Raw genomic sequence first — 57,671 nt, forward strand, 5'->3', positions numbered from 1 at the left:
ACGGTAGTTGGTTTGGTTTGGTTTTTGCGACCTCACGCTCACGCGTGGGCCGACAAACTACCACCTCTATTTTAACGATGACGGGGACACTTCCAACAGTCACCTTCCCCGATGGTAAGCAGAGTAAAAAAGACTTTGATGGACCGCTTGCCCTTATACCCCGAGATTTCCAGGAATGGGTCAGCAACATTCTTCCACAGGTCATTGACCGCAGCCGCATGGAGCGCAGCAAGTCCGTCGATCTCCCATTCGAGATGATCCGGGAAGGCGTCGTCAATGCCCTCGTCCACCGCGACTACGAAATCTCGGGAGCAAAGTGCCAAATCTCTATCGACGCGGATAAGATCGTCATTCTCAGTCCGGGAGCTCCCCTACCTCCCATCACGTTGGAGCAAATGCAGGAATTCAAGGCCCAGATGCTGAGCCGGAATCCCGCCTTACATTACCTCTTCCAGAGAATGGACCTCGCTGAAGAGCGCGGAATCGGGCTTCGAAGCATCAAAGAACAAGCCGAGAAACTCGGCCTTCCTCTTCCCCGCTTTGAATACCGCGAACCCTACCTCCGCCTGACGATTTACCGGTCTCGCCAAGCGGCCAGCCGGGTGATTCCCAAAACATTGCGCGAGACTCTCAGCAGTGACGAAATCAAGGGCTGGGAGTGGATTTCCACCAGAGAATCCTTCACCTCCAAGGAATATGAAGAGGCTGTCGAAATCAGCAATCGCACCGGCCTGCGACATCTAAAGCAGTTTATTGAAATGGGATTACTGCGAAAGACCGGCCGTGGTCCTTCGACTCGCTATGAGGTGACCTAAAGAATGAAGCGAATCCCGCCAATACTCCGCCAATTTGGCGGGATTGCCAACTAACCTCGGACAATCAAACTAAATTCCGCCAATTCCCCGCCAATCTGGCGGAAATTCAAGAAAACCGCAGCAGCCTTACCCCGATCCCCGCCAATGATCAACGAAGACCAACTCGAACAACTCGCCATCCAATGGTTTCAGGATACGGGTTGGAGCTACCTGCCCGGCAAGGACATCGCACCCGATAGCGAGGCTCCCGAACGCTCCGATTTTCGTGAAGTGGTCCTGCAGGGGCGTCTCACTTCGGCCATCGCGAGGCTCAATCCGGGTCTCTCCCCTTCGGCAGTGGCAGAGGTGGTGCAAACGGCCACCAAATTGCCCGAGCCCACGGTGGCGCAGAACAACCGCGTCTTTCACCGCCTGCTGACCCAGGGCGTGCCCGTCACCTACACCAATACCGACGACGAGCTCGAACACGACCACGCCCGCTTGATCGACTTTCAAAATCCAGCCCACAACGACCTCCTCGTCGTCAGCCAGTTCACCATCACGGGCACCAAGCAACCGCGCCGCCCCGACTTGGTGGTCTTCATCAATGGACTGCCCCTCGCAGTCGTCGAGCTGAAGAATCCTGCCGACGAAAACGCCGACATCTGGAAGGCCTATCATCAGATCGAAACCTATAAAAACGAGATCGGGGATCTCTTTCACTTCAACGAGGCCCTCATAATCAGCGATGGCAGCAACGCCCGCTTGGGCTCCCTCACCGCCACCGCCGAACGCTTCATGCCCTGGCGCACGATTGAGAACGAGGACGACAAGCCGAAGCTGGAGTTCCAGTTGGAGACGCTCATTCGGGGATTCTTCCGCCCGGATTTCCTCCTCGACTATCTGCGCTACTTTGTCCTCTTCGAGCAAGACAGCGATCGCCTCATCAAGAAAATTGCCGGCTACCATCAGTTCCATGGAGTGCGCGCGGCCGTGCGCACCACCCTCATTGCGGCAAAGGAGGAAGCCAAGGATGGGCAGGTGAAGGAACCACGCGCCCCCTACGGCCAAGAAGTCGTGCCGGGTTCCAAGAAGGCGGGGGTCTTTTGGCACACCCAGGGATCGGGCAAGAGCATCTCTATGGCCTGCTATGCGGGCATGCTCCTCCAGCAGCCGGAGATGAACAACCCTACGCTGGTCGTAGTCACCGACCGCAACGACCTCGACGGTCAGCTTTTTCAACAGTTCTGCTCGGCCCAGGACCTCCTCAAGCAGACCCCCGAACAAGCCGACAGTCGCGACGAGCTGCGCGAGAAACTCGCCTCCCGGCAATCGGGCGGCATCATCTTCACCACCGTGCAGAAATTCTCCCTGCCCGAGGGCGAGACCAGCCACCCCGAACTCTGCGCCCGTCACAACGTGGTCGTCATTTCCGATGAAGCCCACCGCAGCCAGTATGGCCTGACCGCCCGCCTCGACAAAAAGACCGGAACTTACAAATTCGGCTATGCCAAGCACATGCGCGACGCCCTGCCGAATGCCTCCTTCATCGGCTTCACCGGCACACCCATCGCGCTGGAGGACAAAGACACGCGCGGGACCTTCGGGGACTACGTGAGCATCTACGACATTCAGGACGCCGTCGATGATGGAGCGACGGTCGAGATTTTTTACGAAAGCCGCTTGGCCAAGCTCGATATCAACCGGGCCGAAATTGAGGCTCTTAATAAAGAGGTTGAGGAAATCATGGAAGACGAGGAGGACACCGCCTCCCGCGAAAAAGCGAAAGGCAAGTGGACCCAGCTCGCCAAGCTCGTCGGGGCCGAACCCCGAATCAAGGAAGTCGCCGCCGACCTGGTTCAGCACTTCGAGACCCGCAATGAAGCGATGGAGGGCAAGGCCATGATCGTCTGCATGAGCCGCGAAATCTGCGTTTCGCTCTTTAATGAATTGATGGCTCTCCGTCCCGACTGGGCCGGGTCCCGGCGGGAAAAGAATGGCAAGAACAGCGGATACGATCCCGAGGACGGGGCCGTCCGCATCGTGATGACCGGCACGGCATCCGACCGGAAGGAGCTGCAGGACCACGTCTTTACCAAGCAAGAGAAGAAGCGGCTGGAAAAGCGCTTCAAGGACGCGAACGACCCGCTCAAGCTCGTCATCGTGCGCGACATGTGGTTGACGGGATTTGACGCCCCCTGCTGCCACACGATGTATGTCGACAAGCCCATGAAAGGCCACAACCTCGCGCAGTCCATTGCGCGCGTGAACCGGGTCTTCAAGGACAAGCCCGGTGGTCTGGTCGTGGACTACATTGGCATTGCCGGAGACCTCAAACGCGCGGTCAAAACCTACACCGATGCCAAAGGCAAAGGCCAGCCCACCGTTCAGGCCGAAGACGCCCTTGCCATTCTACTCGAAAAAATCGACATCGTGCGCGGCCTCTATCACGGCTTCGACTACTCCGCCTACGCCACCGATCCGCTCTCCATTCTTTGCGAAGCGGCCAACCACCTTCTCGGTCTGCCGGACGGCAAGAAGCGCTATGCCGACGTGATGGCCAGCGTCTCGAAAGCCTACTCCCTCTGTAGCACGCTCGATGAGGCCGCCGCCTTGCGGGAAGAAATTGCCTTCTTCAATGCGGTGAAGGCGATCATCGTGAAAGATGGCACCACCCCGAAGAAAATCGCCAAGGAAAACAAGGACTCAGTGCTGAGGCAAATCCTCAACAATGCCGTGCTCTCCGAGGGGGTCGTCGACGTCTTCAACTTGGCCGGGCTCGATAAGCCCAACATCGGCCTTCTCTCTGACGACTTCCTCGAAGACGTCAAGAACCTGAAAACCCAGAACCTCGCCGTCGAGCTCTTGCAACGTCTTCTGCAGGACAAAATCCGGGCCAATACCCGCACCAACGTCGTCCAGGAAAAGAAATACAGCGACCGCCTCCTGGAGACCTTGCGCCAATACAACAACCGCGCCATCGAGACCGCTCAAGTTATTGAAGAGCTCATCCAGATGGCCAAGGACCTGCAAGCGGCCATGCAGCGCGACGAAGAACTCGGCCTCGCACCCGACGAGATCGCCTTTTACGACGCCCTCGCCGAGAAGCCGGAAGTCCTGAAGGCGATGGGCGACGAAACGCTGAAGAGCCTCGCCACCGAACTCACCGAGAAATTGCGCGCCAGCACCACGGTAGATTGGCAAGTGCGTGATTCCGTGCGCGCCAAAATGCGCCTGCTCGTCAAGCGCCTGCTTCGGAAATACAAATATCCCCCGGAAGGCCAAGAGGAAGCCATCGCCCGGGTGGTGGAGCAGGCGGAAGTTCTGGCTGATAGCTGGACCTAGTTAAACAGGTTGTGGAGTTCGCGAAATGGAGGGACGACACTCATGCCCTCTTGGGCCGAACGTCCAGCGGCAGGAGTGCCGCTGCTCCTTTTTTGACGAGATTGCGGAAGCACAGAAGCTGACAAGCACGCTATTCCGGCCATAGAAAAAGCAGCTTCTCCGACACACAGCGGACAGGTTGAGGGCGGAACCATTGCCACGGGCTCTGACAAATGACTGCGAGATCATCCCCCGGATAGATGCGCTCAAGCCCAAACTTTGTCCCGGTAACAAGAACCAGCGAATGAACCACCCGATCCCGCGTCACTCGCACCTCGAGGGGACCCCAATTTTCCACTTTCAACTCCGCCGCAGCGAGAATCTCGGCTAACCTGAAGCCTTTTCCACAGGCCACCATTCCGGGGTTCGCGACGTGCCCGGTCACCTGAACCAGATATCTGTATTCCCCACTATCGCTATTGTCTTTGAACAACACCACTGGCTCAGCGAAAACATCCTGTTCCTTCAATCTCTCCTCAATCAAATGGGCCAACTGAAGCTGTCTTCGTCCCGCCGCTGTGATGTGACCCACTTCTGCGAAGTGTAAATGACCTTGAGGATCGACTTGGTAATCGCCGTTCAAACGCATCTGGTCCTCAATCGGGGTTCCCATCAGAGAAATTCGAAGCTTCTGGTTGGCTTGAATCTGCCCCCAGAGAGCATTGAGCGAGAGCAGCCAAAAGAACACGGATTGCCAAAAAGTCATCACTCAAGAAAGCCCTGCCGGATAGAAATTTTGTTTCAAAAAACAGGGTTACCCAAAAATGGCAAAGATTTGGCCGTGACCTCGCCTCCTTGCTTGTTCCAAACTGGGCCAGACATTTATCACACGACCATTTATGAAATTCGGAATCATCGGCGCCGGCATGATCGGCCACTTTCACGCCAAAGCAATCACCGCCATGGAGGGAGGCTCCCTGCACTCGGTCTTTGACCTCAATCAGGAACGCGCGGACAAGCTCGCGGACGAATACGGAGCGAAGGGCTTCTCCAACATGGAGGAATTCCTCGCCGATCCCGAACTGGAAATCGTGACCGTGGGCACGCCCAGCGGGGCCCACCTCGAGCCCACTCTGGCGGCCCTCAATGCCGGCAAGCACGCCATTGTAGAAAAGCCCTTGGAAGTCACTCTCGAAAAATGTGACCAGCTCATCGCGGCGGCGGAAGCCAATGGCAAGACCCTCGCAGCCGTCCTCAACCGTCGTTTCCACCCCGGTATGGACGCCTTCAAGGCGGCGGTGGAAGCGGGCCGTTTTGGCAAACTGACCAGTGCCTCGGCTTACATCAAGTGGTATCGCGACCAGGCCTACTACGATTCCGCTGGCTGGCGCGGCACCTGGGCCCTCGACGGCGGCGGCGCGCTCATGAACCAGTCCATCCACACCGTGGACGCGCTGCTTCACCTCGCGGGCCCCATCAAGTCCGTGCAGGCCAATACTGCTCTGCTGGCCCACGAGAACATCGAAGTCGAGGACCACTGCGTCGCGATTGTGGAGTTCGAGAACGGAGCCCGGGGCGTCATCGAGGCCTCCACCTGCACCTGGTCCAAGGACGGCCACCCGGCCCGCGTGCAACTGGCGGGCACCGAAGGCTCGGTTTTCCTCGCCGACGAGGCCTTCGAAATCTGGGACTTCATGAAGGAAGAGCCCGGCGACGCCGAAATCCTCGCCAAATACATGAAAGGCCAGGAGGCGGGATTGGGCGCCAATGACCCTTCCGCCATCAACTTCTACCAACACCAACGGAACTTCGAGGAAGTGGTGCAAGCCATCGCGGAAGGCCGCGAGCCCAGCACCTCCTCAGCGGAAGCCCGCAAATCGGTTGAGGTCATTCGCGCCATTTACGAGAGTGCGCAAAACAACGGAGCTAAGATCGAGCTCTAATTCCTTTTCCCCCTCACCACACACAATCCGGCGACCGGGGCCCCCTTCCCCGGTCGCTTTTTTTGCTTGGTCCGAGCAGTCTCCCGACAAAAGGTGCCTGCCGTGCGCCTGCTCCTAGCCGTCATCCTCCTGGCTCTCGCCGCCTGCTCCACCGTTCCGGAAGCTCCGCCCTTACCCACTTCGACGGGCTACCTCACCCAACGCACCACCCGGCAACTGGTCGAACACTGGGTGGGCGAGGCCTATCCGGAGCAAATCAAGGGGCGGCCGATCCGCTTCCGCAACCGGCATCGAGGAATGCCCCAGATCGTCAGCCTGACTCCGGCGGAGGAATTTTCCAAAGATGATCCCGATTCCGCTCACCTCGGCACGGTCGTGATGGCCCACGGACGACCGGATCGCAGTCCTCTCGCCCTCACTTCCCACGCCTGGCAATTTTCCAGTCAACCGGCCACCATCGTCGCCCGTAGTGAGAAAGATGGCTCGCTGAGCTTAACCGCGCTCGACTTTCGCGAGGACCGCGAGCGGAGTGGACTCCCGGTGGCCAGCAACTACCGCCTGCCCTTTCACTATGTCAAAAAAACGGAGCGGAATCCTCTCGCCCATCTTTTCGCCCTCATGGATCCGGTGGGCTGGTCGGACCGACGCGGTTTCTACTTGGCCACCGAATACGATCCGGAAAAGATTCCCCTCATTTTCATCCATGGGCTGCTCTCCACCCCCACGGACTTCGAGACCCTGGCCGCCACTCTGGCGAGCAAGCCCGACCTCTGGGAGCGCTATCAATTCTGGTTCTACTTCTACCCCACGGGCGATCCCTGGGTGGTAGCGGCTGCGAACTTCCGGGAAGACTTCCGCAAACTGGTCCGCACCCTCGACCCCGAGCAGGACGACCGGCCCCTGCGCCAAGAGACCACCCTCATCGCCCATTCCATGGGCGGGCTCATCAGCCGCCTCTCTCTCTCTGAGCAACCGGAGATACTCTATCAGCAGTATTTCAACCGCCCCTTGGAAGAGATACGGCTGCTGCCCTATCAGAAAAAGCGCCTGCGCGAACAGCTTCTCTTCGAGCCTCTGGAAGAGCCTGCGCGAGTCATCTTTCTCGCCGTCCCCCACCAGGGTTCGGGCCTGGCCCGGGGCCCCCTCCTCTGGCTGACCGAAAAGCTGGTGCGAGCGCCCGCCCGCATCTTGGGCACCACCCTCGGCGCGGCCCAGAGTCTGGCCTTTGCCGAGCCCGGTCTCCTCACCCAGCAGGGCTCTCGCTTGCTGGCTGGCAACGCGGTCTCCGTCTCCGGGCTCGGCCCGAAGAGCCCGGCCCTGCAAGCACTCAGGGAGATGCCCATTCGTGACGGGGTCGAACTCCACAACATCGTGGCCACCCTCACCGGCAACGAGCGCGGCCTGGGCGACTGGGTCGTGCCCTACACCTCGGCCGCCTTCGAACAAGCAGACAGCCAAACCATTGTGCGCAGTGGCCACTGGTTGATCCGAGACAAGCAAACTGCCGAGGTTGTGGCTCGTATTTTGCGCAACTGAATGCCCGCAAGAAAGGTTCCGCCCTGCGGGTATTCCTCGCAATGGTGACGCGTGCCTTCTTTTTCATCGCCCTTTCTTTCTCTCCACTAGCAGGAAAGGAAGCCATTTCCTTTGCCCGCGATATTCGGCCCATTCTCTCGGATCGCTGTTTCAAATGCCACGGGTTCGACGACCAAACTCGCGAAGCGGGCCTGGGTCTGCACACCTTTGCGGAGGCCACTCGGGACTTGGGAGGCTATCAAGCCATCAAGCCCGGTCACCCCGAGGAGAGCGAGTTCATGGTTCGCATCCTGAGCCACGATCCTGACGAAGTCATGCCCACCCCGCAGGCGAACAAACCCCGCTTGAGCGAGGAAGAAGCCGCTCTCTTCCACCAATGGATTGCCGAAGGGGCCTCCTACGAGAAACACTGGGCCTTTGAATTTCCACAACGTCCCGCCGTGCCGGAGGAAGACGATGGCTGGGCCCGCAATGCCATCGACCACTTTGTCAGCCAACGCCTGCGCGAGCAGAATCTCTTCCCGCAAGACGAGGCCGATCCGATCACTTTACTCCGCCGGGTGAGCTTCGACCTCACCGGGCTTCCTCCCACCCTTGCCGAATCCGATCCCTTCCTCGCCGCTTGGGAAAAGGATCCCGAGGCCGCGTGGAGCGCGCTCCTCGATCGCTTGTTGGCCAGCCCGGCCTATGGCGAGCGCTGGGCCCGGCAGTGGCTCGATCTCGCCCGCTACGCCGACACCAATGGTTATGAAAAAGACCGCGCCCGCAGCATCTGGCCTTGGCGCGACTGGGTCATCAATGCTCTCAACGCGGACATGCCCTATGACCAGTTCTCCATCGAACAACTGGCGGGCGACATGCTGCCCGATGCCACTTTGGAGCAAAAAATCGCCACCGGATTCCACCGCAACACCATGCTCAATGAGGAAGGCGGCATCGACCCCCTGGAATACCGTTACCATGCCCTCGTCGACCGGGTGGCCACCACAGGGACAGTCTGGATGGGGCTGACCACGGGCTGTGCCCAGTGCCACACCCACAAGTTCGATCCCATTCTCCACAGCGACTACTTCGGCCTGATGGCGCTCCTCAATCAAAGCGATGAGCCCGCCCTCGCCGTTCCCGATGCGGAATTTCGACAAAAGCAAAAGAAGCACGACGAGCAAATCGCCGCCGAGGAAACTTCCTTGCTGGCACAAATTGGGGAAGAGGATTTTGCCCAATGGCTCGCGGAGGCCCGGAAAAATGCCGCCCCTTGGACGACCTTACAGCCCGCCACCGCCGAAGCGGACAACCTCCGCCTCAACCTTGAGGACGAAGGTGTTGTCTTCGCCAGCGGAGACTTTACCAAACGCGATCGCTATCGTCTGAGCTACCCCTTGGGCGAGCTCGGCCACCCCGTCACCTCGCTGCGATTGGAAGCCCTTACCGACGAACGCTTGCCCGGGCAAGGACCCGGAGCCTGCTACTACGAAGGACGTCACGGAACTTTTCACCTCAGTGAGATCACTCTCACTCATCAGGGTCGCAAAGTCGCCGTGGCCTCCGCCTCCGACCCCTTGGCGATTGATGGCAACAGCTCATCGGGATGGGGCCAGGGTCAAGCCCCCGGGAAAGCCCATGACCTCATCCTCACTCTCTCCCAACCCCTTCCCCCAGAGGGTGATTTGCAAGTGAAACTCCTCTTCGAGCGGCACTTTGTCGCCGCTCTCGCCAAGTTCCGTCTCAGCGCCACCCCTACTGAACAGGTGCCCCAACCCCGACAAGTGCCCACCCTCGATCTTCTCACCGCCACCCCGGCGGAGCTACGACAGATCTACCTGCGCACCGCCCCGGCCATGGCCGAAGCCCGAAAGCCTCTTCTCGCCCTCGAAGAGGCTCGCCCGCAGGCCCCCACCACCCTCGTCATGCAGGAGCGCCCCGCCGATCACCAGCGCGTGACCCACCTCCGCAATCGCGGCGAATACCTGCAACCCCGCGAGGCGATCGCGCCCCACACCCCGGAATTTTTGCCCGGTTTACCCGCCGGCGTTGAGCCCGACCGCCTCGCCCTGGCTCGCTGGTTGGTCGATCCCGAGCGCAATCCCCTCATCGGCCGGGTCACCGTCAATCGCGCCTGGCAATCCTTCTTCGGCCGCGGCTTCATCATCAGCCCCGCCGACTTTGGCTATCAATCCGATCTCCCCAGCCACCCCGAACTCCTCGACTGGCTGGCGGTCGAATTTGTCAAAAACGGCTGGTCGCTCAAGTCCCTGCATCGCCTCATCGTGGATAGCGCCACCTACCGGCAGAGCTCCTCCGCCTCGCCCTCCTCTTGGCAAGCGGATCCGCAGAATCGCTGGCTGAGCCGTGGTCCGCGCCTGCGCTTGGAAGCCGAGATGATTCGCGACGCGGCCCTGAAGTCCTCCGGCCTCCTCACCCAAAAAATCGGAGGACCGAGTGTGCGACCGCCCCAGCCCGCCAGCGTCTCGGGGGCCGCCTACGGCAGCCCACCCTGGCCCGCCGCCACCGGACCCGATCGCTACCGCCGCAGTCTCTACACCTTTGCCAAGCGCACCGCCCCCTTCGCGGCCTACCTCACCTTCGATGGTCCTAGTAGCGAAGTCTGCCTTCCCGCCCGCGAACGAAGCAACACCCCGCTGCAAGCTCTCACCCTCCTCAATGACGAAATGTTCACCGAAGCCGCTGTGGGATTGGTCCAGAATCACGCCCCAACCCTGACTACCCAGGACCCGGCGGACAGCGTTACTTTTCTCTTCCGCCACATCCTGACGCGCCATCCTGAGCCCTCGGAAAAAACAGCACTGTTAGACTTTTTCCAACGGCAACACGAGCGCTTCGCGAGCGGCGAACTCAATCCCAGGCCTTTTGGCGAAAGCCCCACCCTCGCGGCTTGGACTCTCCTTGCCCGCAGCCTTTTCAATCTCGACGAAGCGGTCACTAAAAACTAATCATGAACACTCTCCACCACCGAACCCGCCGCCAGTTCTTCGACACTTGTGGCATTGGCTTGGGAAAAATCGCCCTCGCCTCACTCCTGAGCCGCAGCGCCAGCGCAAGCAGCCTGGCCACTCCCTTTGCACCCCAGGCAACCCACTTTGCTCCCAAGGCCAAGCGCGTGATTTACCTCTTCATGGCCGGGGCCCCCAGTCAACTCGACCTCTTCGACTACAAGCCAAAACTCCACGAATTGGCCGGAAAACCGATCCCCCCCTCCGTCATTGCGGGACAGCGTTACGCCTTCATCCAGCCCGATGCGGCCGTGCTCGCTCCCTGCTTCGACTTTGCCCGGCACGGCCAATCCGGCGCGGAATTCTCCGACCGCTTGCCCCATCTTGCCAAAGTGGCCGACGAACTGGCCATCATCAAGTCGGTCCATACCGACCAGTTCAACCATTCGCCGGCTCAGCTTTTCATGAATACCGGTAGCATTCTACCCGGTCGACCAGCGATGGGTTCCTGGCTGAGCTACGGCATTGGCAGTCAGTCCAGCGACTTACCTTCCTTTGTCGTGCTCAAGAGCGGAGGCAGTCTCAGTGGGGGAGCCGCGATGTGGAGCTCGGGCTTCATTCCCACCAGCCACGCGGGGGTGCCCTTCCGCTCCTCGGGCGATCCCATTCTCCACATTGCCACGCCCCAAGGCCTCGATGCCGAGGCTCAGCGTGACTCCCTCGACCTCATCAACACTCTCAACCGCCGACGACAACCCCTCGTCAATGATCCGGAAATCCAAACCCGCATCAATGCCTACGAGATGGCCTGGCGCATGCAATCCGCCGCTCCGGAGCTGATGGACTTCCGCCAGGAATCCCAAGCCACCCTCGACCTCTACGGGGCCGAGCCAGGCAATGGTGAAAAGAGCTTCGCCAACAATTGCCTCCTCGCCCGCCGCATGATCGAGCGTGGGGTGCGCTTTGTGCAACTCTACGAAAGTGACTGGGACCACCACTCGCAGGTTAAGGCCGGGGTCGAGCGCAAGAGCGCCATCATCGATCAACCTTGCGCCGCTCTCATCGCGGACCTCAAACAACGCGGCCTGTTAGAAGACACCCTCGTCGTCTGGGGAGGCGAATTCGGCCGCACCCCGATGGTGGAAGCCAGCGCCGCCCTGGGACGGTCCCAAGGCCGTGACCACCATCCCCAAGCCTTCACCATGTGGATGGCGGGAGGAGGAGTGAAGCCCGGTCTCACCTACGGAGCCACCGACGAGCTGGGCTTCCACATCGCGGAAAATCCCGTCCACGTGCACGATCTCCAAGCCACCATTCTGCATCTTCTCGGCCTCGATCACGAGAAGTTGACCTACCGCTTCCAAGGCCGCGACTTCCGCCTCACTGATGTCCACGGTCATATCGTGAAAGATATTCTCGCCTAGGCCCCGCCAGCTTTTCCATCCTCCCTTCTCATGAAATTCCTCTTTTTCCTCCTCTCCCTCCCTTCTTTCGCTCTCGCGAAGCCCAATGTGATCTACGTCCTCGCCGACGACCTCGGCTATGGCGACCTCTCCTGCTATGGGCAGGAAAAATTCACCACTCCGAACCTCGACCGCTTGGCCACCGAGGGCATGAAGTTCACCAATCATTACTCGGGCAACACCGTCTGCTCCCCCTCGCGGGCAGTGCTCATGACCGGTATCGAGTCCGGCAAATGCTACCTGCGCGGCAATGTGCCGGGAGAAGAAAACGCGGCCTTGCCCACGGAACTGGTTACCGTTCCCGAGATCTTCCAGGCAGCAGGCTACCGCACGGGAGCCTTCGGCAAATGGGGTCTCGGGCGCACTCATCAGGAAGGGGCCGAGAATCCCCTCCACCACGGCTTTGACGAATTCCTCGGTTGGAAAAGCCAAACCATTGCCCACACCTACTACCCGAGTAGTTACGTTCACAATGGCCGGGAAATTCCCCTCGCGGAAGGGACCTACCTGCACCCACTCGTCATGAAAGCCGCGCGGGACTTCATCGCCTCCAGCGCCGAGGCCGGGGAACCATTCTTCTGCTACCTGCCCACCGCCATTCCCCACGCCGCCATGCACGCCCCCCCGGAATTGCACGAGAAATGGCGCAAAGTCTTTCCCCAATTCGATCAACGCATCGGCAAATACGGGGCCGGTCCCACCGAAAGCGCGCCTGATGTGGTCAACCCCATCGCCGGTTTCGCCGCCATGATGGAACACCTCGATAACGAAGTGGGAGCCATTCTCGCCCTGTTGGAGCGACTGGATATCGACGACGAAACCCTCATCTTTTTCGCCAGCGACAATGGCGCCCATCGCGAAGGAGGGCATGACCCGGAGTTCTTCAACTCCACGGGCGGTCTGCGCGGGCACAAACGCGACATGCACGAAGGCGGCATCCGCAGTCCCTTCCTCGCCCGCTGGCCCGGCCACATTGCGGCGGGAAGCTCCTCGGACCATCTCAGCGGTTTCCACGACCTTCTCCCCACCATCTGCGAGCTGCTCGACACCGACATTCCTGCCCAAAATACAGGACTCTCTTTCCTCCCCACCCTCACCGGCCAAGGCCAGCAGGAAAAGCACGACTATCTGCATATCGAATTCACCCAAGGCCTCGCGCAGAAGCGCCATTCCCAAGCGCTCCGCTTTGGTCCTTGGAAAGCCTACCGACGAGCCGGAAAAGCCCTGGAACTCTACCATCTCGGCAACGATCCCTTTGAGGAGAACGATCTCGCCAGCGACCCCGGACAGCGTGAAATCGTGAGCAAAGCCCGGCAACTCCTCGATATCGCCTCCGCGCCTTTGGCTCCTTGAGCCGCCCACCGCCACGGCCTTCGTGCAATCTCATAACTATCTTTCGCTAGGGACAAACACCTCTTATTCGGGAGGCACTCTCTCCGATGATGATGGAGTCAACCGCCGGCAAAGCTTCACCTTGGCCTCTTGCGCTACTACGACGGGGCCCCCTTCCAAATACGTTTCTTTTCCGTCCCGAATGTCGCCTCAGGCATTGGGGGCCCTGCGGATCCGGGACCAGAAGTCGCCTCCTTCACAATTCCAATCAGTGGGATGTCGGCGGGAGACGTCAGTCAAATCGTCACCATCGCCTTGGACCCAGGGGAACAGTTCGACTTGGCGGCCAGCGTCGGTTCCTCCGGATACGCGATGGAGATTCGAGCCATCAACGGCGATCCAGAGGGAGACGGCTGGATCATGCAATGGGGCGGCACGGGCGGAGACAGCTACCCCGACGGCTATCACGGAGAGCCTTGGGACGGCGGTCGGAGCTTGGCCTTCCGAGACATGAGCTTCGCCCTAACCGGCTCCCCCATCCCCGAGCCCTCCGCAGTCTTTCTTTCTGCTCTCGGGCTTCTCGCCCTCGGCCGCCGCCGGAGGTGATCCGCTCTCCCGCTTTCGTGATTCATCAAGAAAAGGCTCGCCGCACCCCGCAGCGAGCCTTTTTGCTCTATTTAACCATGAAATAGGGAAGAGCCTAATGCGATCAATTTGAAAGCAACCCACCTCTCATTCCTCTGAAATCCGGAAGAATTGTTTCGGCCGAGCCGCCAGATTCACCGTGAGCGAGAAAAGCCCCCAGCCTTCGCCATCCGTGGTCACCCTCACCTCGGGTAAGGTCTCGAAACCGTCCAGCAAAGAAACACTGCTTTGCAAGACATACTCCTGATGAGCCAAGGCCTGGAAAGAAAGCTCGAAGGTATCGGGCGGGATGACTTCCGCGCGCACGATATCAATCGTGGCCTCTGGCCTGTCGACCACCGGGATAATCTGCAATCCCTGCAAAGTCCCGAAGGCGGCATTGGTCGGATCCACATTGACTACGACAAATTCATCATCGGAAAGAGTGACGATTTCACTAAAATAGTTCTGCCCCTCCGTCCACTCCGCGGGAGCACCCGCAATCCCGACCTGAGCCGGGCCGAGCAGAGGCTCGCTCGAACCATCGCCGGGCTGGGTGCCAAAGGCGACATCGTAGGTGCGCCCTGGCTGGCTGCCTTCCCGAACGAGTGCCACCACGCGATAGCTACCTGCGGCCAGCCCCTTCACGCGCGCGACGAGATTCTTGTCGCCGCGGGTGAACAGCCAGTCAGACATGAGAGCCGTCTCATAGAGATTGGACCCATCCGGGGCTCCGTCGCCAGATTCCTCCGGCTCGTCATCGAAGTCGAAAGCTCCGTCCATCAGGGTGCCAAAGTCGATCTCCAAGCCCGGGAGAGGCTCCCCGGTGGTTGAGACAAGGGTTTTGCCGCTATCACCATGCAGGGAATTGAAAACAACCTCCTCCGCGCCGAGCCAGGCAAGGGCGTGAGCCGGAGTCTGGCCTTCCCCCGCTGCCGGGGCATAGCTTCCTGCATACTTCAAAGTGTTGCCCACCGAGGTCTCCACATCAAACTGCACCGCTGCCACCACAGGCTCTACCACGGGAACGCTGTTGGCGTCATCAGGGTCACTGCCATAAGAGACCTCTACCCCGTCACCATACCCATCCTCATCCGAATCGAACTCAGTGGGATCGGAACGGTAAGGGGCGCTCGCGCTTGACCCGGTATCAGGATTTTCCTCCCCATCGAGGAGACCATCACCATCGGTATCGGGCAGAAGGGGGTTGGACCCGGTTTCATTCACACTGCCCCACGCACCATAGTTATCCTCCGCGCCATCGGAATACCCGTCCTTATCGGTATCAGGGTCTTGTGGACGAGTGCCAATGGAGAACTCCTCGAAGTTATCCAGTCCATCATTGTCTGGATCCCCCGTATCCCCAAAAGGACCGCTATCAGAGGTCGGGTCCAGCCCTTCTGCAATCTCCCAGGCATCGGGGAGTTCATCATCATCAGTATCCTCCCAGTTGGGATTGGTCACGAAGCCATCTTCTCCGGCCACGATTTCCTCCCCGTCTGGGATACCGTCATTGTCGCTATCAGCCGACAAGGGATTAGTGAGATCTCCCGGGGCCGAGCCCAAGACATCATTCTGGTAAGGGTTCAAGTTGTTGACCGGAGACGCTTCTTCCCCATCGCTCAATCCGTCGTCATCCGAATCGGAGTCGGCGGGATTCGTGCCCGCGAGATATTCTTCCAGGTTTTCCAGCCCATCTGCATCAAAGTCGGCCCCGGCATCATCTTCCCCCACAAGCAAGCCATAGGTATCCTCCCAGGCATCATTCATCCCGTCATTATCGCTATCGACAAACACCGGCACGACATCGAGATAACTGGTTCCAATACGAATCTCGTCAACCTCGTGGGAACTTCCTTGGAAGCTCCCGAAGCCAAGCAAATCAAAGGAGAGATCTTGATAAGTGACCGAACCGGAACTCACCTCGGGCTCAACGGCCCCGGGGTCGAGATACACCGAAATGGTGTCTTGATCGTCAGCTCCGAAATCGAGACGGAAGACAACCAAGCGTTCGCTGTCACTCGCTTCTCCCGTCTCAACGGCAACGGCAGTAGCCGCGTTCTTATCCACGAGCAGACCATAATCTGGAGCCGCCGGATTGGTGTCCACTCCAAAAGAGAAAACAGTGTTATTGTCAGCTTGGGAACCGCGCCAGAATTCAAGAATCTGAGAGCGGGGAATATCGATAAAGTTGAGTTTGTGAAGGAAACTCACGTAAATTGTGGTTCCTTCCACACCCGGGGCGACCTCACTGCCCAGCGGCAAGAAAGCCCGCGCGCTGGCAGTGGATTGCACCGCCCGGCCCCCGGCGGAGAGAAAGCCCTCCGGCTCGTTCACTACCAGGCTGCTGGTGCCCACGGCATTGTCTGTCGTGCCTCCCGCCTGTAGAGTCCAGGCAAAACCATTGTTGATCTGCCCGGCCAGCGAGCCTTCGGGGTAATCAAAGGGCTCGTAAAACTTAAGTTCACCCCATGCGCTAGTGGCCAGTCCCAGTATGAGAAAGGTGTTTTTCGTCATTGTTTCGTATGATCAAAAGCTAACACAGCCCCCTTCTCAGGCCCGCTTGCGACGGAAAGCAGCTGCCACCCCACCAAGGGCCAACAGTGTCGTAGCAGGCTCGGGCACGGGAGAGACATCCACCCAGGAATCCCCCATGCGCAACTCATCCAAGACCATGGTTTGATTATTGGAAAACATCCCGATGCGAAGACGGTCAAAGGTGAAGTCCTGGGTGCCACTGGCAACCGATTGAAAACTCCCGCCAGTGGGTGTTGCCCCATTCCCCAAACTGGAGGAATCGGGGTCCACCCACACATTGAAGACCGGGACCGTCTGGGTCATATCGAATTGCGCCACCATGAAGTGAGTGCCGGAATCAAATGCGGTCGCGGTGGAGTTGAACTGATTGCCAGTCATCGGAGTTCCCGCCCCACTGTAGAGACGATGGCTATACCCTCCATTGATGGCGCCAAAGAAAGTAGCTTCGGTAGAGCCAAAGAGGGAAAGGCCCGCCGTGGACGTGGTTGCCTGAATCAAAAAGCTCATCCACACCTCGGAGCCATCCCCGCCCATCGTGACAGCCAGGTCGCGATACATGGCCACGTTGTCGTTCGAGCGCGTTCCCGAGGCCGCGTTTCCACTAGTTAGGAGAGGGCCGTAGGTGAGGGAACCAGCGGAGACAGTCAAGTTGCCGGGCGTGGAACCAGCGCTCGAGCCTACATCCCAAGCGTCCCCCCCACCGGCAAAGCCCGAGCCTCCACTTTGTCCGGAGAGCCCGGAGTTCTCTGCATAGTCAAAGCCTTCATAGAGGGTCAAGGCTCCGAAGGCAGAGAGGGGGCCGATTGCAAAGAAGGCCAGAACAAGGTTTTTTGTAGTCGTCATGAGTGTGAAATGAGTTGTGGTGTTGATGAGAATCCGGGGACTTCCCAGAGTGGGGACGAAGAAAGAGAGTTTTTTGCCATTTGCCATCTGGCCATTAGTCTAGGTGCTTAAAGGAGAACCTAGACCAATGGCCAGTTCCCTCTCCTGCCGCCCATCCGCCATGCTCCCCCTCATGTTGACGCAATGCCCCTGTCCCGCCCGCCCGCTGCATTTGGCGGCCCTGGCGCTTTCTCTCCTCACCACCGCTCTCCCGGCGCAGAGCGACGAGGAAGGTTTCACCTTTCGCCTTTTCGACATTCAGGAAGAAATGGATCGCCTCTATCCCCTTCGGGAAGGCCAGTCCCCCAATGTGGACGAAAAGCATGCCGTAATCGATTATGAAAGCACCCAATCCTTCGCGGGCTTTGCCGACCAATTTCTAGTCGAGCTCAGTGGCCGTCTCCGCATCACGACCCCAGGGCTCTATCAGTTCCGGCTCACCTCGGACGACGGCTCCACCCTGCACCTCAACGAGACCCTTCTCATTGCCAATGACGGCGTCCATGCTGCCGTGGCGGAGGTGGGCGAGGTCGAGCTGGAAAGCGGTGACCACGACTTTGCCATCAGATACTTCGAGAATGCCGGGGGTCAACGCCTCCTCTTAGAATGGCAGCTCCCGGGCGCGAGTGCCTTTGTCCGAGTTCCTGCCGAAACCTTTCGCACCTTGGCCAACGTCACCCGGGTGGTGGCTCCCGGAAAGAAAGAAATCATCCGCCCCGGCGGTCAGGAAAGACCAGGCAACGGACAAGCCTTGGCCGGCATCCACCCCTCCTGGTCCCTACGCATGGCGCGTCCCGCCGACTTCACCCCCAAGGTTGGGGCCCTCGCCCTCCACAACGATGGCCGACTCTTCGTCGCCACCTTCGAGCCCAATCAATTCGGCTTTCCCGAGCCTTCCCCCGGAGGCGACGGCAAAGTCTATGCTCTCACCAATCCCGACCATCCCGACCCCAGCCAAATCGAGGTCACCGAAATCGCAAACGGGCTTTCCGAACCGCTGGGAATGACCTTTGTCGACGGCGACCCGGTGGTCAGCGAACGCCTCGCCATCACCCGCCTCCTGGACGAGGACGGAGACGGCTTCTATGAAACCCACGAAACACTGACCGAGGGGTGGACCTCAGACAATTACCATCACTTCCATTTCGGTTTGTTGGAAAAAGAAGGATTCCTTTACTCCGCACTCTCCACCGCCATCAATCGCTCCAGCGACTTCCCGGGGCAGGAAGGTCAACACCGGGGCCTTAACGGGGCCAACCCACCCCATCGAGGTTCCCTTATGAAAACCAATTTGCTCACCGGAGAACACCAATTCATCGCGGGGGGACTGCGCACTCCCAACGGTTTTGCTCTGGGGCCGGAAGGGACCATTCTGAATGCCGACAATCAAGGAGGCTGGGTTCCCACGAGCAAAATTCAAGTTCTCGAAGAAGGCCGCTTCTACGGATTCTACAATGACACCCAACTCACCAATAGCAACTATCCCGAGGGTGGCGCCCCCAGTGACTTTGCGGACCAACCAGTGACTCCGCCCGCACTCTGGCTCCCGCACAGCGAAGTCGCCAAGTCGCCCTCCCAAATCGTGCCTTTGGAAAGTGGAATCTACGCCGGGCACTATCTCTTCGGCGAAGTGACCTTGGGAGGAATCCGCCGCGCTTCCTTGGAAAAAGTCAACGGCGTCTGGCAGGGCTGCGCCTATCGCTTCAGCCAAGGCTTCGAGGGCGGAGTCAACCGCTTGCTCTGGTCCCCGGAGGGCTCGCTCTACGTGGGCTGTATCGGAGCAACCTCCAATTGGTCCTGGCGGGGCACGACCTCGGGCTTGCAACGGCTCGAACCCAGGGCGGATGGCACCATCGCCTATGATGTCAAGCAGGTGCGCGCCCTGCCCGATGGCTTTGAGATCGAATACACCAAGCCCATCGACCCCAGCTATGCCCGACACGCCTCCAACTTCGCGGTGCAGCAATGGACTTATACCCCCACGCCCGACTACGGTGGACCCAAGCAGCAGCAGGCTTCCCTGCTGGTGACCGCCGCCACCCTTTCTGCCGACGGTCGCCGGGTGCAACTGCAGGTCAACGGGCTGCGTGAAGGCTTCGTCCATCATCTCGTGGCCGATCCCCCTTCCGCCACGGGAGAGACCCTCTGGACGACAGAGGCCTGGTATACCCTCAATGCCATTCCCACCAAAGCGGCCGAAGCCATTCGCGAGGTCACCCTGTCCCCCTCCTCGGTGTTGGAAAACCAAGAAGCGGGAACAGTGGTGGGAACATTTTCCGCCACCCATGAGGATGCGGAGGCCGTGCTCACCTTCACCCTGCCGGAGGGCCAATCCGACAACGAGCATTTCTATCTCGAAGACCGCACCCTGCTTACCGCGACTTCCTTCGACTTCGAGCGCTGCTCCGACTACTCCCTGCTCCTGCGCGTCAATGACGAGCTCGGCAACTTCAAGATCCTCCATTTTGAGGTCTCCGTTTTGGACGACCCCGAGGAGCACGCCCCCAATGCCTTGGCCTTGAGCTCGCACCTCATCCCCCTACCCCACCCGACCAGCTATCAAATTGCGGAGGTCGGGGTCAGCGACCCCGACCCGGGCGATATCGACTCGGACAATACCCTGAGCCTGGACGATACCGCCAACCTCCTGGCCGCCGAGAGCTTCAACTATTCCGATGGCTCCCTCGCCGGACAAAGCGGAGGCCAGGGCTTCTCCGGCCCTTGGAACAACGTCAGCGGGACCACCAGCACGAGCAATCAGGCAGCCTACCAGAGCAGCGAAAGCGCACGTATCGTGCGACTCCTCGACACCTCCCCCAGCAGCCCCCTGGCCACCTACCTCGATAGCGCGGGCAATCTGGGCAAAGATGGCACGACCCTCTATCTCTCCTACCTGCAGCAGCTCCCCCAGGGCGGTCTCAACAGCACTGGCATCGTTGAAATGCGTCGCGATGGCAATGGAGACAACAACACCCAATTCAATACCGGGGTGGACACCAGCCCCGCCCCCGCCAGCTACGGCCTGCGCCTGAAACGAAACGCCTCCCTCACCCTACCCGCCCCTTCGGGAGCGACCAGCGAGCGCCACCGCTTGGTCTTGAAAATCGAATTCGGCCCCGCCAACGAGGACCGCATCTCTTTCTACCAAGACCCCACGGCCGGAGAAGAAAGCAACCCTATTGGCAGCCTGAGCGCCACCGACCTATCCTTTGACCGCATTGGCTTCGGCTCCTTTCAAGGCGGGCAACTCCTCGTCGGCGATATTCGCCTCGCTGATAGTTTCGCCGCCGTAGTCCCCCAGACCACCCAGGGCAGTCATCTCCTCACCGTGGCAGCGGGAGAGGGAGATGAAGACAACCAACGCTTCAAACTCCTCGACAAGCGACTCCTCACTGGCACCAATCTCTCCTCCGGCACCTACCGCATCCGCCTCCAGGCCACCGACAGCGCCGGCCTTTCCCATCAACAATCCTTCCTTCTCTATGCCGGCGATGGTCTAGCCGACGACGATGGGGACGGCCTCAACAACCGCGACGAAGTGCGCCACGGCCTCGACCCTTCCAACGGCACCGACGCGAGCCTGGACCGCGATGGCGACGGCCAGGACGACCGGGCCGAGATTCTGGCCGGGAGCGATCCCTTGGACCCCCAATCGCGCTGGCAAGCCTCTCTCGGACACCGCGAGAGTCAACTCGTGCTGGCAGGGACCACCCGCCGAGGGCACTTCTATGCCCTGCAAGAAAGCGACGACCTGCTCACCTGGGCTCCCCGGGGAGAAAGCATCGTGGCCCATGGTGAGCTCACCGAATGGCTGCTCCCTATCGGGCTCTCCTCCCCCACCCGCCGCTTTCTCCGACTCTCGGCGGATCCTTTCGCGGGAACAGCCATCGACCTCCTTGCCAACGGCTTGTCAGATTGGCGTTTTGTTAATAGCGACCCTGCAGAATGGAATTTCGAGAAAAGCAGCGGCATCCTCAAGCACGTCCGCTCTCTCTCCAGCGGATTCATCGCATACCCGGGCACATTCCGTAATTTCATCCTTCGCTTACAGTTCAAGACCACTCCCGGCACCAACGCGGGGATCTTCACGCGCGCCGATCCCGCCAGTACCCAACCCTGGGTCGATGGCAACGAGATTCAGATTGACAATATCGACCCGGAGGGACCAGACCGGGAAACGGGCTCGGTCTACCGCCGCATTGCCGCCTCCCCCCCCTTCGATCCCGCCGACGGGGTCTGGCACAGCCTGGAGATCCGCCAAATCGAGAACAGCATCCGAGTGACCATCGACGGCCTGGTGCTGGTCGACGCTCTCGACACCAAGCTCTCCCACCCCGGGTTCGACTGGCGCGACGAGGGATTCATCGGACTTCAGGACTCCCACCACAATCCACTCGGAACCACCATCGAGTATCGGAACCTCCACCTCTTTCCCCTCCCCTAATCGCGCAAGGAATATCCCTCCCTTGCAGCACTCAGTCGTCCAGGTGAATCAGCCCCCGCCGCACGGCGGTGACTGCGGCCTGGGTGCGGTCTTCCACGTCCAGCTTGGCCAGGAGGTTGGAAATGTGCAGCTTCACCGTGGCCAGGGAGAGGCTCAATCTATCCCCAATCTCCTTGTTGCTGAGTCCTTCAACCAGAAGAACAAGCACCTCATGCTCTCGCTCCGTCAGAGGTCGCCGCTGCTGTTGACGCTGAAGCTTGTTTCGCAACTCTGTTGGCAAATAGCACTCCCCCCGCGCCACCGTGGAGATAGCATCCAGCAGTTCCTCGGTCTCCGCATTCTTGGAGAGATAGCCCTTGGCCCCCGCCTGCAGAGCCCGTCCGATGTCATCCTCGCCATCATAGACACTGAGGAAGAGAACCCGGGCCCCGGGAAAAGCCGCCAGCAAGTCCCGCGTACTCGCCACCCCGTCCCGGCCCGTGAGGCGATAATCCATCAACACCACATCGGGCCGCAAGTCCCCATATCTTTCCACGATATTCTCTCCCCCCGACAACTCCCCCACTACCTCCATCGTAGGCTCGGAAGCAATCGCCTCAATGGTGCCAATACGCACGATGATGTGATCATCAACTAACAGAATGCGAAGACGGCGGGTAGTTGTCATAGCCAGAAATCAATTGGGCAACCACACCCGCACCAGAGTGCCCACTCCAACTTTGCTTTCAATGGAAATCTCCGCCCCAATCGACCTCGCTCGTTCGCGCATCCCCTGCAGCCCGAACCGTCCCCGCCCAACTCCATTCGAGACCTCGAATCCCCGCCCCTCATCCAGGATCGTCAACTCCATTCCCTTGGGCAACTCCCGACGACGGACCTCCACCCGCCGGGCTCCCCCATGCCGCAGGGCATTGTAGCTCGCCTCCCGCACTATCTTCGTGAGGTTCCGTTCCACCCGCGCATCACGCTCCACCCGAGGCCCATCCTCCCTGAAGTCGATAACGGCCCCCAACTGGGCGGCTTCCGCCAAGAGAACCTGATCCTCACCATAGTTCGACTTCCCCATCCGCTGATTTTGCCGCAAATCCTGAATCGATTCCCGCGACTCCTTCTGGCAATGCTCGGCCATCCGTCGGGCCAGGAAAACCCCATCCTTCACCGCTGCCATTTCCCCCGACCGCAATCGGCGCTCGACGTTGCTCAATTGACGCCCCAGCCCCGCAATGGTCTGCTCCAGAGAATCATGCAAATCCCGCGCCAACCGCTCACGCTCCCGCATAGTGACCTCCCGCTCCACCTGCTGGTGTATCAAAGCCGTCTGCTCCCTCACCTTGCGCTTGAGAAGGACAACCCATCCCAGAAAGATCAAGATCGCCATCAACAGCAGCGAAGCCAGCAACAAGACACGACCCGAAGTCCACCACGAGGGCCGGCTGAGAACCTCCACATCTCCGAGATGGCGCAAAAGAAGGGAAAAGCGATCCGCTTGATAGACATGAGCCACCGCTTGGCTGGACGCGAGCAAGCAAATACCCCTCATCCGCACGAGAGAATCCGGAACCAAGGAATCAGGCACCTCCTGCGGCCCATGCACGTTCGCCACAAAGCGCTGATCTTCACTTTCACAAAGCAGCTCCAGCCCCTCCTCGTTCACCGCCACCGACAACAATCGAGCTTGAATGGCGACTAAACTCTGATGGTAATCCACCTCAAAAACCTCTTGCCCGGCGCGGAACTCCCGCACCGCCAGGGGCTGCCCCGCCCCCCGGCGAGTCACGGTCAGACTATTTACCACCGGAGCAAAAGGCTCGTAAACCACCGTGCCCAGAACCTCCACTTCCTCCCCCAAGGGTAAGGCCTCTTCCTCGCGCAACCGCACCATCAGCGAATTCTTTCTATCCTGGAGGTAAAGCTCCTTGCCCTCACTGTGAGCGACCACCCCGCGCACCCGCACCGAGTGGGTAGCACTGGTCTCCAACCGCATCAATTGATCCAGCGGCACCAGCGGCACGGGAGTTCCCCGCCCGCTCAACACCGTGATATCCTTCAGCGAATGAAGCTGGAAAATGCGTCCCGTCATTTGACGACGGGAGTTCCACTGCGTGGCCGCCACCCCCCGGCATCGGACGGCCTGATTGACCAATCCTTCGGCCGCAGCCTCCACCTCCGCCGTCCGGGGCAGAACCAGATTGTAAACTGCACCCAGGCAAGCCAAGCGCAGCGAGAGCACTTGCCCGGTTCGAACCGTCTCCAGAACCACCCCTGAGAACTCCATCCACTGACAATCGCTGTAGGGGTCGGCCAACAGCTCTCGTGTCGCCACCATCGGACGCGGAAGAGGCTGGGGAGCCAGTTTGCGGAGCTCCCTGGCATCGATGTGGGGCAGGAAGTGACCGGGATTACTCGTTCCGCTCACCAGCACAACATCGCCCTGTTCGAGTTGCACCCGTTCCCGCAGTCTCTCGGCCAATGAGACGTAAATGCCCACTTCCCCATCGTGGGCGAAGAAGCCATGCCTCTCTGGACCGAACTTCAACACCTGCACCTCCACTCGCACCGGCATTTTCTCCGCAGCCTTCCCGGTGGTGAGAGCCCGCACCCCGGCGAGGGATCGCAGTAATTCTTTCCCTGACGCGGAGCCGACAACCAGCCCCCACATCACCATTAGCAGCCCCGCCCGGCGCAAGCGCCCGAAGTAGCTTCTCAACCCACCTCCCGATTCCGCACTCATCACCCCTCCAGTCTGGGCAAGCGCAGCCTTCCGGGCAATTTTTTCCCACTCCGACCGCTTATATCGGAATTCACTTACAGCTCATTTAAGTGACAATATTGACCCCAATCAATCTTGGCCTTGGATGGAACAAATCGGCATAAGCCGGGACTTTTCACTCATACATGAAGACCACCCTATTTTCCACGCTTTTGATCTCCCTCGGAGCCAGTTCCTTACCGGGAGCATTGAGCGAAGTCACCTACAGCCTGCAGGAAGGCGAAGACGGCTATGCAGGCAGCGCCCAATTGCGCATCCGGGCCAACGGTGACGTCAACGATGGTGCCGCCGTGGATACCGGCCACCCCGACCCCTCCCAACGACAGACCTTTTACCTCGATGGCGGCTTCGATGCCGAGAGCAACCGTGCGGACATGCTCTTTCGCTTTGAGAACGCCCTCGCAGACCTCCCCGCCGGAGCGGTGATTACCCAGGCCCGCTTCGAGCTCACCACCTCCGATGTCACCACTTCCAATCCCTCGGGCGGCACCTTCAATGTCTACCGCCTCACCAACGGCTTCGACCCCGGCAGCACGACCTACGCGAATCTCTCCGCTGCAGGTGGCGTCCAGATGGGTGAGTCCGCAGATATGCTCTCGGGCTCTTTCTCCGGCATGACTGCCAATGGCACCACCGTCTCCGCCGACGTCACCCGCATCGTCCAATCCTGGGTCAATGGCGACCCGGTCCATGGCTTCGGCGTGCGCAGCGACCGCTCCAACGATGGCTGGAGTGTGGAAACGGTCTCTTCGAGCCAAACCAGCGGTCGCCCCAAGCTGGTCATCAGCTACACCACCGATCCGGTCCAGCTCCACGAGTACCAACAGGGCAAAAATGGCTACGCGGGAGGCCGCCATGCCCTCATCAGCTCCAATTCCCCGACCGAAATGGTCGCCACTGCGGCGCAGGTTTTCCTCGATGGCAGCGATGGAGACCAATCTTACGATGATCCTTATCTCCTGGCCTTCGACGGGGTGGAAAACGACATCGCCGGTCAACAGGTCGAGCTCGGGGAGCTGACGCTGGTCACCGGATTTGCCAGCAGTGCGGCCGACTCGGGTGGTCCCTACACCATCCACCAGCTCTTGCTGCCCTTCGACCAGTCGACCGTGGTTTACGACGACTTCGCCGGAGACGTGACCGCCATGATGGCCGCCAACCAGATTGGACCCGCCGTGGCCGCCTTCACCGGGATGTCCGATACCGAAGTGGTCACTGCTGATGTCTCGGCCATCCTGCAGAACTGGGCGGATGGCGAGGCCAACTACGGCTTCTACATCGCAGCCGACGGAACGTCCAATGGCTGGCAAATCTTTTCCAACGACGATCCGGAATTTGCTCCCTATCTGCGCATCATCACCAGCCAGATTCCCGAGCCCTCCACCACTCTCTTCGCCGCCATGGCGCTCGTTCCCCTTTTGCGCCGTCGCCGCTAGCCCGCCTGGCGACTTCCTTCCTCACAAGCGCGGCCGGGGCCTCCCCTGCCGCGTTTTTTCTTTTCTCCTGCCAGAATTCACCATTCCCCCGGGGTCGTCATCCCGCTAGGCTGATGCCCGTGCCACACACCGCTGACAGCCCCCCCCGCAAGCGCCCCAGCTTTTTCTGGTGGGCCCTCGTCAATCTGCTGGCCCTGGCTTTCGCCGTGCTCACTTGGACCGGCTGCTATTTCCTTTTTCAATTTCCCGAAAAGCCTTGGAACTATTCCCTCCTCGAGCGCCTGGGCCGCTTGCCGGAAATTTCATTCTTTGACGGCAAAGACCTCCCCAAGGGCAGCACCTTGACCCCAGAGCAGCTCTACGGGCTCATCTATGCCCGCAAGAGCCCGGGCGCGCCCGGCCAGCCAGGGCTCCTCGATGCCACCACCCTCAAGACGCTCAACGAGCAATTGAAGCGCAACTACATCACCAATTTTTCCTCGCCGCTTAATGTCAACTACATCAGAGGAACCTGGCGCATTCTGTCAGTTCGGGAGTTGACTGAAGCGGATTTTGCCAGCGAAGGCTTTGCGGTCCTGGCACAAGCCCTCGCCGTTCCTGCCGATCAGCTCGATACCAGCAATCCCCAGCTGCTCCCCTTTCCGGTGGAATTGGAGATCATCCTTCCCACCGCCCCCGGGGTCACCATTCCGGCTGATACCCAAATCACCACCGACAACTCCTTCGAAATTGATCGCGCCCGCTACGGCCTGGCGATCCTTCACGTCACCGCCACTGGCACCGTGGACGAGCCGGTGAGCCGCATCACCTGCATCCCGCTCCTCGATCGCGACTTTCGCCTCAGTAAAGACACTCGGATCAAGCTCACCGCCCCCTCCCAGCTCAATCCCTCGGGAATCTTTCCCCTCTTTAAAGATGCGAAGAGAACCCCTCCCGCACCCGAGAGGGGCGAGCTTCCAAAGAACCGGTGAAAGAGCTTCAGTCCCGCCGGATGCGAATGACGGTCTCTCCCGGGCGATAGAGATCGAGCAAGTCCCGGCCGCGCAACTCTTGGAATTCACGGTCATCACGGAGAGCGCGCAGCTCCCGCTCTTTCTGATCTTCGAGGGCCAGCGCTTCCTTTTCAAGAGCCTCCACGGCAGCCAGGTCTCCCTCCAGCCGTTGCAACTCCTTCCACTGAGGATAGGCGGTCACCCCCACCGCGACGCAGATGAGAAAAAGCAACAGGACCAGGGCGCAGCGATTGAGAAAAGCAATGCTCTGCGTGCGCGCTTCCATGACCTGACGGCTGGGCACGCGCTTGCGGGCAGTCGCCTTCGAACGGCCAGCACGCCGGGCAGTGGTTTTTTTGCGGGCAGCCATGGCGGCAGATTGCGCCAACTGCTTCACAAAAGCAAAATAAAACCGAGACACTGACTAGCTTGCCTGCGAAACAATCTTCAATGCCTCCTCAATGGTCTCATCTCCCGGATTGAGCTTTCTGGCTTCGAGAAAGCACTCTTTGGCCGCTGTCACCTTGTCCTGCAGATGGAGAATCATGCCCTTCTCATACCAGACCAAGGACCGGGAAGGGTCCAATGCCAAAGCTCGCTCAAAAGCCTCCAGGGCCTCGTCATGCTGGTCACTGAGGCGAAGGATACGTCCCCGCAAATACCAGACCTGCCCCTCCTCCGGCAGCAGCTCGGCGGCCTTCGCCGAGGCTTCCAGGGCGTCCTTGCGGTAATCTCCTTCCATCAGATTGGCCGCGTAGGAGGCCCAGATTTCGCCCCGCTCGGGAGCCAGATCCAAGGCTCGCTCGCAAGCGGTGACGGCCTTGTTCCAGTTGCGTTCGGCCGCCGCTTCCGCCGCTTTCATGAGCAAGGTGTCCACCTCGTCGAGCCCGCATTCCTCGGCCCGGAGCTTGGCCTTGGCGGCATCCTCGACCCGACCGGCCTGGGCGAGAAGGATGGAGTAAAGTTGCCAGTAGCCGCTATCCTTGGAGTCGCTCATCAGCGCGGATTCCACACACTGCAGCGCAGTGCTCAGGTCGCCTGCTTCCAAGGCGTCGAGGGCGCGGTTGTAATCATCATCTCCCACTTTGGACATGCCCTATTCCCCGCCGGATCAGTCGCCGCGACAAGGAAAAAAGCCCCCTCTCTCTCGCGGTGACAGGAATCAGGCCAGGATGGAAAGCACCGTTTGGGCGTCGGGAGCGGCCGCGAGAGCTTGCCGCGTTTCGCAGCTCAGGAAGCGCTTGCCGACATCGGCAAGGGTGAGGAGATGCTGACCACGCTTGGCCTCGGGGATGAGCATCATCACCACGAAGTGCACAGGAGCGTGGTCGCAGGCATCGAACTCCACCCCCTCGGCGGATCGGCCAAAGACCGCCACCGGTTCCGCCAAATCTTCCAGATAAGCATGGGGGATGGCCACGCCACAGCCCACTCCAGTGCTGATTTCCTCCTCCCGGCAACGCAGCGCTTCCAAAGCGCGATCGCGCATCCCGTTGAGAAGGATGCCCTGCTCCGCAAGGTGACCGACCAGTTCTTCCATCACTTCCGTGCAGGTGGTCGCCTGCAAGCTCAGGAAGACACGCTCTTCAGTGAGTAATTTCGCTAATTTCATAGCCCAAGGGGGGATTACGGGGGGGCTCGGGACGACCGGACCCGCCGCCGCCATCACCAGATATAACGGAGAACGCTCCGGCTTTCAAGCACGGAGCGCAACTTCTTCATCAGGAAAGTTTTTTACCAATCTTAATATTGATAATTGATGTAGAAATTGAATTGGCCTCCCTTGTCGGCTTCGTCGTCCTCCCCGGGCACAACCACCGGGATGGCGTAGTCGAGAGCGAGCGGCCCGATGCCGGGGATGTCCAGGCGCAAGCCCATCCCGGCGTCCGCATAAATATCTTCGGGGGCGAAGTCCCAAGCCTCGACATTGACGAAGCCCGCATCAAAGAAGCCCGCCCCGCGCACGTTCTCAAAGATGGGAAAGGTGACCTCCGCCGACAAGTAGCCCGAGGTCTGTCCCCCGAGGGCTTCATCAGTAGCCAAGGCTCCTTCGCTATCCCGCTCGCCCAAGTCCCGATACTCGAATCCGCGCAAATCGCGCTGACCGCCCAGGAAGAGACGGTCGAAGATGGGCACGTCACCATCGCCATAAGAGTCCACTGTCGCCAACGAGCCACTGAGATTGAAAATCATGTCGAGCGGCAGCCCCCAATGCTTGGAACCCGCCATCTCGAAGGTGTAGGTCTCGACATCGCCGCCAATTCCCAGGGTCACACCGGCATCGAATTTGTGCCCTTTGCGGGGCATTACAATGCTGTCCCGGCTATCGTAAACATAGGAAACCCCCAGCGCGGAACGGACATACTCGCCGTCCTCGGCCAAGAAGGCGGGCGAACTGTCGCTATCCACATCGAGTTCGATGTTTTCCAAGCGGTATTCTCCCCGAATGTAGGAGCGCCGTCCGATGGCTTTCCGTAGGAAAATCGCGCCCCCAAGGTTCAGCTGATCGTATTCTGGACTCAGGAAGTAACGGTTCTGATAGTAAAGCTCGCCGCCCAAGGAAAGGCGTCGGCCCAGGAACCAGGGCTCGACCAGAGAGACCTTGAAGTCCTGGCGCTCGCTACCCAACTTGAGCTGGGCGGAGAAGCGCTGGCCACCCCCCGTGAACTTCCAGGGATTGCGGATATCAAAGTTGCGTTGCTCGAGATTGATATAACCGACAATGCTGTCGATGGAACTGAACCCGGCCCCGAAGTTCACCTCCCCGGTTTTGCCTTCCTGCACCGCGATGTTGAGATCGCGATACCCCGCCCGGGAGCTGCTCTCGCCAGTGACCTGCACCCCATTGAAGTAGCGCAAGTTCTCCAACCGCTTCTGGGTGGTTTCCACTTCCACGGAGTTAAAATACTCGCCCGGCTTCATGGGCACTTCCTGGCGAATGACGCGGTCTTTGGTCTTGGTATTGCCCACGATGTTGACGCGGCCAACCTTGAAGCGTTTGCCCTCGGAAACACGATAAATGATGTTCACCAATCCCGCGCCCGCATCCTTCACTTCCGCAGTCACATTGGCATCGGCATAGCCCCGGGAGCCGTAGTAGCTGCGGATGGCCCGGCGGTCGTCGTTCACTTTTTTCGCCGAGTAGGGATCACCCGCGATCAGGCTGAGAGCGGGAGTCAGCTCCTCAGGCTTGAAGACAGTCATGGGACCGAACTGAATCTGGTTGATCAGGTATTTGCCGCCCTCATCGACGTTGATGACCAGGTCCACGCGCTCGTCGCGCACAGCCACCCGATCGGCACTGATGATTTCCGCCCGCAAGTAGCCATTGTTTTGGTAGAAGCCCCGCACAGCCTCAAGGTCACGCTGCAGCTGCTGGTTGTCGATGCGACCGGACTTGGTGATGAACGAGAAGATTCCCTTTTGCTTGGTCTCCATCTCGCGTCGCAATTCCACGTCCGAGAAGGCTTGGTTGCCTTCAAAGAGAATCTTGCGCACTTCGCTTTTGACTCCTTCGTTGATGAGAAAAATGAGCGCCGTCACCCCGTCCCCTTCATCTTGCAGGCGATGGGTCACGGTGACATCGGGGTATCCATAGCCCCGGTAGTAATCCTGCAAATTGCGGCGGGCCGCGAGAATCTTGGCATCGCTGAGAATTTCTCCGGCCGACATCTTGATTTCCTTCGCCAGCTTGCCGTCCGAAAAGACCGTATTGCCCTCAAAGCCCACGGTATCGATGGAGCCTTGCGTCACCACCTCGAAGATGACCTTCACCCCCCCGTCGATTTCCTCACCCAGCACCTGCACATCCTGCACCAGACCACTCTCGTAGAGGCGCTTGACGTCTTCGTCGACCACGCCGGCATCGAAATTCTGTCCCACTTTGGTCTCAGTGAAGCTCCGCAGACGAGATTCGGCCACCGATTTGGGTCCATTGTAGCGAAAGACCACTTCGGTCACTTTGACCTCCGGTTCCTCCAGAAAGTCCTGAGCCCGGACTTGGGGCGATAAAATCATCGCCAGCGCTGTCATCACGCACAAAGAAGCTAAGCCCAACCAGCTTTGGTGTCGTCCCAATCTCATCCCCGCCATCACGCCTCTGCCGGGCGCCTTTCGTCAAGTTTAATGACCGTCAAAGGTAAAAAGCTCCCCCCCAATCGACAGCCCCCTTCCCGGGGAGAGCCCCTCTTTCCTTCCTTGACGCCAGAGGAACGAATGCCCTTATTAATTATCGGAAAACCGCAATCTCATTACGTTTTTCAGATAAAACCCAAGTCAACCAACTCATGAAGAAAACCCTACCTTCGCTCTTCCTTCTCACTGCGGGACTACCCGCTCCGCTCTTCGCGCAATGGACTCTCGTCGATGATATGGAATCAGGCAACAAATGGACCGGCACGGGCACTCTGGTCACCGATCCAGCAGAAGAAACCAACCAGGTTTACAGTCTCGCCAACACCACCGCGCTGGCCGAAGCATATCAAGCCCTTCCCGCCATCGCCGAAGGGACGACTGCCACCCTTTTCTTCCGCATCCGGGCTTCCGCGACGGCCGTGGACTTCGCCTGGGGCTCCTCCGACTTGGCCGTCCCCGCCGATTGGGGCCACTACGAGGGCTATGGCCGCTTGCAAGGGGCCGTGGGCGACGTCGATATCGATGTCCGCAATGCGGGGGCCTTCTCCGAAGTGGTCGACAACACCAACCCGGCGGAGTGGCACAGCATCTGGCTGGTCCTCAATAACGCCGCCGACACCACCGATATCTACATCCGGCGCGGAACCAATCTTCCGGCGAGCTTTGCCGGTAGTATTTCCTCCACGGGCAATCCCTTCCGCAACGGAACCACCGATCCGTTGATCAATTTTTTCATTCGCAACAACTCCGGTGGCAGCACCGGCTATATCGACGACATTTACCTCGATCTTTCGGGCCAAAACCTGGGCCACCCCCTCTTCCTCGATAGCGATGGCGACAACCTGAGCGACGAATTCGAACAAGTCATCATCGACGCCGACCCAGAGGACGACATCACCTCCCTGGAGGATGTCTTGCCCGGAGATGACTTCGACAATGACGGCTCGACCAACGAGGCGGAGCAACAAAATGGCACCGATGCCACCAACCCAGATAACGATGGCGACGGTCTCCTCGACGGACCCGAGCTGGCGGGCACCGACAACGAAGGAAACTCCCACGGCTTCGGGCCGACCAACCCATTCGCCGCCGACTCCGATGGCGATGGCGTCAATGACAACAACGAGGCCAGCGGAGCCCTCAACACCGCCTTCGCCAACGCCCCGACCAATCCCAATGCCGCGGATACCGACGGCGACCAAATCCCTGATGGCTACGAGCTCGCCAACAACACCCCGGGCACAGCCCTCGACCCCAATGACGACGGCACCACCGACCCCGAGCAAGCCTTCAACGGTGATGTCGATGGAGATGGCCGCACCAATGATGACGAATACACCGGCAATGGCGTCACCGGAGCCATCCAAACCCGCGCCGACCTGGCCGATACCGATGGCGATGGCTTGGGCGATGGCGCCGAGGACAACGTGGGCAGCTGGGACAGCCTCGCCTTCACTGGCACCAATCCCATCCTGCCCGACACCGATGGCGATGGCCTCCTCGACGGTCAGGAAAATCCTGATCTGGCCTCCTTTCCCGGCTTGGGAGTGCTTCCCACCAACTCGAACCCCAACTTTGCCGATACCGATCTGGATGGTTGGCTGGATAGTTATGAAGTCAATGGGGCGGGAACCGATCCGGCCTCCAGCGGCGACACCCCTCCCGCGCAGACGGCTGGCTTCGTGAAAATCGAAGACTTCGAGGGCGAGGGGATGGTGATTGGCGAATCCTTCGCTGGCATCAATGGCTGGATCGCCTCGGTGCCCGAGAGCGCTCTCGTTCTCGAGGAGCCCATCGCAGGCGGCGATCAAATCGGTCAGCAACTGTTCGTGGGCGGCCCTCATGCTCCCCTATACAAGTCCCTGGCCCAACTCGGCCTCCAGCTCGCCGAGGGAAGCAAGGGCACTCTCTTCTTCCAGCTCTATTCTCCCACCACCGGGGTGAACCACAGTGTCGGTCTTTCCGACGAACTCACTCCCGTGACCTATCCCAGCTACGAATCCCAGCTGATCATTCGCGGGGATACCAATGAACTCGTCGTTCGCGATGGCGACGCCTTCCGCCTCGCGGACGCCCATCCGGTGGGTCGCTGGATGAATGTCTGGATGGTGATCGACAACGAAACCGATCTCACCGAGGTCTATGTCGAATCCCCTGCGGGAAAAACCGGCGTGGTGCCCCTCGTCAATCCCGAGACCTCGACGACCACCTTCGGATTCCGCAACGGAGCTGCCACCAACCCTCTCACCACTCTGTATTTGCAGGAGAACGTGCCGCTGGATCGCCCGGCCTACATCGACAACATCTACTTCGACCCCATCGCGGAAAACCTCACCAAACCCGCAGCGGACAAACCCCTGCCAGCCGCCAATCCCGAAATCACCGCCATCTTCTTTGACGGCGCCGACCTCAAGATCGCCTTCTCTCCCGGGGGACCCGGCTACGTGCTCAGCTCCTCGGATGATTTGGTGACTCCCTTTGCCGCTGTCGCCGAGGCCACTTACGATGGCACCGATACCTTCACCGTGCCCGCTTCAGCCCTTACCGAAGACAAGGACTTCTTCCGCGTGGAAGAATCCCAATAAATCACCCTGTTGATTCGTTTCTCAAGGGCGGGCCTGGCATATTGCAGGTCCGCCTTTTTGCAAGACCCCTTTCCCGACTCCCCCAGCCCCTCCTCCATGAATCGCTCACTTTCCGCCTTCGCGTTGTCCACCCTCCTCGCCCTTCCTACCCAGGCGCAATGGCAAGAGCTCGACACCTTCGAGTCCAATGACACGCCCGGAAATTCCATCGACGGGCAAAACGGCTGGTCCTCCGACTTTCCTGACGAAGCAGTCACCGCCCTCGATCCAGCGGACTCCGGGCGGGGCACCACCCTGCTTCTCCGGCGCGGCAGCGTCAATGGCGCTACCACTCGCAGGGCCCTCGATACGCTCGAAATCCCCGAGGGGCAAACCGGGACCCTGTTCTTCGAGCTCTTCATCGCCGACAATGGTATTAACCCCAACCTCAATCTCGGCCTCTCCGACCGCTTCTTTCCCACCGAATACGGTGACTTCGAAGCCCAATTCCGCGTCGAACAACACAACATCTCTCCCCGCAGCGGTGGCGGATTTATCGACTCCAGTTACAATGCCCTCGATGCCGCGTGGATGAAGGTCTGGATGGTCGTCGATAACGAAATCGATCGAACCGATTTCTATGTGGAAAGCCCCGTCGGCGAAAGCGGGCTCGTGCTGGTGGCCTCCGGCCACAACTTCCGCAATGGCACCAGCGATCCCCTGCGCACTCTCCAGGTGATGCAGGGAGCCGGTCGTGATTTCTACCTCGACAATATCTACCTGTCCACCGGGGAAAACCTCAGCGACCCCACCGCCCAGCCTGCCGAGGCCGAGGACGATGCCATCACCGTCGCCATCACTGGCTCCCTCGCCTTTGATCCCCTGGCAAACGATTCCCACAATCCGACTGCGGTGACTGTCGCCAGTCAACCCACCCAAGGCTCGGCCTCCTGGGACGCCGAACGCGGAGTCCTCATTTACAAACACAGCGGCTCCTCTGCCGGGAGCGACAGCTTCACCTACACCGCCAGCAATGCCGTGGGGGCCAGCACGGCGACAGTATCGGTGACCATTGCGGAGGCCTCCCGCCTCGCCGCAGAGACCGTGGCCGTGCCCCTCACCCCGCCCGCCGTGCCCGCTGGGGCTCTCGTCATTGAGGAAGCCCTTCCCGGCGAGCAATTCCCCGGCGCAGTGGCCCTCGCCCCGGTTCCGGGCAGCCCCGAATCCCTTCTCATCGCTTCGGTAACGGGCAAGATCTGGCTCATTGCCGACACCACCGAAGAATCCCCCGAACCCCTCGAAGTGCTGGACCTCAGTGGCCTCTCCAACTTCGTCAATAGCCGCAGCATTTACTCCGTGGCCTGCTTCCCCGACTTTGCCACCACCGGCCACATCGTGGTGAATTACCAAGGAGACAAAGGCCGCCTCCCCCTTCCGCTCGACGACATTCCCCACCTCGATAAAAACGGCGTCACCCAGAGCGGCAACAGCATCACCTGCGACCTCCGGGTCTCCCGCTTCACCCTCTCCCCCGCCCACCTCGCCGCTTGCCAAGACGGGCTCAGCAACAGCGAGAACACCGCCGCCCTCCTCACCGAGCTGCCTTACCTGAATCTCGCCGAGCAACACAACTTCCACAGTATCAATGACGCCAAATTCGGCCCGGATGGCTACCTCTACGTCTCCTTTGGCGACGAGGGCGACCAAGGCTCCCCCTACCGCAACACCCAAACCATCACCAAGGACCAATACAGCGCCCTCATCCGCATCGACGTCGACCCCTCCTCCACCCATCCCAAGCCCAACCCCCACTACGCCATCGCGGTAGGCGGAATCAACTACGCAGGCCCTGCCGACCCGGGTAACAACGAACTCCCCAACACCCCTTTCACCGACGCCGCCACGCAGGAGCCGAACTTCCGGGTCCCCGCCGACAATCCCTTTGTCTCTCCCGGCAAAGGCGGCTCTTGGGACGGCTTTTTCAACGGCCGCGACCACCAGGCCCAGCTGGACCAGGTCCGTGACGAAATCTGGGCCGTGGGCATGCGCAATCCCTTCAAGTTTTCCATTGAGAGCGAACCCGGCACCGGCGAGACCATGGTCCTCTACGGCGACATCGGCAAAGACGACCGCGAAGAATTCACCGCCATCAAGTCCGGCGGCAACGGCGGCTGGGCCTACTACGAGGGCGACATCATCACCCCCGGGCTATCGGCGGGCAACACCCCGGAAGCCCCCGCAGGCACCACTCCCCACACCGCCCCCTTCTTCTCCTACCCCCACTCGCTGGGGAATTCCGCCACCGGAGGAATGATCTATCGCGGTAGCAAGCTGACCGAGTTCGTCGACCGCTATCTCTGCGCGGACTTTGGCTCGGGCCGCATCTGGAGCATGAACCCCGATGGCTCCGCGCGGGTGGAGCACTCCGCCCTGCGCCAAGGCGGAAACAAGATTGTCGCCTTCCAAACCGACGAAGCCACCGGCGACGTCTTCGTGCTGGAGAACAACACCTGGTCCGGCGGCAATTCCCGCCTTCTCCGCATCACTTACGAAGGCGGTGAGCAAGAGGACTACCCCCAAGCGTTGGCAGAGCTGGGCCTCTTCGCCGACCTGAGCGACTTTTCCCCCAATCCCGGCGTCCTGCCCTATCAACCCATCCTCAAATTCTGGTCCGATGGCGCCGACAAGTCCCGCTGGTTCACCCTCCCCGATCCCGCCGACTCCATGGAGTTCTCCACCGACGGCCCTTGGCAATTCCCCGTCGGCACCATCTGGGTGAAGCATTTCAACTTCGACCTTGATCGAGAAAACCCCGGAACGTCCGTCAAGCGCCTGGAAACCCGCGTTTTGGTGCAGAACGAGGACGGCGGCTACGGCGTTTCCTACCAATGGAATGAGGACGACACCACCGCCACCCTGGTGCCTACCGAGGGCGTGGACTTCGACCTCACTTTTCAGGATAAAAATGGGGAAAGCCACACTCAGAGCTGGCGCATTCCCTCCCGCGCGGAGTGCATGACCTGCCACAATGCCACCGCCGGCGTGGGCCTTTCCTTCAACACCCGGCAGCTGAATCACGACGGCACCTTGCAGGGGGAAAGCGGCAACTTTCTCACCCTCCTCGCCCAGAGTGGCTACCTCGGCAACTTCCCCGGCAATCCCGAGAGCCTTCCCCACCACTTCCGTCCGGACGAGGAAACCATCGATCTGGAAGCCCGCGTGCGCTCCTATCTCGACGTTAATTGCGCCTACTGCCACCAGCCCGGCGGCGGCGTGCCTCCCGGCTCCTGGGACGGTCGCGCCCACCTCAGCCTGCCCGAGACCGGCCTCCTCTACGGCCAACCCGTCAGCGAAGGAACCGCCCACCCCGAGCACGTTTTCGTCCGCCCCGGCGACAAGGACCACTCCGTCCTTTGGAATCGTCTCAACGCGCGCACCGCCACTAACGGCAACTACAATGGCGAAAGCCAAATGCCTCCTCTGGCCACCAACGTCCCCGACCCCGAGGGCCTGGCCCTCCTCGCGGAATGGATCGACCACCACGCCAATACCGCCCCCGTCCTGCCCGAGAGCCTGACCGTGCCCGAGAACTCGCCCCTCGGCCACATCCTGAGCTCCACCCTCGCCAGCGACGCCGATCTGCGGGCGGGAGTGAGCGATCAATCGCAGTTGAGCTATCAAATCACCGGCGGCAATGAGGCGGGGTTCTTCCACCTCGACCCCTCCACCGGCGCAGTCACCGTCACCGGCTGGCTGGACTTCGAAGCCACCCCCACTTATCTGCTCCAAGTCACCGCCCACGACAACTTCGCCGGCAATCCCCTCAGCACGAGCGGAACCGTTCGTATCGAACTGAGTGACGAAGACCCGGAAGACCACAACGACAACGGCCTTCCCGATCCGTGGGAAAGCGCCTTCGCACTCGCCGACGGCGCGGCTACCATCGACAGCGACGGTGATGGGGTGAACAACTTCTTTGAATGGCTCACCGGAAGCGATCCTACCTCAGCGAGCGACCCCGGCCCCACCTACCTCACCATCGCCCCTCATGAGGACGACGGGCATCATTTCACTTGGCAAGTCCTCAACGGACTGCAAGCCGGCGTCCACTACCAGGTCCAAAGCGGCAACAATCTGCAAGGCTGGGAGACCTTGACGGCGGGAGAAGACTACGAAGTGGTCTCGCAGGTGAGCACTGCCCCTGGGAAAGTCTCGCTCACCATCCGCCTCCTCGCCGCCCCCGGCGACCGCCACTTCCTCCGCCTCAGCTCAGAGTAAAAATCGTCCTAATAGGGCGATTTTTAACACAACTTTGACACAAGGCGGAGAGAAAGTCGCTAGCTTGGGAGGTGCTATGAAACTGAAATCTTATCTCTGCACCTCCCTCCTCGCCTTAACCCTCTCCTCTGCTTTCGGACAGGGCACCCTTCACGGCCAATCCACGAACGATCCCTTCCGCTCGACCTCGAAGCCAGATAACGTAGAAAAACCGGAGGAAAACGATCAAATGATCAGCTTCTGTATGGAGATCTTCAGCCTGCCCCTGGCCGATGCCGCCCGCCTGCAGCGGAAAAACCTGCCCGACCCCGAATTCTACCAAACTCTCGTCAAAATGGTAGAAGCGGAGGAATGCACCCAAGAGCAACTCATCATGCTACGGGCGCGTTCAAAAGAGACCGCAACCGTCGAAAGCGTCCTAGAAGAAATTTACCCCACTCAGTATGAACTCACTACAACTTCAGATAACACCTCTATAATGCCAGCCATCGCCACCGCTTTCGAAACCCGGCATACCGGTGCAAGCATTGAAATTCAGCCGGCTTTAAAAAATAGCAACACTATCGAACTCCGTATGGCTTCAGATTTTGTATTCATGGTAGAGAACAGTCAATGGGGCTCCAACTCCCATAAAGTAGAAATGCCTACCTTCGAATCCCAACGCTTCACCACCGGTATCACAACAAAAGATTCACAATCCACATTCGTTGGCACCCTCAATCGCCCTCCGAATTCCGAAATCGATCCCGAAGGAGCGAAGAAAGTCTGGCTCGCCTTTGTCACCCTCAATTTGCTTGAATAAGGAAGGATGCGACTTGCCGCTCTCACTCTCCTGCCCATGGCGCTCGTGGCCCTGCTCGTTCTGCTGGGTGGCGAGCGCTTGGCCCGGCGCAGCGACGAAACCCGACAGGCGCTCGACCGCGACCGCTTGCTGGATTTCTCGCAATCCCTCCGCCGCGAACTGACCCGGCTCGATGAACTCTACGAAGGGCATCTCGCTCGGCTGGCTGCCGCCAGCACTGAGCTGAACGAGCGAGAGTTCCGTCCCCTGCTGGCAGAAGTCACCGCCATTGAAGCCTGCCGCGTCTTTCGCCAAACCGGGCCTGAGCTGGAAGTGTTCGTGCCTTCCCAACGAGCGAACTTGCCGGAAATCACTCTCGCCGAACGCCGACGCCCCCTCAATCCTGAGAAAGCGGTCGTTCTGCCCCAAGACTACTTGGACGAACCTCTGCCAGCCGCCGGTCATTGGCTGAGAGCCCCCGATGGCCGCCATCTCGTCCATTGCCGCCCTGTCCAGAGCGGGCAAGCGGGACATTTCGTGGCCTTCTTGATTGACGAACAAGCCTTGCGCGCTCGGGTCAATGACCACCTTGCCGAGTGGTTACCCGCCATCGCCCGTCCCCTATCCGAAGGCGGCGAGCAAGTCGCTCTCCTCAGCCCCACCGGACAAACCCTCGCCCGCTACGGCCCCGACCAGAAAGGCATTGCCGCTGCCCTCATCCCCGAGCGCACCCACTTCGGCATCTACGAGTTGCGCGGCTGGGACCGCGTCACCAGCGTCACCCGCCACGACCCGGCCACCCTGGCGGCCTCCATCGCCCTCTCCGCTCTCCTTCTCGCCGCAGGCGGTGCCCTCTTTCTCCAACAACGCCGCTCTCTCCGCCTCGCCGCCCAACGGGTCTCCTTCGTCAATCGCGTGTCCCACGAGCTGGGCAGCCCCTTGACCAATCTGACCCTCAATCTCGACCTCGCCAGGGAGGCCCTCGCCCGCGATCCCGCCCAAACCCGCCGCCGCCTGCAATTGGTCACCGAGGAGACGGAACGCCTCGCCCGCCTGGTGGGCAATGTCCTCAGCTTTTCCCGCCGCGAACGCGATTGCCTGACGGTGCAAGCGGAAGTCTGCCAACCCACCGTCCTCACCCGCCAGGTGCTGGAGACCTTTCGCCCAGCCCTCGAACGCCGGGGAATGAGTCTGGAAAGTGACGTAGCCGAACTGCCTCCGCACAAGCTCGATCCCGATGCCTTTTGCCAAATTCTCGCCAACCTGCTCTCCAATTGCGAAAAATACGCCGCCTCCGGGCAGTGGGTGCGGGTCAGCTTGCGGGAGGAGAAAGACGCTCTCGTTCTCGAAGTCGCCGACCGCGGACCAGGCATTCCTTCGCGGGCCCGGGAGCGCATCTTCCGTCCCTTTGAGCGCGTTCACGACGACACTGCCGAGGGTTCCAGCGGCACCGGACTGGGCCTCACCATCGCTCGCGACCTCGCCCGCCGCATGGAGGGCGATCTCGTCTTCTGCCCGGCCCGCGCTCCATCCGGCTGCCTCTTTCGGCTCACTCTCCCGCTCCGCCCCGTTCTGTCTCTTCTTCCCTCCCAAGAAAAATCCGCATGACCATTCTCCTCGCCGATGATGATCCCCTCACCCTCGAAGCTCTCTCCGCCTGCATGGAAAGCGAGGGCTTCCGCACTCTGCAAGCGGCGGATGGTCGACAGGCGCTCCAACGCTGGCGCGAGGAGAAACCCGACCTCGCCTGCCTCGACATCATGATGCCGGGGCTCTCGGGCTACGAAGTCTGCCGTCGCATCCGCCAAAGCGATCGCGAGCTGCCCATTCTTTTTCTGTCTGCCAAAAACCAGGAAATCGATATCGTGGCCGGACTCGATCTCGGAGCGGACGACTTCGTGCGCAAGCCCTTCACCCGTCGCGAAGTGATGGCTCGCATCCGAGCCATTCTCCGCCGGAGCAGGCCAGACTCAGCTCGCGAAAGCTACCTCCTCGGCGACCTGGAAGTGCAGCCCAAGGCCCTTCTGGCCAGAAGAGGAGAGCAAATCATCGAACTGACCGCGCGCGAGGTTTCCATCCTGACTCTTCTGCACCAGCACCGTGGCGAAGCTGTCACCCGCGACGCCCTTCTCGACACCTGCTGGGGGCAAGATTACTTCCCCGACTCCCGCACCCTCGATCAGCACATCCACCAGCTGCGCAAAAAAATCGAGCCCGACTCCGCACACCCCACCCTCATCGAAACCGTCCGCGCCGTCGGCTACCGCCTCCGCTAGGCCCGGCGGCTCGCCGCGCCACCCTACCGGATGTGATCAACTTCTCTCCTGATCGAAGTCACTCAGCACCCGGTTCAAGGCCGTGAAGACTTCAGGCTCGAGACCGCGATCCACTTTGCCTTTGGCGCAACTGGCAAACCACTTCTGAAGAATCCGTCTATCCTCCCCCTTGATGGTCTGGACGATTCCGCCTTCCATCGCTTTGTGATCGAGCACCAGCTCCTCCCGCTTGCCGTGCGCGCGACTGACAATCTCACGATAATGCCCCAAAACGCTATCAAGGAGAATCCAGGCAAAATTCTCGTTCTTGGGTGGGCCGAGGCGAAGAGCCGTTCCCTCCCCTTTGGCAAACTTGGCTCCCTTTTGTAGATCCAGAGCGAGATCGGGCAATTCACTGCCTTTCCAAAAGGCCGCCGCCGCTCCCCCGACTGCTCCGATGAAGGTTCCCAGACCGTGGGTGAGAAATCCGGTGCTGGCATCGATGGCCAGGCCGCCCGTGCCGCCAGTCACTCCCCCGGCGATGGCGAGTTGGCTTCGGGAGAGCCCCCACTTTTGCCACGTTTCTTCCTGCTCAAGATCAATGCCCGTGAAGTCGGTGGCAGTCACCTCCACCCGACCGAGGTGATGGCGGTAGAGATGGAGAACTTTCTCCACCGTCTCCTTCTCCATCTTGGCAATCTTCTCGTAATATTGCTTGGTCAGCTCCTTGCCGAGCTTCTCGCGGCGATGGGGCACCTCCATGTCGCGTTCCTCGACCCGCTTTTCGATGCGGTAGCCGAGGCATTTTTCCAAAAAGGTGATGATTGCTTCCACACTCTCATCGCGGCGCTGACTCCATTCGTCTTCCAGGAAGGCGATGGTCTCTTCGATCAGCGCGCGATGATCTTCGTCGATTTCGAGGAGGGACTTGAGCAAGCGGCGGCGCTCTTCGAAGCGGGCTTCGTGGGCATCGAAGGTGCGAACGAGATTGAAATAGCTGCCGAGGCGGTTCTTCCATTCGTCGCGAAACTCAGGGTCATCGCCTTTCTCATTGAGCAAGGCCATGCGCTGGCGACCGGTCCAGCGAAGAATCTCCATCTCGGCGATGAAGGTGTCGCGCAGGGGCTTGCTGGGGTCGATGACGTAGAGCAAACCGGCCCCGGCGACCAAGGGGCGAAGGAGCTGGACCTCGTCCTCGAACTCACCCGAGCCCGCATACTCTTCCACAAAGGCCTCGATGGCAGCCAATCCGGGAGAGCCCGAGCCGCCGGCCTCGGCATGGAGCTGCTCGATGGCCCGCATCGCTTCCAAGGGGCGGGCAAAGCCGGGAGTATCGATGAAGCGGATCATCTCGCGACCATCGAACTCCACGGGTAAGGGCTGGCAGCGGGTGGTCTCGCCAGGGGTGGCGGAGACGCGGATAATCTGGTCGTCATCCACCTCCAGGAGAGTGGCCAGGACGGACGACTTTCCCATGTTCACCTTGCCCACCACGGCAAAGGTCGGGATATCTTTGGGAACCAGATCGCTCATGTTCGGGGAACGGGGGCAGAGTTATCGAAACAGGTGAAAACTAAAGCGGAAAAATGCGAAATGCCAGTTTGCACCACGGGGAGAAGGCTTCAGCCCAGTAATTTGACAAAGGGCTTGAGCGATTTGCGATCGACCATGGCGTAGAGGACATCCCCGGCTTCGAGCACGTCCTGGGGGCCGGGCACTTCGGCTTGCAAGCCCCGCAACCACCCGACAAGCACCACGCCGGGCGGCCACTTGATTTCGCCCACCGGCTGGTCGACCAAGGCCGAATCCGCCTCGATGCGGGTCTCGATAATCTGCCCGGGGCCGAGCTTTTTCACCACATGATACTTCTCCGAGGTGAGGTAGCGCTCGATATCGCGCCGGGTGGCCTCCCGGGGACTGACTGCGGCGATGACGCCAAAGTGGCGGCCGCTGCTCCCAATGGCCCGGGCATAGTCGGCCCGGTGAATGATGGTGAGGCAGTTTTTGACGCCAATGTTGTTGGCCTGCAGACAAGTCATCACGTTGTCCTCATCACTATCACTGGTCGCGACGAAGAAATCGGCATCACCCACCTGCTCGTCTTCCAGCTCCGCCAAAATAGTCGCATCGACATTGATGATGGTGGTGTTGGCGAGTCGATCGGCGAGGTCCTGGCAGACCTCCTCGTCTTTTTCAAAGATGCGCACCTTGCAATTCCAGCTTTCCAGCATTTGTGCGAGGGCGAAGCCATACTCCCCGCCGCCGAAGATGACCACCTTGAGCCCTTCCAGCCCTCCGTCGGTCTTTTGCAAATTGGCCGCCAGCTTCCGCAGTCTTCGTGGCTCCCCGAAAATGGTCGCGATATCGCCCGCCTCCAGCGTGCTGTCGGCGTGGGGAATGAGATGGACGTCTTCGCGAGAGATAGCGGCGATCCGAGTGCGCTCGGGTAGCTTGAGGTCGCGCAGACGCTTGCCCACCACCCCGCTTTTCTCGTGCACCTTGACCTGCTGCAATTCGATCTTTCCCCGCGCCAGCTCCTCCACGGTGAGGGAGTCGGGATTACGAATGAACTTCGCCAGCTCGATGGCAGTGAGCCGCTCGGAACTGAACGTGTGGTCGATATTGAAATGCCCGCGATAGTCGAAGAGCCATTCTTCCCGTTGCAAGCCGGGATGGACCCGGGCAATGACGCGCTCCACCCCCATCGCCTTGGCCATGGAAGCACTCATCAGATTGGCGTTGTTATTCGAAGTCAGTCCCAGAAAAAGTTCGCATTCGCCCACATTGGCTTCCGCGAGCGCGTTGACCGAATTGCCATCACCCCGAACGACATTGGCATCGATGGTCTGCTCCATATCGGCCGCCAGCTTGCTATCCAGCTCAATGACGGACAGGTCGTGGGACTTGGACAATTCTTTGGCCAAGTGCCGACCGATTTCTCCCGCTCCTACGATGATGATATTCATAAACTGATAATTTCTAGAAAACTCCGCTGATGGCAAGAACGGGCGAGGACCTCATTTCCCGATACAAAACTGGCTGAAAATACTGCCGAGAATTTCCTCGGTATCGATGCGCCCGGCTATCTCGCCCACCGCCTGCAGGGCCTCACGCAAGGGCAAGCTGACGAACTCGGGCTCTTCTCCCCCCGCCAGCATGGCGCGCGCCTCGGCCAGCAGCTCTTCCGCCCGGCGCAGACAATCCTGGTGCCGCGCGTTGATGGAAAGAAGAGCACTGCCGGAATTCTCCCCCGCCCCGCCCAAGTGCCCGGCCACGGCGGCGCGCAATTCCTCCAGACCATCCCCCTGCAAAGCTGAAATTCGCAAGGCGGGCTCTCCCGCCCAGTCGGGATGTTCGCCCCGATCCACTTTATTGAGCACCAGCAACGCCGCTTCGGCATGACGGCGGGCGGGAGGCTCGGTGGCATCGACCAGCTCGACAATCAAGTCGGCATCTTCCATGCGCTGCCGGGCCCGGGCCATTCCCTGCTTCTCGATATCACTGCCTTCCTCGCGCAAGCCGGCGGTATCGATGAGCCGGACGGGAAAACCGTTGAAATCGAGCACCTCCTCCACAGTGTCGCGGGTGGTGCCCGCCTCCGCGCTCACGATGGCGCGGTCGAAGCCGAGCAGGGCATTGAGCAGACTGGATTTCCCGGCATTGGGAGCTCCCACAATGGCCACGCGAGCCCCTTCCCGCAGCAGGCGCCCCCGTTTGGCGGTGCCGAGGAGACTAGCAATGGACTCCTGGAGATTGGCGAACGACTTCTCCAGCGCAGCGCCCGTTTCGGGGGAAATATCCTCCTCGGGAAAGTCGATGTAAGCCTCCACATGGGCGACCAGGCTGATGATTTCCTCCCGCACCTCGCCCACGGCGGCGCCCAGATTACCGGAGAGCTGCTCCCGGGCCGCTTTGGCCGCGAGGTCGGTCTGGGCCGAGATCAAATCCATCACCGCCTCCGCCTGGGTGAGATCGAGTTTGCTATTTAAAAAGGCGCGCAGACTGAACTCGCCCGCTTCCGCCAGCCGGGCCCCGCATTCGAGACAGCGCTCAAGGACCAGGCGGGTGACATGAATGCCCCCGTGGCCACTGATCTCGACCACATCTTCCCCCGTGTAGCTCCGGGGTCCGCGGTAACAAACCACCAGGACATCATCGATGGATTGCCCGCCCGCATCCACGACATCGTCGCGAAAGGTGTAGCGAGGGCGCACCGCCCCGGCCTGGAAGCGCGCCAGGGCTTTCTCCGCCACTTGAAACACGCCCGGCCCCGAGAGACGCAAGAGAGAGACCGCCCCCACCCCCGGTGGACTGGCAATGGCGGCGATGACGTCGTTACTGCTCATGAAGACATTTTTTTCCCAAGCAGCAGCCAGGGATGCCAAGGCATCGCACGCTGGCCGCTGGTTGCTGGCTTTAGCCCAAAACTTCCCGCAAGACCGCCAGGCACCGCTCATTCTCAGCCGGAGTGCCCACCGAGATCCGCACCCACTCCGGTAATTTGTAACCCCGCATCGCCCGCACAATGACTCCACGCTTGAGCATTTCCGCAAAGACACGATCGCCATCGCCCACTTTGACGAGCACGAAATTGGCGTGACTGGGGACAAACGCGAGCCCCATTTCGGCAAAGGACTTCTCAAAAAAGTCCCGCCCGAGGCGATTGTTGGCCACCGTGGCGGCGATGTGCTCTTCGTCGGCCAGCGAGGCCAGGGCCGCCATCTGGGCGAGCTCGTTGGTATTGAACGGCTGGCGGGCTTTTTGGAGAATGCCGGTGATGTGTGCCGGGGCAAGGCCATAGCCGATGCGAAGTCCGGCCAAGCCCTGCGCCTTGGAAAAGGTGCGCATCACAACCACGTTGCGCCCCTCTTTCACGTATTTGATGGTATCAGGCGCATCTTCCAAAAACTCAAAGTAGGCCTCATCGAAGACCGCAATGACGTGGTCAGGCAATTGATCCAGAAAGCGCTCGATCTCCTCCGCCCCCACCAGGGTGCCGGTGGGATTGTTGGGATTGGCCACGAAGACGAGCCGGGTTTCTGGGGTCACCGCCGCCGCCATGGCGTCCAGATCATGCACGAAGTCGGGATCGGGCACTTTCACATAATTGGCGCCAAAAAGAGTGGCCATCAGCTTGTAAACAACGAAGGCATGCTCGGCCGCGATGAGGGCTGCGTTTTTGTTCAAGAAGCAATGGCAGAGCAGTTCGATAATCTCATTGGAGCCATTGCCCAGCACCACATTTTCCATAGCCAGGCCGTGCTTCTCCGCCAAGGCTGAGCGCAGACGCACGCCCCCGCCATCGGGATAAATGTGCATGTGACGGCTGGCATCGGCCATCGCCTGCTGGGCCTTGGGAGAGGGCCCGAGAGGATTCTCATTGCTCGCCAGCTTCACAATAGAAGCCGGATCCAGCCCCAGCTCACGGGCTGTTTCTTCGATGGGCTTGCCGGGCTCGTAAGCCACCAGATCACAGACAAATTGGTTCGCGTAGGACTCCATGGACATTTGCCGGAGTCTCAACCTAGCTTGCCAGAAAAACAAATCCCAAATTGCGCCGGGGGGAGCCGTCCGGAGACCAGAGAACAGTGGAAGGCGAAGCGGGCCCCTCAAATTCGGGTTGGAAAAGTTCGCAAGATTCTTTCTTGCCATCGGGGAGGAAAGGGCCTAGGTTCCCGCCCCCCAGAACAGCCCGAATTTCTCATGTCGAAGCACAACAGTCTCAAAGCATCCGGTTCCGCCAGCGGAAAACGCTCGGTAATGAAGCGTTTCGAACGCATTAAAGTCCTCCGCGAGCGCGGTCACTGGAAAGAAGGCCAGAGCCCCATCGGCCTCCCCAAGACCAAGGGAGAAGTCTAAGCTCCAACCCTTTCGATTTTTTTCTCTGAGCGGAACCCCCGCGAGGCTTTCTCTGGCCTTGCTTGCGCGGTTCCGCTTTTTTGTCCCTACGCCGATGGAAGAAATCCGCCTCAATAAATTTGTCGCCTCCTGCACCGAACTTTCCCGCCGGGAAGCCGATCGCATCATTCAGGAAGGCGAAGTGAGCGTCAACGGCTCCATCACCATCAATCCCGCCGTGCGGGTCACCGACGAAGACACGGTGCGGCTGGGACGAAAAATCCTGAGCCGGCGGAATATTCTCGTGGTCGCCCTGCACAAGCCCCGCGGGGTGGTCTGCTCCCGGAGTGATGAGCGCGGCCGGAAGACCATCTACCACCTCCTCCCCCACAAATATCATCATCTCAAGCATGTCGGCCGCCTCGACCTCGATTCCGAGGGGCTGCTCATCATGACCAATGACGGCGAGTTGGCGCAAAAGTTGACCCATCCGTCCAAGAAACTGGAGAAGGAGTATCTCGTCACCGTCGACCAGCACTTCGAGCCTCAAGTTTTGCTGCAGCTGGTGAAAGGAGTGCACATCCCGGAAGTGGGACAAGCCAAAGCCAAGTTTGCCCGCCGGGTCTCCTCCCGTCGCCTCACCATTGTGCTGGAATCGGGGCTCAAGCGCCAAATCCGTCTCATGCTGGAAACCTTGGGCCTGCGGGTGACCAAACTGGTGCGCACCCGGGTGGGCTCCCTGACCATGGGCGAACTGCCCAGCGGAGCCACCGAGGAGCTGCGCAAGGAAGACATCGCCCACCTGCTGACAAATCCCGAACCCAAGGCCAAGCCAGCCGGAGAATAGACTTCTGTCGCGATTTCCAGTTGAGCGCGTGCCAGGATTCTGAACAAACTCCGCGGCCGTGCCCTACCCTCCCCACTTCCTCTTTGGAGTTGCCAATGCCGATCATCAGGTGGAAGCCCATGATCCGGAACGGGAAGACGTCTGGGACCTCTGGGAGCGCAGCCAGAATCTGACCCCGCGCAAGCAAGCAGTCGACTTCTGGAACCGCTATCCCGAGGATATCGACCGTGCGGCGGAACTCGGCTGCCAGATTTTCCGCTTTTCCATCGCCTGGGCCCGCGTGCAGCCCGGTCGCGACAAGTGGGATGAGTCTGCGATTCAACACTATCGGGAATTGGCGGAATACATCCGAGGGAAAGGAATGAAGGTGATGATCACCCTCGTTCACTTCACCTGGCCGGTGTGGCTAGAGCGCGAAGGCGGACTCATCGGCCCCCATTTTCCTGATCGCTTTGCCGACTATGGCGAAAAAATGGCGCGGGAGCTCGGTGACCTCGCCGATTACTGGATCACCTTCAACGAGCCCACCCAGCTGGTTTACGGCTTCATCAAGCCCTGGTGGCAGAACCGCTACTACATGCCTCCGGGCTTGCCCGAGGGCACGGGAGCCAGCGGGGAGGCCGAAGCCATTGGCAAACTGGTCCACAACCTCTTCTCGGCCCATGCCCGGGCCCGTGTCCGCATCAAGGGCCTGCACCCAGAGGCCAAGGTGGGGAGCAATCCTCTCGTCACGGGTTTCCCCCCTTGGTTACAGCACATTCTCGACAATCAGGCCCACTCCCGCTGGTTGCTCAAGGCCACCTATCGCTTCAGCATGGCCGAACCCCTGATCTCCGGAAAAGGGAAAGTGGACCTCGTCATCGGCGGCATCACCCACGAGAGCCACGCCAACCTGAGCTTCAGCGATCCCTATCTGACCTCGGGCAAGGCGATTCTCGTGCGCAACGACAATACCATCTTCAGCCTCGCCGATCTGGAGCACACCACGGCGGGCTATGTGGGTCCGGCAGCCGACCGCGCCCTCGCCAGCACCCACCTTCCCGAGGAGTGCCAGCTGCGGGCCTTTGCCAGCTATGAGGAAGGCCGGACCGCTCTCCTGGAGGGCTCGATCTGCGCTCTCTACGGAGACGAGATGTTTCTTTATCCGCCCCAGTTACCGGCCCAAAGTCGCTTCCGCCTGCTCAAAAACGGCATCACCCGCGAAGCCCACACCATCGGGATGCCACTTGGTCACAATGGCTTGCTCTCTCTCCTCAATCGCGTCATTGCCACCTTCAATTGCGAGGAATACGGGGCCTGCGCGCCCGACCGGCCCGAACAGGCCGTGGGCAAACCCCTCCAACCACTCTCTCTGGGAGACTTTTTTGCCAACGACTCGCGCCCTGGTCACAAGCGGCTCATCGATGGCGAAGGCCTGCGCCGCATCCGCCGCCGGGGCCGCTTGAAAGTAGGCATCCATGCCGATGCACCCGGAATCTGTCCCGGTTGTCCCGAAGAAGGAGTGGAGGTCGGGCTCGTGCGCCAAGTGGCCCAAAAAATCTTCAACGACCCCGACAAGATCGAGTTCGTCCCCCTCGATGCCAACAAGCCCTTGCGCGTGCTGGAGACCAAGGCCAGCCCACTCAACCGGCTCTGGCGCTTTGCGGGCGCGGCCGGACTCATCGCCAACTCCAATTGGTGGTATCTCGGCATTCGCGGCAAGCTCCCGGAAACTCTCTGCCCGGAGGAAGCCCACCAGGCCCAGGATTTTGTGGGCCTGGACTACTACTGGGGCCTCCCCACCAGCCGGATTCTCCAGTTCAATCGCCTCGTGGAAGCTGGAGAAGGGCGCTTTCTCAATGCCCCGGTCTGGCCGGAAGGCCTCGGCCACGCGCTGCGCCGCTATCACCGCTGGTTCCCGGAGCAGGAGATCCTCATTGTCGAAAACGGATCCGTGCCCCTCGCCGACGGGCTCACCCGGGGAGAATACCTCAAGGCCCATCTCGCCGAGGTGGAAAAAGCCTGCGCCGAAGGCGTGCCGGTAAGCGCCTACTTCCTCTGGTCGCTGACCTCCAACCGCGAGTGGGGCCACCCCTTCAACGACCAGACCGACTTCGGCCTCTATCACGTTGCGCTGGAGACCGATCCCGACCTCAAGCGAGAGCCCACCCCCGAAGTCGAATTCTACCGCAACTACATCGCGGAAAAGCTCGGCCGCGAAGCGTTCACTCCCCCTCAGTCAGACGAGCATCCAGTTCATCCAGACGAAAACGAACCGACTTGATGAAGGGCTTGCTGGCATCGTCCCAAGTGCCGTAGGTGGTGACCACGAAGGTGCCATCGGGCAACAATTCCACGCCGGGATAGGTGGAATCGAGACCTTTCTTATTATCCAATAGCCGCACCAGCATCTCGCCCGAGCCCCCACTCTGCAAATCCTCCCAAGTGCCGACCCAGAGCGCGCAATCACCAACGGTGGGCAACTCACCACGGGCCTCCCCTTGCGAGAAAAATTCCTGTTTCCCCGGCAAAACTCCCCGGAAGACCACAACCAGCCGCCCGTCGGGCGCATACCGCACCGTGTGCCGATCACCTGTCAATTCCCGCGCCAAGGGCCGGGGTTCGCTCCAAGTTTCGCCCTCATCTTGGGAAAAAATGATCTGGGAATTCTGCTGGCGCGAGTTCTCCCGCAAGAGCAGAGCGATGGTCCCGCCATCGGGAGAACGCACCGCCCCGGGCTCGCAAAGATCCAGCTCGCCCCCGGTCCAAATCACCTCCGGCTCTTCCCAGGTGACCCCGCCATCGCGGGTGCGGCTTTGATAAAGGGTGAAGTCCCCGCGCTCTCCGCCTTGGCGAAAGAACCGGCCATCGTCATGGAAGTAGCAAGCGTAGTGACCTGGCCCGGTTTTCAGGGAGAGATGCGCCCCCATGACCACGATTCCGCCCCAATCTCCCGCCGGGTGCAGCTCGCTCCAGCTCTTCCCCTCATCCTCACTCAAGGCATAGCGGGCGGGATACATGCCCGACCACAGCACGATGCGCTTGCGCCCGTCCGCGTCAGTCATGCGGTGCAAAGTAGGAACCTCCTGCGATGTGGCCCACGAATCGGGAGTCGCCAGCCGCTCCGACCAAGTCTTCCCCCCGTCCTCGCTGCGCTTATAAACGATGCCACCCCGGCCGTGCCCCTTGGGATAAACCGCCAAAATCGTCTTCCCGTCATCGAGAAGACAGGTGGTCACATGCCCGAGGTATTGCCCCTCCTCGCGATCCACCGTCACCTGCCGCTCCCTCTCACCCGCTAAGTCCAGAAAAGGAACCGCAACTGCGGTGCCTGCAACCAACCCCACAGAAACAGCAAACAAAGAACAAATATTGACCATAGCGACGATACTCCCCAAGATTGGCCAACCTTTCTGCAAAGAAGCCAGCTTCTTGCAATTCGGTGGCAGCTTCCTCCGTTAGCAACACATTACCCGACATTCTTATGCGTGCTCTTCTCATTTTTCTCACCCTCACCTGTTCCCTTTGGGCCGAAAAAAAGCCCAACATCGTCTTCTTCCTCGTCGACGACCTGGGTATCCGCGATCTCTCCGGCGAAGGCTCTTCATTTTATGAGACGCCACGCATCGACGCCTTGGCGCAAAAGTCGCTGCGCTTCACCAACGGCTACTCCACTTGCCAGGTCTGCTCCCCTTCGCGGGCGTCCATCTTGACCGGCAAATACCCGCCACGCATCGGCATCACCGATTGGATTGGCGCGGCCACTGGCGAGAACTGGAAGCGCAATGACAAGATTCTTCCCGCCCCCAATGCCAATGCGCTGCCTGCCGAAGACACCACCCTGGCGGAGGCCCTCGCGGCGGAAGGCTACGCCACTTGGTTTTTTGGCAAATGGCATCTCGGCGGCAAGGGCTCCTTCCCCGAGGATCACGGCTTTCAGCTCAATGTGGGCGGCCATCATGCGGGCTCACCTCCAGGGGGCTTCTTCGCGCCCTTCACCAATCCCAAGATCTCGGAAGAAATCCCCGCCGGGACTTCCCTCACCCTCTGGCTCGCCGAGAGAACGGCGCAGGAAATCCGCAACCACCAGGTCAACGAGCCTGAGAAACCCTTCCTCGCCTACCTTTCCTTCTACGCCGTGCACGGGCCCATCCAGACCACCCCGGAGCTTTGGAAAAAGTATCAGCAAAAAGCCGCGGCCAACTCCCAGGCCGACGAGCGCTTCGGAATCGATCGCACCTTGCCCGTGCGCCAGGTGCAGGACAATCCCATCTACGCGGGCATGATGGAAACCCTCGACCAAGCAATCGGCACCGTCCTCGACACCCTCGAGGAGCTGGAGCTAAGCAATGACACCATCGTCGTCTTCACGGGCGATAACGGCGGGGTGACCAGCGGCGACGCTTTTGCCACCGCCGCTCTCCCTCTGCGCGGCGGCAAAGGACGGCAATGGGAGGGCGGACTGCGCGCTCCCTACTACCTCTATGTGCCCGGCAAAACCCAGGCCGGAGCGACCGACGACACCCCGGTGACGGGCACGGACTTCTACCCCACCTTGCTGGACCTGGCCGGACTGGATCTGCTCCCTGAGCAACACCTCGACGGTCTCTCCCTGCGCCCCTTGCTGGAGGGCAAGCCTCTCGCCGACCGCCCCCTCTTCTGGCACTACCCGCACTACGGAAACCAGGGTGGCGAGCCCTCCTCCATCCTTCGCCAAGGCGAGTGGAAGCTCATCCAGTATCTCGAAGACGGCCGTCTCGAGCTCTACCACTTGTCCAAGGACTCCGGCGAACAACGGAACCTCGCCGCCGAACATCCCGAGCGGGCACACGCGATGCTCGTCATCCTGCAACGATTGCAAAAAGAAACCGGAGCCCTTCTCCCCGAGAAAGATCCCCGCTTCGACCCCGCCAAGAAAAAGCAACAAATCGAAAACTGGCACACCGGGCTGAAGGAACGCCTCGAAAAGCAGCACGCCCGCTACCTCGACCCCTCCTTCCAGCCTAACAAGAACTGGTGGGGCGCTCTCCCGCAGGATTGAATGGAACAAGCCGAAGGGCTAGCCTCCCTCGCATGCCTCCCTCCGCCCCTCCCTTCCAAACCCTCATTACGCGGGAGGCCAATGAGTTGGAAAAACGGCTCGCCCAAGTCGCCCGCGAGGCAGGGCTGGCCGTGGAAGTCATCCCAGCCCTGGCCAATGATGAGGCCACAGACGAAGTGACAGAGGCCAATGCCGCTCTCGCCAGCGCCGATGGAGTCATTGTTTTTCACGAATCTCACACTGACTTGAAGGACCCCGAAAAGTCGGCTCTCAGCAACCACCTCCTCGCCAAAGCCAAAGAATCTGGCAAAGCCACGCTCGTGATGACCGGGGGCACCTGGCATCCCGAAGAAGCCCTCAAGGCCCTGCAAACCTGGCTAAACCAGAAAAAGCCTACCAAGATCTACCTGACAGGACCAGACTGCTCGCAAGACCGGTTCAGTCCGCACTTTGCCGATCACCTCCTGCGCCGGCTCCTCGGTCTCTTACCTTCTCCCCAACACGATCGCCTCCTCACTGTCACCGCTTTGACCCTTGCGGGCGGCAGCTGCCTCCAAGCAGCCGTCAATGACCAGATGTTGGGAGAGAAGGACTACGGAACGGCCATTTTTTTAACAATTGCCGCCGCTCTCTTTTGGAGCGGCAGCCAGAGCGCCCTTCGCTTCGCCAGCTTCCTCATGGGATGGAGCGCCCTCGTTCAACTGTCGATGGTCGCCTACCACCTCCTTTTATGGCGACCCTATCGCTTGAACCATTCAAACGACTTTTACCCACCGGACAGCTTCCCCTTTTGGCAGGGCTTCGTCGGCTCTGCCATGGTGGGCGTGGCACTCACCGCTCTCCTAGCGGCCGTTCACCACAAAAGGCGGATTCAATTTTGGACCAGGACGGTGAAAATCTGGTCCGTGGTGTTCGGCTTCCTAATCCTACTTGGCTTGACTGCCTGGACGGTGGAGCTTCTGCGAACCCAAGAGGTGACCGAACTCTCGCCATCAGAGCGAGCCCCCTACGAAGCGGTGATCGCTTTTTACCAAAAACAAGGCACCAAAGCCCCGCCTACGGTGGAAGAATCCTTCCTGAAATCCGTGAACCAAAACGGTCAAATCGGCTTTATTGCAGGGGAAAAATGCTCAAGGCGAGCAACTCAGCCATCACGGGCAAACCCTCTTTCCCGAGCAATTTTCCTACTCAATGAGATGGCCCCATGGAGAGCCTGGGGAAATCTTCGAGATCACGGGCGGCGCCGATCAAGCCGTCTTTTGGCGAGGCAGGTTGTTCAAAAAAACCGTCCGCACGGACACAGGCGAATGGCTGGAACTCATGATTGCAATCGGCGGACGAGTCGACCACGAGGCCGGGACCGAGTGAGGAAAATTCGCTCTGGACTCCGGGCTCTGGTTTCTAGAGGCTTCGCCACCATGGACGACATCAAAATCACCATCCACACCAACAAGGGCGACATCGATCTCACTCTTTTCCCCGACGACGCTCCAGTCACCGTCGCCTCCTTCCTGCACCTCGCTTCCCGCGGCTTCTACGACGGCCTCACCTTCCACCGCGTGATCAGCAACTTCATGATCCAGGGCGGCTGCCCCCTCGGCACCGGCACTGGCGGCCCCGGCTACAAGTTTGAGTGCGAATGCAAAGCCAACCGCCGCCATGACAAGGCCGGCATTCTCTCCATGGCCAACGCCGGACCCAACACCAATGGCTCCCAGTTCTTCATCACCCACGGCCCCACTCCCCACCTCGACGGCAAGCACACCGTCTTTGGCGAGACCACCAAGGGTCAGGACGTCATCGATTCCATTCGCAAAAACGACGTCATTGAGAACATCACCATCCACGGCTCCACGGACGAACTCTTCGCCGCTCACGCCGACCGCATCGCAGACTGGAAAGCGGCAGCCTGAGCCCTGCTCGGCCACCTGAATTCATTTTCCCACCCTGCGGGCAAGGTTCTCACTCCCGGCGAGTTGACACCGCTGCCAGCAGGGTTTCTTTATGCTCATGCATCCGGATTGCCCGCTCGCGGACTTCACGGCCAAACTGGCCCGCATCCCCTTGGGCTCCTCCACCGGCTGGGCCCATGGCCGCAGGTATCTCCTCACACGCCTGCAAGTGGCCGGGGGCGGAGGCGAAAAGCTCATCGGCGAAGCCGCCGATGGTTCGGATTACATCAGCCTCAATCTCTACCACCTGAGAAAAGGAAAACTCCTCAGACCTTGCGAAATGTCTGCCCGCAAGGTCATCGACTTCGTCCAAGGATTGGAGTTCTCCCCCCCCGGCACCACAGGCCAACCGGATTGAGAACCTCGCTCTTCCCCTTTCTCGCTCTCTTTGCTAAACTGACGAAATGCTCCGACTTGTTGCCTCCCTGTCCCTTCTGACGGCCCTGGTTTCCTGTGCCGATCACCCTCCCGTGGTGGAAAGTGCGAAAGCCTCCTCTCCTCCTCCGGCCGAAAAGAAAGTCGTCAAACCCAAACTCATCGCGGGCAAATACATCGTCGCCTCCACCCAGCGCGGGAAAATGTCCTGGTATTCCGTAAAAACCAACGGAGGCACCAAAACAGCCTCGGGCAAGCGCTTCACAAACGCCGGAGCCACTGCCGCACACCGCACCTTGGCTTTCGGCTCCAAAGTGCGCGTCACCAATCTCCGCAACAACCGTTCCCAAATCGTCACCATCACCGACCGGGGCCCCTTCATCAAAGGACGTATCATCGACGTCTCCATCGGGACCGCGCGCAAACTGGGCTTCGTCAATGCCGGTGTGGTATCCTGCAAAGTGGAAGTCTTGAAGACTCCCTGATCCTCAGTCGTCTTTTCTCAAGCTCTCCTTGAACTGAGGCAAAATCATAAAAGTGGAGAGCGTCATCAAAGTCGCTCCAATGATGCCAACCACCTGGGGCGAAAAAGCTGCCGCCACCGTGAAACCAATGAAAGGGGCCGCCGTCCCCCGGCAGCCGGTCAGGAAGGTGTGCACACTCATATACTCCGCCACATGGTCCTCGTGGGCGAACTTGGTAACCCAGAGACTCCAAGCCACATTTCCTCCCGCCTTCCCGATGCCATGGAGGGCCAATCCAAGATAGAGCGCCCAAACCGCGCCCCCGAGAAAGAAGACCAACACGGCCGCGATGAAAAAGAGATTGATGATGATGCGAACGGAGAAAAAGTTCACGCGGTCAAAGACCACCCCCCACAGAAACACCGTCACCAGGAAGCAAGCTTCCGGCGTGGTCGTCGTGATCAAGCTCACCTGATCCGCACTGAGCCCGTAGCCGTAATCGGGATTCGCGACGAATTCGACAAAGATCCCGAAGCACAGGAGATTCCCGAAGCCCAAGACCATCCAAGCGATGAGCAGCTTGCGAAAAGGCGCATCACTGCGGACATGACCGAAGGCATCAAAGAGCCGCACCCCGACGGTTTTGCGTAGCTTGATCGGAGCCATCGCCATCACACAGACGGCCATCAACACGCAGCAGAGAGCATAGCAAGAGAGCAGCCAAGGATAGTCATCCGGACGCTCCCGCAACCAGAAACCGAAAGCCAAACCAGTCAGCACGGCCGCCAACTTGCGAAAAATCGCTGTAAAAGCAAAAAGCTGGCCTCGATTGAGGTCCGGATAATGCCGCCGATAAATTTGCGAAAAGAGCGGCATGGAAAGGGTCAATCCCAACTGCGCGCCACACATGCCCACCAGATACCAGAGCAGGCTTTCGGGTTGGCAAGCGGCGAGGAGAAAACCCGCTGCCGCAAAGAAGGAAAGGCCACAGATGGCGGCATTGACGCTACAGCCCAAGCGCCGCACGAACTGCACCACGAACAAGCTGAGCAAAAGGCCCACACTAGCCGAGGCCACCAGCACGGCCTTCTGCGTCTGGCTCGCCCCAAAAACCGACACCGCCAGAAAGACCGCAAAGGTGGTCCCCACCGTCTCGATCACTCCTGCCGGCAGTGAGCGCACGAGCTCCAGCCGAAACGTGCGCCGGTTCCATTGGCTATCACTGGGAAGATTGAACACGGGGCTGTTTCTAATTTTTTGCCCGTTGCAGGACCAGGCTCCAGTCGCAAAGCACCGTCACCATGAGGCCCGCCACCCCGACATGAAGCACTTGCACCCAGGCATAGACCCCCACCTGAGCCAAGATGAGGCCCATGACCATCATGGCCAGCACAAGACCAGCCATCACCTTGGCGCGCAACTCCACGACCCCCAACTGCCGGGCCTTCCAAAAGACCAAGCCCATCAACAAAACGATGAGCCAAGAAAAACTACGGTGCACGAGATAGATCGCACTCTGCTCCAATTCCCAGATCCAATCTGCCCGGGCCTCTCCCTTGTGCGACCGCGCGAGGACATCGGTCAACTCCCGCACTTGCGAGCCAAAGATTCCCTCCGCCAGCACAAGCGCCAAAAGCGCCCACACCCAGGGAGCCAGCTTTTTCCCAACCACAAAAGAAGGTTGGGCCGAAACCTCCCGTCGACAGTAGACGAGGATAAAGATCAGGGCCATGGCTAGCGCGAGGTGCAAAGAAATGATGCCGGGCTTTAATCCCGAATAAACCACCATCGCACCCATGACCGCATTGAGCAAAATGATGAAAAGCGAAAGCGCGGACAGGGTGATGAGCTTTTTCCGTCTATTGTCTTTTGGCAAATAGAAGGCCGCCACCAGAGCCGCGAGCGCAAGAAATCCCAGTGGAAGAGCCACCAGCCGATTCGCAAACTCGGTCCAAGTGTGCACCGGATTGAAACTCTCGAGAATGTGCTCCGGAGTCACCGTGTCCAAATCACGCCCCAAACGCTCCGCCTTTTGCTCAAAGCGTTCATAGTTGATTTTAGACAAGTCGACCTGCTCTACTTTCCACGGAGGGATCAGCTGCCCCCAACACTTCGGCCAATCGGGACAACCCAG

Annotated in this window: 39 protein-coding genes (1 of these 39 running past the window's edge); 23 read left to right on the forward strand and 16 right to left on the reverse strand. The window is 60.1% G+C overall.

Annotated elements, in window-relative coordinates; all coding sequences use genetic code 11:
* Nucleotides 1-77: 77 nt before the first annotated feature.
* A complete protein-coding gene (locus tag JIN78_RS10245; RefSeq protein WP_200391873.1) occupies nucleotides 78-815 on the forward strand; it encodes an ATP-binding protein in 738 nt (245 codons plus the stop codon).
* A gap of 144 nt (nucleotides 816-959) precedes the next feature.
* Nucleotides 960-4,139 carry a type I restriction endonuclease subunit R gene (locus JIN78_RS10250; RefSeq protein WP_200391874.1) on the forward strand — a complete coding sequence of 1,060 codons (3,180 nt, stop codon included), beginning with the start codon at nucleotides 960-962 and terminating at the stop codon, nucleotides 4,137-4,139.
* A 130-nt stretch (nucleotides 4,140-4,269) separates the two neighbouring features.
* Here JIN78_RS10250 and JIN78_RS10255 read toward each other — a convergent pair whose 3' ends face one another.
* A complete protein-coding gene (locus JIN78_RS10255) occupies nucleotides 4,270-4,884 on the reverse strand; it encodes a polysaccharide biosynthesis/export family protein (RefSeq protein WP_200391875.1) in 615 nt (204 codons plus the stop codon).
* Between the two features lie 133 nt (nucleotides 4,885-5,017).
* Between JIN78_RS10255 and JIN78_RS10260 the strand changes: the two genes are divergently transcribed.
* From JIN78_RS10260 to JIN78_RS10285, 6 genes are all read left to right on the forward strand, one after another.
* The gene (locus JIN78_RS10260; RefSeq protein WP_200391876.1) at nucleotides 5,018-6,061 is read left to right on the forward strand and encodes a Gfo/Idh/MocA family protein; all 1,044 of its coding nucleotides are present in this window, start codon (nucleotides 5,018-5,020) and stop codon (nucleotides 6,059-6,061) included.
* A 102-nt stretch (nucleotides 6,062-6,163) separates the two neighbouring features.
* Nucleotides 6,164-7,597, forward strand: a complete 1,434-nt coding sequence (locus JIN78_RS10265; RefSeq protein ID WP_200391877.1) for an esterase/lipase family protein — start codon at nucleotides 6,164-6,166, stop codon at nucleotides 7,595-7,597.
* 41 nt (nucleotides 7,598-7,638) lie between these two features.
* Nucleotides 7,639-10,548, forward strand: a complete 2,910-nt coding sequence (locus JIN78_RS10270) for a PSD1 and planctomycete cytochrome C domain-containing protein (protein WP_200391878.1) — start codon at nucleotides 7,639-7,641, stop codon at nucleotides 10,546-10,548.
* A 2-nt stretch (nucleotides 10,549-10,550) separates the two neighbouring features.
* Complete coding sequence (locus JIN78_RS10275; protein ID WP_200391879.1) at nucleotides 10,551-11,972, forward strand: DUF1501 domain-containing protein; 1,422 nt, start codon at nucleotides 10,551-10,553, stop codon at nucleotides 11,970-11,972.
* A gap of 30 nt (nucleotides 11,973-12,002) precedes the next feature.
* Nucleotides 12,003-13,364 carry an arylsulfatase gene (locus JIN78_RS10280; protein WP_200391880.1) on the forward strand — a complete coding sequence of 454 codons (1,362 nt, stop codon included), beginning with the start codon at nucleotides 12,003-12,005 and terminating at the stop codon, nucleotides 13,362-13,364.
* Nucleotides 13,365-13,619: 255 nt separating this feature from the next.
* Entirely contained in the window at nucleotides 13,620-13,949 is a 330-nt protein-coding gene (locus tag JIN78_RS10285) for a PEP-CTERM sorting domain-containing protein (RefSeq protein WP_200391881.1), read from the forward strand.
* 126 nt (nucleotides 13,950-14,075) lie between these two features.
* On the opposite strand, the gene JIN78_RS10290 is transcribed toward JIN78_RS10285, so the two are convergent.
* Both JIN78_RS10290 and JIN78_RS10295 read right to left on the reverse strand, forming a co-directional pair.
* Entirely contained in the window at nucleotides 14,076-16,484 is a 2,409-nt protein-coding gene (locus JIN78_RS10290) for a hypothetical protein (protein WP_200391882.1), read from the reverse strand.
* Nucleotides 16,485-16,520: 36 nt separating this feature from the next.
* Nucleotides 16,521-17,348: a PEP-CTERM sorting domain-containing protein gene (locus JIN78_RS10295; RefSeq protein WP_200391883.1), complete on the reverse strand. Its 828-nt coding sequence runs from the start codon at nucleotides 17,346-17,348 to the stop codon at nucleotides 16,521-16,523.
* Nucleotides 17,349-17,520: 172 nt separating this feature from the next.
* Here JIN78_RS10295 and JIN78_RS10300 point away from each other — a divergent pair, with 172 nt between their 5' ends.
* Nucleotides 17,521-21,831 carry a 3-keto-alpha-glucoside-1,2-lyase-like domain-containing protein gene (locus JIN78_RS10300; RefSeq protein WP_200391884.1) on the forward strand — a complete coding sequence of 1,437 codons (4,311 nt, stop codon included), beginning with the start codon at nucleotides 17,521-17,523 and terminating at the stop codon, nucleotides 21,829-21,831.
* 31 nt (nucleotides 21,832-21,862) lie between these two features.
* Here the strand turns inward: JIN78_RS10300 and JIN78_RS10305 are convergent, their stop codons facing one another.
* Both JIN78_RS10305 and JIN78_RS10310 read right to left on the reverse strand, forming a co-directional pair.
* Nucleotides 21,863-22,498 carry a response regulator gene (locus JIN78_RS10305; protein WP_200391885.1) on the reverse strand — a complete coding sequence of 212 codons (636 nt, stop codon included), beginning with the start codon at nucleotides 22,496-22,498 and terminating at the stop codon, nucleotides 21,863-21,865.
* A gap of 9 nt (nucleotides 22,499-22,507) precedes the next feature.
* Nucleotides 22,508-24,562: a sensor histidine kinase gene (locus tag JIN78_RS10310; RefSeq protein WP_200391886.1), complete on the reverse strand. Its 2,055-nt coding sequence runs from the start codon at nucleotides 24,560-24,562 to the stop codon at nucleotides 22,508-22,510.
* A gap of 164 nt (nucleotides 24,563-24,726) precedes the next feature.
* On the opposite strand from JIN78_RS10310, the gene JIN78_RS10315 reads away from it, so the two are divergent.
* Nucleotides 24,727-26,037: a DNRLRE domain-containing protein gene (locus JIN78_RS10315; RefSeq protein WP_200391887.1), complete on the forward strand. Its 1,311-nt coding sequence runs from the start codon at nucleotides 24,727-24,729 to the stop codon at nucleotides 26,035-26,037.
* A gap of 119 nt (nucleotides 26,038-26,156) precedes the next feature.
* A complete protein-coding gene (locus JIN78_RS10320; RefSeq protein WP_200391888.1) occupies nucleotides 26,157-27,008 on the forward strand; it encodes a hypothetical protein in 852 nt (283 codons plus the stop codon).
* A 7-nt stretch (nucleotides 27,009-27,015) separates the two neighbouring features.
* On the opposite strand, the gene JIN78_RS10325 is transcribed toward JIN78_RS10320, so the two are convergent.
* The 4 genes from JIN78_RS10325 to bamA all read right to left on the reverse strand — a co-directional run bounded on the left by JIN78_RS10325 (nucleotide 27,016) and on the right by bamA (nucleotide 31,061).
* Nucleotides 27,016-27,399 (reverse strand): FtsB family cell division protein, encoded by a 384-nt coding sequence (locus tag JIN78_RS10325; RefSeq protein ID WP_200391889.1) that lies wholly within the window; start codon nucleotides 27,397-27,399, stop codon nucleotides 27,016-27,018.
* 54 nt (nucleotides 27,400-27,453) lie between these two features.
* Complete coding sequence (locus JIN78_RS10330) at nucleotides 27,454-28,122, reverse strand: tetratricopeptide repeat protein (RefSeq protein ID WP_200391890.1); 669 nt, start codon at nucleotides 28,120-28,122, stop codon at nucleotides 27,454-27,456.
* A gap of 69 nt (nucleotides 28,123-28,191) precedes the next feature.
* Nucleotides 28,192-28,641 (reverse strand): PTS sugar transporter subunit IIA, encoded by a 450-nt coding sequence (locus tag JIN78_RS10335; RefSeq protein WP_200391891.1) that lies wholly within the window; start codon nucleotides 28,639-28,641, stop codon nucleotides 28,192-28,194.
* A gap of 131 nt (nucleotides 28,642-28,772) precedes the next feature.
* Nucleotides 28,773-31,061: an outer membrane protein assembly factor BamA gene (gene bamA, locus JIN78_RS10340; protein ID WP_200391892.1), complete on the reverse strand. Its 2,289-nt coding sequence runs from the start codon at nucleotides 31,059-31,061 to the stop codon at nucleotides 28,773-28,775.
* A gap of 254 nt (nucleotides 31,062-31,315) precedes the next feature.
* Here bamA and JIN78_RS10345 point away from each other — a divergent pair, with 254 nt between their 5' ends.
* The 5 genes from JIN78_RS10345 to JIN78_RS10365 all read left to right on the forward strand — a co-directional run bounded on the left by JIN78_RS10345 (nucleotide 31,316) and on the right by JIN78_RS10365 (nucleotide 41,062).
* Nucleotides 31,316-33,748 (forward strand): hypothetical protein, encoded by a 2,433-nt coding sequence (locus tag JIN78_RS10345; protein WP_200391893.1) that lies wholly within the window; start codon nucleotides 31,316-31,318, stop codon nucleotides 33,746-33,748.
* Between the two features lie 96 nt (nucleotides 33,749-33,844).
* The gene (locus JIN78_RS10350) at nucleotides 33,845-38,005 is read left to right on the forward strand and encodes a cadherin domain-containing protein (RefSeq protein ID WP_200391894.1); all 4,161 of its coding nucleotides are present in this window, start codon (nucleotides 33,845-33,847) and stop codon (nucleotides 38,003-38,005) included.
* Nucleotides 38,006-38,081: 76 nt separating this feature from the next.
* Nucleotides 38,082-38,807, forward strand: coding sequence for a hypothetical protein (locus JIN78_RS10355; protein WP_200391895.1), 726 nt, complete (start codon nucleotides 38,082-38,084; stop codon nucleotides 38,805-38,807).
* Between the two features lie 6 nt (nucleotides 38,808-38,813).
* Nucleotides 38,814-40,394 carry a sensor histidine kinase gene (locus tag JIN78_RS10360; protein WP_200391896.1) on the forward strand — a complete coding sequence of 527 codons (1,581 nt, stop codon included), beginning with the start codon at nucleotides 38,814-38,816 and terminating at the stop codon, nucleotides 40,392-40,394.
* Nucleotides 40,391-41,062: a response regulator transcription factor gene (locus JIN78_RS10365; RefSeq protein ID WP_200391897.1), complete on the forward strand. Its 672-nt coding sequence runs from the start codon at nucleotides 40,391-40,393 to the stop codon at nucleotides 41,060-41,062. Before JIN78_RS10360 ends, JIN78_RS10365 begins: the two co-directional genes overlap by 4 nt.
* Nucleotides 41,063-41,098: 36 nt before the next feature.
* Here JIN78_RS10365 and JIN78_RS10370 read toward each other — a convergent pair whose 3' ends face one another.
* The 4 genes from JIN78_RS10370 to hisC all read right to left on the reverse strand — a co-directional run bounded on the left by JIN78_RS10370 (nucleotide 41,099) and on the right by hisC (nucleotide 46,549).
* On the reverse strand, nucleotides 41,099-42,574 hold the full coding sequence (locus JIN78_RS10370) for a GTPase/DUF3482 domain-containing protein (protein ID WP_200391898.1): 1,476 nt from the start codon (nucleotides 42,572-42,574) through the stop codon (nucleotides 41,099-41,101).
* 89 nt (nucleotides 42,575-42,663) lie between these two features.
* Nucleotides 42,664-44,007, reverse strand: a complete 1,344-nt coding sequence (gene trkA / locus JIN78_RS10375; protein ID WP_200391899.1) for a Trk system potassium transporter TrkA — start codon at nucleotides 44,005-44,007, stop codon at nucleotides 42,664-42,666.
* A gap of 51 nt (nucleotides 44,008-44,058) precedes the next feature.
* Nucleotides 44,059-45,387: a tRNA uridine-5-carboxymethylaminomethyl(34) synthesis GTPase MnmE gene (gene mnmE, locus JIN78_RS10380; protein ID WP_200391900.1), complete on the reverse strand. Its 1,329-nt coding sequence runs from the start codon at nucleotides 45,385-45,387 to the stop codon at nucleotides 44,059-44,061.
* Between the two features lie 70 nt (nucleotides 45,388-45,457).
* On the reverse strand, nucleotides 45,458-46,549 hold the full coding sequence (gene hisC, locus JIN78_RS10385; RefSeq protein ID WP_200391901.1) for a histidinol-phosphate transaminase: 1,092 nt from the start codon (nucleotides 46,547-46,549) through the stop codon (nucleotides 45,458-45,460).
* A gap of 195 nt (nucleotides 46,550-46,744) precedes the next feature.
* Between hisC and JIN78_RS10390 the strand changes: the two genes are divergently transcribed.
* The 3 genes from JIN78_RS10390 (at nucleotide 46,745) to JIN78_RS17310 (ending at nucleotide 49,989) form a co-directional block, all read left to right on the forward strand.
* Complete coding sequence (locus tag JIN78_RS10390; RefSeq protein WP_200391902.1) at nucleotides 46,745-46,900, forward strand: small basic protein; 156 nt, start codon at nucleotides 46,745-46,747, stop codon at nucleotides 46,898-46,900.
* A gap of 94 nt (nucleotides 46,901-46,994) precedes the next feature.
* A complete protein-coding gene (locus tag JIN78_RS10395; protein WP_200391903.1) occupies nucleotides 46,995-47,726 on the forward strand; it encodes a pseudouridine synthase in 732 nt (243 codons plus the stop codon).
* A 58-nt stretch (nucleotides 47,727-47,784) separates the two neighbouring features.
* Nucleotides 47,785-49,989 (forward strand): family 1 glycosylhydrolase, encoded by a 2,205-nt coding sequence (locus JIN78_RS17310; protein ID WP_200391904.1) that lies wholly within the window; start codon nucleotides 47,785-47,787, stop codon nucleotides 49,987-49,989.
* Here JIN78_RS17310 and JIN78_RS10405 read toward each other — a convergent pair.
* The gene (locus JIN78_RS10405; RefSeq protein ID WP_200391905.1) at nucleotides 49,931-51,067 is read right to left on the reverse strand and encodes a sialidase family protein; all 1,137 of its coding nucleotides are present in this window, start codon (nucleotides 51,065-51,067) and stop codon (nucleotides 49,931-49,933) included. The two genes, JIN78_RS17310 and JIN78_RS10405, sit on opposite strands and share 59 nt — an antisense overlap.
* Nucleotides 51,068-51,189: 122 nt before the next feature.
* On the opposite strand from JIN78_RS10405, the gene JIN78_RS10410 reads away from it, so the two are divergent.
* From JIN78_RS10410 to JIN78_RS10425, 4 genes are all read left to right on the forward strand, one after another.
* Nucleotides 51,190-52,746, forward strand: a complete 1,557-nt coding sequence (locus tag JIN78_RS10410; RefSeq protein ID WP_200391906.1) for a sulfatase — start codon at nucleotides 51,190-51,192, stop codon at nucleotides 52,744-52,746.
* 1,418 nt (nucleotides 52,747-54,164) lie between these two features.
* Nucleotides 54,165-54,659, forward strand: a complete 495-nt coding sequence (locus JIN78_RS17865) for a peptidylprolyl isomerase (protein ID WP_200391913.1) — start codon at nucleotides 54,165-54,167, stop codon at nucleotides 54,657-54,659.
* Between the two features lie 91 nt (nucleotides 54,660-54,750).
* The gene (locus JIN78_RS10420) at nucleotides 54,751-55,056 is read left to right on the forward strand and encodes a hypothetical protein (protein ID WP_200391907.1); all 306 of its coding nucleotides are present in this window, start codon (nucleotides 54,751-54,753) and stop codon (nucleotides 55,054-55,056) included.
* 46 nt (nucleotides 55,057-55,102) lie between these two features.
* Entirely contained in the window at nucleotides 55,103-55,558 is a 456-nt protein-coding gene (locus tag JIN78_RS10425; RefSeq protein WP_200391908.1) for a septal ring lytic transglycosylase RlpA family protein, read from the forward strand.
* Between the two features lie 3 nt (nucleotides 55,559-55,561).
* On the opposite strand, the gene JIN78_RS10430 is transcribed toward JIN78_RS10425, so the two are convergent.
* Nucleotides 55,562-56,776 carry an MFS transporter gene (locus JIN78_RS10430; protein WP_200391909.1) on the reverse strand — a complete coding sequence of 405 codons (1,215 nt, stop codon included), beginning with the start codon at nucleotides 56,774-56,776 and terminating at the stop codon, nucleotides 55,562-55,564.
* Between the two features lie 10 nt (nucleotides 56,777-56,786).
* Nucleotides 56,787-57,671 carry the 3' portion of a COX15/CtaA family protein gene (locus tag JIN78_RS10435; protein ID WP_200391910.1) on the reverse strand. Its footprint extends 105 nt past the window's final position, so 885 of the gene's 990 nt are visible here — the last part of the coding sequence; the start codon falls outside the window, past its right edge; it ends in the stop codon at nucleotides 56,787-56,789.

The organism is Roseibacillus ishigakijimensis (genome assembly GCF_016595415.1).
Taxonomy (GTDB): domain Bacteria; phylum Verrucomicrobiota; class Verrucomicrobiia; order Verrucomicrobiales; family Akkermansiaceae; genus Roseibacillus; species Roseibacillus ishigakijimensis.

Bases quoted from the DNA above. Each gene is read 5' to 3' on its own strand.
- JIN78_RS10245 (WP_200391873.1), top strand. From the start codon at position 78: ATGACGGGGACACTTCCAACAGTCACCTTCCCCGATGGTAAGCAGAGT.
- JIN78_RS10250 (WP_200391874.1), top strand. From the start codon at position 960: ATGATCAACGAAGACCAACTCGAACAACTCGCCATCCAATGGTTTCAG.
- JIN78_RS10255 (WP_200391875.1), bottom strand. From the start codon at position 4,884: ATGACTTTTTGGCAATCCGTGTTCTTTTGGCTGCTCTCGCTCAATGCT.
- JIN78_RS10260 (WP_200391876.1), top strand. From the start codon at position 5,018: ATGAAATTCGGAATCATCGGCGCCGGCATGATCGGCCACTTTCACGCC.
- JIN78_RS10270 (WP_200391878.1), top strand. From the start codon at position 7,639: ATGGTGACGCGTGCCTTCTTTTTCATCGCCCTTTCTTTCTCTCCACTA.
- JIN78_RS10275 (WP_200391879.1), top strand. From the start codon at position 10,551: ATGAACACTCTCCACCACCGAACCCGCCGCCAGTTCTTCGACACTTGT.
- JIN78_RS10280 (WP_200391880.1), top strand. From the start codon at position 12,003: ATGAAATTCCTCTTTTTCCTCCTCTCCCTCCCTTCTTTCGCTCTCGCG.
- JIN78_RS10285 (WP_200391881.1), top strand. From the start codon at position 13,620: ATGTCGGCGGGAGACGTCAGTCAAATCGTCACCATCGCCTTGGACCCA.
- JIN78_RS10290 (WP_200391882.1), bottom strand. From the start codon at position 16,484: ATGACGAAAAACACCTTTCTCATACTGGGACTGGCCACTAGCGCATGG.
- JIN78_RS10295 (WP_200391883.1), bottom strand. From the start codon at position 17,348: ATGACGACTACAAAAAACCTTGTTCTGGCCTTCTTTGCAATCGGCCCC.
- JIN78_RS10300 (WP_200391884.1), top strand. From the start codon at position 17,521: ATGTTGACGCAATGCCCCTGTCCCGCCCGCCCGCTGCATTTGGCGGCC.
- JIN78_RS10305 (WP_200391885.1), bottom strand. From the start codon at position 22,498: ATGACAACTACCCGCCGTCTTCGCATTCTGTTAGTTGATGATCACATC.
- JIN78_RS10310 (WP_200391886.1), bottom strand. From the start codon at position 24,562: ATGAGTGCGGAATCGGGAGGTGGGTTGAGAAGCTACTTCGGGCGCTTG.
- JIN78_RS10315 (WP_200391887.1), top strand. From the start codon at position 24,727: ATGAAGACCACCCTATTTTCCACGCTTTTGATCTCCCTCGGAGCCAGT.
- JIN78_RS10325 (WP_200391889.1), bottom strand. From the start codon at position 27,399: ATGGCTGCCCGCAAAAAAACCACTGCCCGGCGTGCTGGCCGTTCGAAG.
- JIN78_RS10330 (WP_200391890.1), bottom strand. From the start codon at position 28,122: ATGTCCAAAGTGGGAGATGATGATTACAACCGCGCCCTCGACGCCTTG.
- JIN78_RS10335 (WP_200391891.1), bottom strand. From the start codon at position 28,641: ATGAAATTAGCGAAATTACTCACTGAAGAGCGTGTCTTCCTGAGCTTG.
- bamA (WP_200391892.1), bottom strand. From the start codon at position 31,061: ATGACAGCGCTGGCGATGATTTTATCGCCCCAAGTCCGGGCTCAGGAC.
- JIN78_RS10345 (WP_200391893.1), top strand. From the start codon at position 31,316: ATGAAGAAAACCCTACCTTCGCTCTTCCTTCTCACTGCGGGACTACCC.
- JIN78_RS10350 (WP_200391894.1), top strand. From the start codon at position 33,845: ATGAATCGCTCACTTTCCGCCTTCGCGTTGTCCACCCTCCTCGCCCTT.
- JIN78_RS10355 (WP_200391895.1), top strand. From the start codon at position 38,082: ATGAAACTGAAATCTTATCTCTGCACCTCCCTCCTCGCCTTAACCCTC.
- JIN78_RS10360 (WP_200391896.1), top strand. From the start codon at position 38,814: ATGCGACTTGCCGCTCTCACTCTCCTGCCCATGGCGCTCGTGGCCCTG.
- JIN78_RS10365 (WP_200391897.1), top strand. From the start codon at position 40,391: ATGACCATTCTCCTCGCCGATGATGATCCCCTCACCCTCGAAGCTCTC.
- JIN78_RS10370 (WP_200391898.1), bottom strand. From the start codon at position 42,574: ATGAGCGATCTGGTTCCCAAAGATATCCCGACCTTTGCCGTGGTGGGC.
- trkA (WP_200391899.1), bottom strand. From the start codon at position 44,007: ATGAATATCATCATCGTAGGAGCGGGAGAAATCGGTCGGCACTTGGCC.
- mnmE (WP_200391900.1), bottom strand. From the start codon at position 45,387: ATGAGCAGTAACGACGTCATCGCCGCCATTGCCAGTCCACCGGGGGTG.
- hisC (WP_200391901.1), bottom strand. From the start codon at position 46,549: ATGTCCATGGAGTCCTACGCGAACCAATTTGTCTGTGATCTGGTGGCT.
- JIN78_RS10390 (WP_200391902.1), top strand. From the start codon at position 46,745: ATGTCGAAGCACAACAGTCTCAAAGCATCCGGTTCCGCCAGCGGAAAA.
- JIN78_RS10395 (WP_200391903.1), top strand. From the start codon at position 46,995: ATGGAAGAAATCCGCCTCAATAAATTTGTCGCCTCCTGCACCGAACTT.
- JIN78_RS10410 (WP_200391906.1), top strand. From the start codon at position 51,190: ATGCGTGCTCTTCTCATTTTTCTCACCCTCACCTGTTCCCTTTGGGCC.
- JIN78_RS17865 (WP_200391913.1), top strand. From the start codon at position 54,165: ATGGACGACATCAAAATCACCATCCACACCAACAAGGGCGACATCGAT.
- JIN78_RS10420 (WP_200391907.1), top strand. From the start codon at position 54,751: ATGCTCATGCATCCGGATTGCCCGCTCGCGGACTTCACGGCCAAACTG.
- JIN78_RS10425 (WP_200391908.1), top strand. From the start codon at position 55,103: ATGCTCCGACTTGTTGCCTCCCTGTCCCTTCTGACGGCCCTGGTTTCC.